The organism is Brevibacillus sp. NL20B1, assembly GCF_018195675.1.
Classification (GTDB): Bacteria; Bacillota; Bacilli; order Brevibacillales; family Brevibacillaceae; genus Brevibacillus; species Brevibacillus aydinogluensis.
In genome coordinates, this window is record NZ_JAGTPT010000025.1 from 1 (window position 1) to 57671 (window position 57671).

Consider the following 57671-nt stretch of genomic DNA (forward strand, 5'->3'; position numbering starts at 1 on the left):
TTTTCGTTACTCATCAGCGATGGCTCGGTAGCTCAGTTGGTAGAGCAGAGGACTGAAAATCCTCGTGTCGGCGGTTCGATTCCGTCCCGAGCCACCATATACAGGGGCATAGTTTAACGGTAGAACGAAGGTCTCCAAAACCTTTGGTGTGGGTTCGATTCCTACTGCCCCTGCCATTGCGTGGCGGTCGTGGCGAAGTGGCTAACGCATCGGATTGTGGCTCCGACATTCGTGGGTTCGATTCCCATCGATCGCCCCATTTTTAATCTCATATTGGGGCATAGCCAAGCGGTAAGGCAACGGACTTTGACTCCGTCATTCCTAGGTTCGAATCCTAGTGCCCCAGCCATTTATGCGGACGTAGCTCAATTGGTAGAGCGTCGCCTTGCCAAGGCGAAGGTCGCGGGTTCGAGACCCGTCGTCCGCTCCATTTGTCTCCTCGATAGGCTTTGGGCGGAACATGGTCAGCCCATGCCGAATATAAATAAAACAGAACATGGAGGCATAGCCAAGTGGTAAGGCACGGGTCTGCAAAACCCTTATTCCCCGGTTCGAATCCGGGTGCCTCCTCCATAAACGTGCCGGTATGGCGGAATTGGCAGACGCGCGCGACTCAAAATCGTGAGGGAAACCGTGGGGGTTCAAGTCCCTCTACCGGCACCATTACATAACGAAACAGCTCTTAAGATGCGAACCGTATCTTAAGAGCTTTTTTTGCGTGCAGCTGAAATGGAACCGTACAAAGCGCGATTTTTGTGATTCGCGTCACATTGCCGAATGTCCGACAGCGGTAAACTGTTAGACAGAAGCATCGCCATTTCATTAGACGAGGAGGCCGGAACATGGGTCAGACATTCAACGGTTCCGAAACGATCGGTGACATTGTAGCCGGTTTTCCCGGCGCCAGCAATTTGTTGAGGGAATATCAGATCGATTTTTGCTGCGGCGGCAACCGCACGTTATCCGCGGTGCTGGAGCAGCAACAGATTGACAAGAGCGCGTTTCTTGCACGTTTGAATCAAATGTTTCAGCAGGCACAGGAGAAACGGGGGCAGGATACAGACTGGCGGGAGGCGAGCCTATCCGATTTGATCGACCATATCGTGCAAACCCATCATGCCTATTTGCTCAAAGAACTGCCGCTGCTCAGTGAATTTACTACCAAAATCCTTCGGGTGCACGGTCAGATGCATCCGGAGTTGGCCCAACTTCACAAACTGTTCCATCAAATGAAGATGGAGCTGGAGCAGCACCTGATCACGGAAGAGGAAATGGTCTTTCCACTGATTCGCAAAGCTGAACAAACAGGCGCTGAAGCAGACATCTCAAAGGCCGTAAATACGATTGAGGAGTTGGAAGCCGACCACAGCGCTGTGGGCACACTGTTAAAAGAAATGAGGGCGGTCACGCAAGATTATCGGCTGCCTGAAGGGGCATGCCGGACGTATACCCTGACATTTCAGAAGCTCGAAGAACTGGAATCGGATTTGTTCGAACACATACACCTGGAAAACAATGTGTTATTTCCGCGTGTAAAACGGTAAGATTGCAGATATGGAGGAAAACGTTTGACAAGGCCCAGTGAACCTGGAGGGGGATCGGATGAAAAAGGGATATATACCCAACCAACATGGGGCCTGGGCGATGCTGCTTATTCCGTTTTTATTCGGCATGTTCGCGGCAAAGCCCGTTTGGCTGCATGTGCTGCTTTTTCTCGGCTGGTTTCTCGCCTACTTGTTCTCGTACGCTTTTCTGCAGTGGCTGCGGACGAAAAAGACCACGATCTACCGGAGACCGATGCAGGTATACGGCAGTTTGCTGATTCCAATCGGTTTCCTGCTGCTCGTATTGGACCCGGCACTGGCGCGGTTGGTTCCGTTTTTCATCCCGTTGTTTCTCGTCAATTGTTATTACGCCAGGCGCAATCAGGAAAGGGCCCTTCTCAACGACCTGGCCGCTGTCGTACAGTTCAGCCTGATGGTGTTTGTTGCGTATCAGGCGGGGGGAGGAACCGATTGGAGGCTTGCGGCTGAGCTGTTCGGATTCAGCATCCTGTATTTTACGGGAACGGTTTTTTACGTAAAGACGATGATTCGGGAAAAGCACAATGCGATGTATTACAGATTCTCTGTCATGTACCATCTTGCTCTACTCGTCGCAGGGGCGTTATGGTTCCCTCCCGGGTTGTTGGTGCCGCTGACCGTTTTGGCTGTTCGGGCCGTCTGGTCACCGCACACGAAACTATCCGTCAAACAGACGGGCATACTTGAGATTGCCTATTCCGTGCTGATTGCCGGTACAGTGTTGGTCGTGTATGTGGCATAAAATGAGCCTTTCCTATGCGCAGGGCTGTTGTGGGGGGCCGGAATCGTGCCGCATATCTGCACCAGTTGCCAACCAGACTAAATCCTGCATGGATACGGTTTTGAGCGTTTCAAATGTGCACATAAAAAACGAAAGGAGCATCTTGTATGGAACAAATGCCTCATCATTGTGGCCACATGATGTCGGAAGGCCGAGCCCAGGTAGCACTGTGCGAACCGCTTGCCCAACTGAAACGCGAGCACGGACCGCTTCGGGAACAAATGGATGCGTTTGCCCGGGAGGCGGCTGAAATCGGCGCGGATCAGGAAACAACGGACTGGACCGCTCAGCTTGCAGCGCTGAAACAAAAAGTGGAAGCCTTTGTGAGAGAACTCGACCCTCATTCGGAACGGGAAGAAGGTGCGCTCTTTCCCCTCATGGCAAAATATATTGGCAGACAGATGGGGCCAATCGCCGTGATGGAATATGAACACGAGTTGGCCAAACAAAACTTGAAGAAATTCCTGGAGGCCGTGGAACAGTTGGAGGGGACGGCGGATGCCGGACGGGCGAAAGAGATTGCTTCCTATGCGCTTCAGGCCCATGCCGTCTTAACCGATCATTTCATGAAAGAAGAAAACGTGCTGTTTCCCATGGCGGAAAACATGTTGAACGCGGAAGAAAAAGCAGAACTCAGCCGTGCGGTTTGCCGTGATTCCATTTGACAAAGCAGGGCAAGTGCCATTCGGGAGTGCATTCCACATGCAGCCATAAGGAAGCCGGTTCAGCACTGTTGGTATCACCCATCCGAATGTAAGCGGCGGTTCAGCCATTGCTGCAGAACAATGGCGTGGTTGTGGACGGGATCTTTTGCGGCATAAACAAGCGTGACGTTTTTTTCAGACGCGAGTTCCCATATCCGATCGACGAGTCTGCACCGGGTCGGATCTTCTGACAATTCCAGTTCGTATCTTCGCGTAAATTCCGCAAATCGCTCCGGTTGATGACAGAACCACTTGCGCAATTCGGGACTCGGAGCGATTTCTTTCATCCATTCATCGAGGGACGCCTGCTCTTTTGAAATGCCGCGCGGCCAGAGCCGGTCGACCAGAATGCGTACGCCGTCTTCCGGAGAGGGCGGTTCGTAAATGCGTTTTAACCTTATAGTTGATCGGTTCGCTGCGTTCATCCGGCAATCAACTCGCACACAGTCAGCATGGTCAACAGTCAGCCTTCTTTCGTGAATTGTGTTGTAAAATGGCAATGTCTTTAGACCCGGCAAATTTCCTTCGGGCAGTTTTCACACTGGCACGTATCACGCAGGTAATCCAAGTCCTGGATGACAATATGCCCATCTTCGTAAGAAATGACACCCGCTTTTTTCAAATCCCCGAGGATGCGGTTCACGCTTTCCCGTGTTGTGCCGATCATATCCGCCAACTCCGAGTTGGTCAACTTTTTGGAAATGAGGATGCGCCCGCCTTGTTCGATTCCATATGTATTCCCCAAACGAATAAGCAGCGAACACAGAATTCCCAGTTTGCCGAACAACATCAAATCGCGCAATTTGGATTGCGTCAACCGATTCATCAGTCCGATCCACTTCATGAACTCTACGGCCAGATCGCCATGCTGCAGCAGCAACGCTTCCAGGTCTTGTTGCTGGATGATTCCGACGTCGGCATCCTCAAGAATTTCCGCGCCAAAAAAATGAACAGATTCGCGAAAAGGGTCCACTTGGCCGAAGAGATCTCCTGCCTGATGCGTGTAAATGACCAAGTGTTTGCCGTCATCAGTCGCTTTGGTAATGCACACCCTTCCTTTATGGAGAAAGTACAGTTTGTCCGCCGGGTCCCCTTCCCAAAATAAATGCGATCCCGCAGGAAAATGGTTGTCGCACATGATTTCCTTCAGTTTGGCAAAATTCCCCTCTGAAAAGCAGGACGTATTCCGAATGCTCCCTGCGAGATCCGCTTTTATCATCGGTGGTTCCCTCCTGTTTCGATAATCCCGATTCACCATATATAAACGGAGCCGCATGTGGTGTGAACAGCATAACACGAAAGGACATAGCAAGACCACATGATGAGGAAATTTCGTCCAAAATACCCAACTCAGTATTCCCCCGTACGTGCTGGTTTGCTTTACGTTTTTCATCATAAAAAAAGGGAGGTGCCGCTATTGTGATCTTGGTCACATATCTGCAACCTTTTTTCAGCGTGTGACCAAGATCATTCGTGATGCGGAACTGCGGTGTTATTATGATGAGTGCAGGACAGGTCAGGACTGAAAGAGAAGAGGCGTCGAGCTTTATGGATAAATCAATTCATTTTGAGACGGTAGAGATTCGCCCGTTCATGATGGGAAGGGACGTGGTCTTCCTGGTTACCGGGGGGACGGCCCACATCGGGGCGTCAGCAACAGCATACGTCACCAATGATCAGGACGTACAAGTTGAGGTGTTGGCTCTGCCCGGCCATCGGGAAGGACCGCTCGCTGCCGAACTGGCAGAGACGGCATGCCGCACACTTGGCCGCACCGTCGCTGTATTGGCGGGGATCCATCTGGATCAACCGTCCCGCCAGGACATTGAAACAGTCGTTGCCGAAGCGAAAAGAAAAATGAGCCAGATGCTTGATCAATGGAACAACGGGCAGAAATGAGGCATGAAAATGACGGCGCATACGCCAACCGCCCGGTGTATGCCGCAAATCGGCGGATGAACGTAGCTGGGGAAAAAGCGGACTTCTTCGTACGGAGGAGTCCGCTTTTTGTCGATTTTTTGAAACCTGGTGTTTATCGGGCGTCCAACGCGGTGATATTGTGATTTTTTTCACATGAAAAGTGAACATGGAATGCTACATTGAGAAGCAACGGGATGAACAAAGCATAGCGCCGCACCTACAACAAGGGAGGTATATCATGGGCAAGAAAACGCCATTGTTTCAGAAACTGAGATACTTCTCCAAACGGGAACAATATTCCGAAGGCTGGAGTGAAATGTCCCCCGAGAACCGGGACTGGGAAGATATGTACCGCAGGCGGTGGCAGCACGACAAGGTCGTACGTTCGACCCATGGCGTGAATTGCACCGGTTCCTGCAGCTGGCAAATATTCGTCAAAGACGGCATTGTCACGTGGGAAACGCAACATACGGACTATCCCTCGACCGGTCCGGACATGCCGGATTTTGAACCGCGCGGATGTCCGAGGGGAGCCAGCTTCTCCTGGTATTTGTACAGCCCGCTGCGCGTCAAGTACCCCTACATACGAGGCGCGCTCCTCGACTTGTGGAAACAAGCGAAAAACAAAGAGAAAGACCCGGTGCGGGCATGGGCCAGCATTGTGGAAGATCCAAAGAAGGCGAAGCGCTATAAATCGGCCCGCGGAAAAGGCGGGTTTGTCCGCGTCTCCTGGGATGAGGTGACGGAAATCATCTCGGCGTCGATGATCCATACGATCAAAAAGTACGGACCGGATCGGATCATCGGGTTTTCGCCGATTCCGGCGATGTCCATGGTCAGCTATGCGGCTGGCTCCCGCTTCCTTTCGCTCATAGGTGCACCGCTGCTCAGCTTCTACGACTGGTACGCCGATTTGCCGCCGGCATCGCCGCAAATTTGGGGAGATCAGACGGATGTTCCGGAAAGCAGCGATTGGTTCAATTCCGGCTATATTCTCGTATGGGGGTCCAATCTGCCGATGACCCGGACGCCGGACGCCCATTTTCTTGCTGAGGCCCGCTATCGCGGCACGAAAGTCGTCTCCATCAGTCCCGATTATGCGGAGTTCGTCAAATTGGCCGATACGTGGATGTCGGTCAAGCCCGGGACGGACGGTGCGCTCGCCATGGCGATGGGGCACGTGATCCTGAAGGAATTTTATGTCGAGAATCAGACTGATTATTTTCTGCAGTATGCCAAACAATATACGGATTTCCCCAACCTGGTGCTGCTTACGGAAAACAACGGCGCGTATACGGCCGACCGTTTCCTGCTGGCGGAGGACCTGGGAGCTGCGGGAAACAACGTTCAATGGAAAACGATGGTGTACGACGACAACAGCGGGTCTTTCGCCGTTCCCAACGGCAGCCTCGGTTTCCGCTGGGGCGAAGAGGGCCGATGGAATTTACGCATGGAAGACGCGAACGGAACCGCGATCGACCCGCGCATTTCCCTGCTGGGTGTCCATGATGAAGTGCTGACGATTCAGCTCCCGTATTTTGACGACGACGGCCGGCACGTGATGGAGCGAGCCGTACCGGTCAAGCGAATTGAACAGGGCGGCAAAACGCTGTTCGTGACGTCCGTCTGCGACCTCGTGCTGGCCAAGTACGGGATCGACCGGAACCTGGGGGACTCGTGCCCGAAGAGCTACGATGACGACCAACCGTTCACGCCGGCCTGGCAGGAGAAAATTACGGGCGTGGACCGCCATACTGTCGTGCAAATCGCCCGCGAGTTTGCGCAAAACGCGGTGGAGACGAAGGGACGGTCGATGATTATTTTGGGCGCCGGGATTAACCATTGGTACAATTCCGACGTCATCTACCGGGCGATTATCAACCTCGTGCTGATGACCGGCTGTCAGGGCGTCAACGGCGGTGGCTGGGCGCACTATGTCGGCCAGGAGAAGCTGCGCCCCGCGGAAGGCTGGCAGACGATCGCCTTTGCCAGGGACTGGTCCTTGCCGCCGCGTCTGCAAAACGGGACGTCCTTTTTCTACTTCGCGACCGACCAATGGCGCTATGAAGATACTCAGATCGAGAGTCTGGTGTCACCGCTGGCGGGGAAAGCCAGATACGAGCACAGCGCCGACTATAACGTGCTGGCAGTAAGGCTTGGTTGGCTGCCATCCTATCCGCAGTTCAGCCGCAATTCGCTGGAACTGTACCGGGATGCAGAGCGAGCGGGTGCCCGCACCAGGGAAGAGATCGCCGCTTATGTCGCCGAACAGCTGAAAAATCGAACCTTGAAGTTTTCCATCGAGAATCCGGATGACCCGGCTAATTTTCCGCGTGTCCTGTTTGTATGGAGAGCCAACCTGATTTCCAGTTCCGGCAAAGGGCACGAATATTTTCTCAAACATTTGCTGGGCACCTCAAACGGGCTGCTGAACGAGGACAACATCGGGCTGCGTCCCCAGGAAATCGAGTGGAAGGAGAATGCGCCGGAAGGCAAACTGGATTTGCTCGTCAACCTTGATTTCCGGATGGCTGGCACGGCGCTGTATTCGGACATCGTGCTGCCTGCCGCGACCTGGTATGAGAAGAGCGATTTGAGCAGCACCGACATGCATCCGTTTATTCATCCGTTCAATCCGGCCGTGTCCCCCCAATGGGAATCGCGTTCGGACTGGGAGACGTTCAAGGAACTGGCGCGCGCTTTTTCGACGATGGCCGCCCGGCAGTTCGACGGGCCGCAAAACGATATCGTCACCACGCCGCTCCTGCACGATTCGCCGGATGAACTGGCGCAGCCGTACGGGCTCGTGCGTGATTGGAGCAAGGGACAATGCGAGCCGGTTCCGGGGAAAACGATGCCGCACGTTCACGTCGTCGAGCGGGATTATGCGTCCGTGTACGAAAAAATGATCTCCCTCGGCCCGCTGGTAGAAAACAAACCGTTTGGCATAAAAGGCATTGTCTGGTCCGCGTCGGACGAATACGACCGATTAAAGCGCGTGCTTGGCGTCCGGAGAGGTAACGGGGTTGCGGCGGGATGTCCCGATTTGAGTACGGACCGGAATGTGGCCGAGGCCATTCTCACGCTTTCTTCGACCGCAAACGGAAAAATGGCGGTCAAGGCATGGGAAGCGCTGGAGAAGAAAACGGCGCTGCACCTGAAAGATTTGGCGGAAGAACGGGAGGAAGAATGTTTCACGTTTGAGGAGATCACCGCAAGGCCGAAAACGGTCATCACCTCCCCCGCGTTCAGCGGTTCGGAAAAAGGCGGACGCCGCTATTCGCCGTTCACCACCAATGTGGAGCGGCTTATTCCGTGGCGAACGTTAACCGGGAGACAGCAGTTTTACATCGACCATGAAATGTTGCGCGAATTCGGCGAGACATTGGCGACATTCAAGCCGACCCTCAAACATGCGCCGTTTCATCCAAACAGCAAGCGGCCGGTCAAGGACGGCAAGGAAATTGTCCTGAACTACCTGACGCCGCATAACAAATGGTCTGTTCACAGCATGTACTACGACGCGCTGCCGATGCTGACGCTGTTCCGCGGGGGGCCGACGATCTGGTTGAACCACGAGGATGCGGCCGAAACGCAGATCGCCGACAACGACTGGATCGAATGCTTCAACCGCAACGGCGTCGTCGTGGCCCGCGCCGTCGTGACACATCGCATTCCACGCGGGATGGCGTTCATGTACCATGCTCAGGACCGCCATATCCACGTTCCGGGAACGCCGATTACAGAGACCCGCGGCGGTACGCACAACAGCCCGACCCGCGTCCATGTCAAGCCGACGCATATGATCGGCGGTTACGCCCAACTCAGTTACGGGTTCAACTATTACGGACCAACAGGCAACCAACGGGATTTGAACGTCATCATCCGGAAATTGCAGGAGGTGGATTGGCTTGAACATTAAAGCGCAGGTCGGCATGGTGATGAATCTGGACAAATGCATCGGCTGCCACACGTGCAGCGTCACGTGCAAAAACACGTGGACAAACCGCTCCGGGGCAGAATACATGTACTGGAACAACGTGGAGACGAAGCCGGGCATCGGATATCCCAAACAGTGGGAAGATCAGGAACGGTACAACGGCGGATGGGAATTGAAGAACGGCAAGCTGGAACTGAAATCGGGAACACGGGCAGCGCGACTGCTGAACATTTTTCACAACCCCGACCAGCCGACCCTGGACGACTATTTCGAGCCGTGGACCTATGATTACGAAAAATTGACCGCCAGTCCCGAACAAAAGCATCAACCGGTGGCCAGGGCGAAATCGAAAGTGACCGGGAAATATATGGATTTGACATGGGGACCAAACTGGGAGGATGACCTGGCCGGAGTGAATGAGACAGGACGAGAGGACCCCAATCTGCGGGGGATCGAGGAATCGATCCTCATGGAGTTCGAGCAGGTGTTCATGATGTACCTGCCGCGAATCTGCGAGCACTGCATCAATCCGGCCTGCGTCTCGTCCTGCCCGTCCGGGGCGATGTACAAGCGGGAGGAGGACGGCATCGTTCTCGTCGACCAGAATGCCTGCAGAGCGTGGCGGTTCTGCGTATCGAGCTGCCCGTACAAAAAGGTGTACTTCAACTGGCAGACGAACAAGGCGGAAAAATGCACGCTGTGCTTCCCGCGGATTGAGGCCGGGATGCCGACGATCTGCTCGGAAACTTGCGTCGGCCGCATCCGCTATCTCGGCTTGATGTTCTACGACGCGGACAAAGTGAAGGAAGCCGCGTCGGTGGCGGATGAAAAAAATCTCTACAAATCCCAGTTGGGCATTTTCCTCGATCCGCACGACCCGGATGTGATCAGGGAAGCGCGGAGGGCAGGCATCCCGGAAGATTGGATTTTGGCGGCGCAAAGATCGCCGATCTATAAAATGGTCATGGACTGGGGCATCGCACTGCCGCTGCACCCGGAATACCGGACGCTGCCGATGGTGTGGTACGTGCCGCCGCTCAGCCCGATCATGAACCGAATCGAAGGGATAGGAAGCGAACGCGATCCATACGATATTTTTCCGGCGATCGACGGGATGCGGATTCCGCTTGAATATTTGGCCAACCTGCTCACTGCAGGTGACGTCGAGGTGATTCGAAACGTTTTGCGCAAGATGGCGGTGATGCGCATGTATATGCGGAACCAGCAGACCCAGAGAGCGACTGATCCGGCACTGCTGAGCGAAATCGGGATGGATGAGCAGACCGTCGAGGATATGTATCGTCTGCTGGCAATCGCCAAGTACGATGACCGTTTTGTCATCCCGCCGGCGCATCGCGAACAGGTGGCCGATCTGTTCCATGAGCAGGGCGGATGCGGACTGAGTTTTGCTGGCGGTCCCGGCTCGTGCGGCGTATTTTGATTTGATTGGAGAGGAGACGGCTCGTATGGATATCGGAACATCACAGCGCGTGTGCGGCCTGCTGTCGCGGCTGCTGGAGTATCCGAGCAGCGAGTGGCGGCAGCATCTGCCTGCGGCCCGCGAGATGGCGGCAGAGATCGCGGCTGCCGACGCGGAGGCGGCCAGACACATCGAAGCATTCCTGAATGCAGCCGAATCGGCAGGCGAGATCGCATGGCAGGAGCAATATGTGCGCACCTTTGATTTCGGCAGAACGACGAATTTGTATCTGACGTATGAGCAGCACGGAGAGGAACGGGAGCGGGGCGCGGCGCTGCTGGCATGGAAGCGCCGCTACGCCGAAGCCGGCTTCATCCTGGAGGACGGCGAGCTGGCTGATTACTTGCCGCTTGTACTGGAGTTTGCGGCATCGGCATCCTGGTCGGCGGCGCAGGAGGTGCTGGCCTGGAGCCGGCCTGCGCTGCACTCGATCCGGCTTTCGCTGGCAGAAGCGGGGAGTCCGTATACAGGACTGTTTGAGCTGCTGCTGCAGATTGTCCCCGAGGCGCCTGCGGAGCTTGCAGCGGAACCGACGCTGACAGGGAGGGGAGACAATTGAGCAAGATGGAGCTGTTCGTATGGGGTGTCTTGCCCTATATCATTGCGGCGATCTTTATCACGGCGATCATCTGGCGTTATGTGACGGATCCGTTCGGCTGGACATCCAAGTCCAGCGAGGTGCTGGAGAAGCGGATTCTGCGATGGGGCAGCCTGTTTTTCCATTATGGCCTCATCGCCGTGTTCTGCGGCCACATCGCCGGATTGCTCGTTCCCGTCTCCGTGTACCGCTCTTTGGGGATCAGCGACGAGGCGTATCACCTGGTTGCGATCGTCGGCGGCTTGCCGGCGGGCATCATTACGTTCATCGGCGTGCTGATCCTGCTGTACCGCCGGTTCGCCGTCGCCCGCATCCGGCTGACGAGCAGCGCCGGCGACAAGATCGCGCTCGTGGTGCTGGCGATCGTCATTCTCAGCGGCCTCGCGGCAACGGCGGCAAATGCGGCAAGCCACTCCGGCTTTGATTACCGGACGACGATCAATCCATGGCTGCGCGGCTTGTTCGTCTTCCAACCGGACCCCGAACTGATGCGGACGGTGCCGCTTGGCTTCAAGATTCATATTTTGACCACGTTTGTGCTCTATCTCGTCATGCCGTTCACGCGCCTTGTACATGTGTTCAGCTTGCCGCTCGGGTATTTGCGGCGCAGCTACGTGCTGTATCGGCGCAGAGGTGAAGCGGGGGCCGAAGCCGCGCTTTATGACCGGTAGAACAGGAAGGAGGCCATGGAAAGATGGGGAGCAAGGGAGCTTATCAACTGCCGCTGCAGACGATCAGCCTCGTCGTTGGTTTCATGGTGTGGGTGATTTTGTCGTCACTGATGCCTTTCATTAAGGAAGAAATCGCATTGACCAGCGCCCAGCTGGCCTGGGTGACGGCTATACCGGTCTTGTTCGGGTCAGTCCTGCGCATTCCCGTCGGGTACTGGACGAACCGTTATGGGGCCCGCAAGCTGTTCATGATCAGCTTCGTGCTGCTGCTTGCCCCCGTGTACTGGATCAGCCGGGCTGATTCGTTTGCCGACCTCGTCATTGGCGGCATCCTGCTCGGGATCGGCGGCGCGGTGTTCTCGGTTGGTGTCACCTCGCTGCCCAAATACTTTCCCAAGGAACGGCACGGCTTCGTCAACGGCATCTACGGCATCGGCAATCTGGGAACGGCGATCTCGTCGTTTGGCGCACCGGTCGTCGCCAGCTATATTGGCTGGTCCAACACGGTGATGAGCTACGGTATTCTGCTGCTGGCAATGGCTGGCCTCAACTTCGTGCTTGGCGACCGGCAGGAGACGCCGGTCAAGACGCCGCTTGGCCAGCAGATCAAGGATGTCTCGCGCAATGAGAAGCTGTGGCTGCTCTGCCTGTTCTATTTCTTAACGTTCGGTTCGTTTGTCGCTTTTACCGTGTATTTGCCCAACTTTTTGGTGAGCCATTTTCAATTGACCAAAGTCGATGCGGGGATGAGGACAGCCGGATTTATCGTGCTGGCGACGGCGATGAGGCCGGTAGGGGGCTGGCTTGGTGACCGGTTCAATCCGTTCAAAATTCTCATGCTCGTCTTTGCCGGGATGACGGTGGCCGCCGTGCTGCTGTCGTTCTCGCCGTCGATGCATTTGTATACGGTCGGCTGCCTGACCGTGGCGTTGTGCGCGGGCATTGGCAACGGCACGATTTTCAAGCTGGTGCCGCTCTATTTCACCAAGCAGGCCGGGATCGCCAACGGGATGATCTCGGCGATGGGCGGGCTGGGAGGCTTTTTCCCGCCGCTGATCTTGACGACGCTGTACAGCATGACGGGGCATTATGCCATCGGGTTTATGGCGCTTTCGCAGGTGGCGCTGGCCAGTCTGATTCTGGTGATCTGGCTGTTTTATCAGGAAAAGCTGCACCTGGCGGCCAACATTCTGGAGAACACAGTGGAAGCGATTGTGGTGACCGATACTGACGGCATCATTCGTTCCGTCAATCCGGCGTTTACGGCTGTAACCGGCTACAGCGCGGAGGAAGCGATCGGGCGGAAGCCGAGCATCCTGAAATCGGGCAAGCAGGACAAAAGCTTCTACGAGGCGTTGTGGCGCTCCTTGCGGGAGAAAGGACACTGGCAGGGGCAAATTTGGAACAAGCGCAAAAACGGAGAGATCTATCTGGAGTGGCTGACCATCTCGGCCATCCGAAACGACGCCGGCGAAGTCAAATACTACGCGGGCATGTTCAGCGACATCGGCAAGGCAGGCGAACCGACCGGCAACACAGGATAGACCCGCGGTTCGGTGGATCACTGTGCAGGCCTTTCACCCCGTCTTCAGTCTGAAGCCCCGAAACCATCGCGTTTCGGGGCTTTTCTGGTCCTGGGCGGCCAGGAGCGTCTGGAGGCTACTTCAGCTCTTTTTGCCGCTTCAGCGCCTCCAGGTCCATAATTACGATGCGATTGCGCTCGAACTTCAACAGCGATTCCTTGCTGAACTGATTCAGCAGCCGATTGACGCTTTCCCGGGTGGTGCCGATCGAGCTGGCAATCTCCTGGTGAGTCATCGGCAGGTTGATCGTAATGCTGTTTCCGTTTACTTCTCCATGCTGTTCTGCGAGCTTCAGCAGGAATGACAGCACGCGATGTTTGACGTGCTGTCCGGACAGCGATTGCAGCTTTTCTTGCAGTTCCACGATTTTATCCCCCATGACGCGCATCATCTTGACGGCAATCGATGGAGTGTTCAGCATCAAGCGTTCGAACAAACGGACGGGAATCGCCACCAGATGCGTATCAATGATCGCTTCCGCCGTCGCCGGGTACGGATTCTGATTGAAAAAGCCGGTGTGCGGAAACATGTCCACAGGTTTTAACAATGAGACAATTTGCTCGTGCCCGTTTTCGTCCGTTTTAAAGGTTTTTACCAATCCTTCTTGGATAAAGTAGACGGCTTCCTTCTCGCTTCCTTCCGAAAAAATGACGGACTTTTTGGGAATAAAGCGGGATATCGCGATTTCTGCTACCCGTTCCATTTCTTGATCGCTCAGATCATGGAACATGGGGACCTGCCTGAGAAACGCGGACATCACTTGCTTTTGCATCGCATTCTTTCCTCCATCAGCGTTGTATTTCGGGCAGTAACACTCGCCTTATTCCGCACCCGCCTTATCCTATATTTTACCTGAAATGGGGATGTCCCGACCTAAAGGCACCCTGCAGAATTCTACAGAATCATGAACGTTTGCCGCCGGATATTTCGTCACCAGGCCGGATTCAAGCCGTTTGTTGCAAACTGTGAAAAAGTGTTGAACAGTTCGGGAGATGTGATGGGCCTCACGTTTCGGCGTTTTATTTTGCCTTAGGATAAAACTGTCGCCGGCGTATTTTGGGAAGAGGAGGGAGTGTATGTTGCCTCCAGGGAAAGAAAGGGATTATCACGAGAATCCGTTTATCGTCATCTGGGAAGTGACCCGCGCCTGCGCGTTGAAATGCCTGCACTGCAGGGCGGAAGCACAGTATAAGGCGGATCCGCGGCAGCTTACCTTCGAGGAAGGGATCAAGTTGATCGACGACATTGCCGAGATGGACAGTCCGCTCGTTGTGTTTACGGGCGGTGATCCGTTAATGCGTCCCGATCTGTTCGATCTCGCCCGATACGCCATCCAGGAAAAGAAGCTGTCCGTTTCGATGACGCCGAGCGCTACGCCAAAAGTGACGCGGGAGGCGATACGGAAAGCAAAGGAAGTGGGATTGTCGCGTTGGGCTTTCAGCCTGGACGGCTCGTGTGCGGACATTCACGATCACTTTCGCGGAACAAAGGGTTCCTACGAACGCACTATGAGGGGCATTCACTATTTAAAGGAACTGAACATTCCGATTCAGGTGAACACCACCGTGTCAACGTATAACCTGCACGATCTTGAGGCCATTGCAGAAAAAGTCAGGGACATGGACGCCGTGCTGTGGAGCGTCTTTTTCCTCGTGCCGACGGGGCGCGGGATGATACAAGACATGATCACGCCGGAACAACACGAAGAGGTGATGAAATGGCTCGTGCACGTTCAACAAAGGATGCCGTACGGGGTGAAAACGACGGAAGCACCCCATTACCGGAGGGTGTTATTGCAGGAAACCGGCCGTCTCGGCATGGTTGCGGCCGAGGCCGGGACAAAACGGAAAGATGTGCTCGGCCGCGCCCCGAAAGGCGTGAATGACGGCGACGGCTTTGTGTTTATCAGCCATATCGGAGAGGTGTATCCGAGCGGATTTCTTCCGGTGGTATGCGGTAATGTCAGGGAACGTCCGCTCGCCGATATTTACCGGCATTCACCGATCATGAAGCAATTGCGCGACAAGTCGCTGTTAAAAGGGAAATGCGGCGTTTGCGAGTTTAAACAAGTTTGCGGCGGTTCGAGGGCCCGGGCCTATGCAGTCACCGGGGATTATTTGGCCAGCGACCCGTATTGCGCCTACGTGCCAAAAGAGTGGGATGCCTGTGAGCAAGACACGTGTGATGGAGGTGAATGAACATGCAATATAAAAAACTGTGGATTGTACTTGCGCTCGTGTTTGCCGCGTCTTTTGCGGTCCTTCTGTATTACGGCGGGGAAATTTATCAGGAGATGCCGCCTGTTCCGGACCGTGTCGTGACGAATACCGGAAAAGTCGTATTCACCGGAGACGATATCCGCGAAGGGCAAAACATATGGCAGCGCATGGGCGGCCAGGAGGTCGGCAGCATATGGGGACACGGGTCTTATGTGGCTCCGGACTGGACGGCGGACTGGCTGCATCGAGAACTGACGTGGATTCTCGACAAATGGGCGAACGACAGGTACCAAACGGATTACAGCAAGCTCTCCGATGTGCAGCAGGCGGAATTGAAAACATTGTTGAAACAGGAAATACGGACAAATACCTATCATCGCGAAACAAATGAAATCGTTGTTTCCGAAACGAGAGCGGAGGCGATCCGGGAGGTAAGCGCTTATTACGACAAAGTATTCGGCGACGACCCGGAGATGGCCAAATACCGCAAGCAAATCGCCATACCCGCCAATACGGTCGCCAGCGCTGAAGACCGCGCGAAACTGTCGGCGTTCTTCTTCTGGACGTCCTGGTCTGCGTCCACCAACCGCGAAGGGATGGACATCACCTACACGAACAACTGGCCGGGCGAGCCGTTGATCGACAATGTGCCGACGCGCTCTTCGCTGATTTGGTCGATCGTGAGCGTGATTTTGCTGATCGCCGGCGTGGGCGCATTGGCCTGGTATTTTGCGGTATTGCGAGGAAAAGAAGGGCATTCAGAAGCGACGGCTCCCGAAAAAGACCCGCTCATCGCGATTCAGCCGACACCGTCCATGAAAGCGACGTACAAATATTTCGGGGTCGTGACCGCACTGATCGTCGTGCAGGTGGGATTGGGCATCATTACTGCGCATTACGCGGTGGAAGGCGACGGCTTGTACGGCATTCCCCTCGCCGATTGGCTGCCTTACTCCGTCACGCGGACATGGCACCAGCAGCTGGCAGTCTTCTGGATTGCGACGGCGTGGCTTGCGACCGGTCTGTACATCGGACCGGCGATGTCCGGATACGAACCGAAATACCAGCGTCTCGGCGTCAACTTTTTGTTCTTCTGTTTGTTGGTGATTGTCGTTGGCTCCATGGCCGGGGAATGGGCGGCCGTCAAAGGATATATCAGCAATCTGACCCACAATTTTTACTTCGGGCACCAGGGCTACGAATATGTCGATCTGGGAAGGGCATGGCAAATTTTCCTGACGGTCGGGTTGTTCCTGTGGTTTTATCTAATGGCGCGCTCGATTTGGCCGGCGCTGAAGAAAAAGAGTGAAAACCGCCATTTGCTGACCTTGTTTCTGCTTGCGTCGGTCGCCATTCCGGTGTTTTACATTCCCGGTTTGATGTGGGGACAACACACGCATCTGTCGATATCGACGTACTGGCGCTGGTGGATCGTCCACCTTTGGGTGGAAGGCTTTTTCGAGGTGTTCGCCGCGGTCGTCATTGCCTTCCTCTTCTTGCGGATGGGATTGGTTCGAGCGGCAACAACGACTGCATCTGTTCTCTTCTCGACGATCATCTTTCTCTTTGGGGGAATTATCGGCACGTTCCACCATCTGTATTTTTCCGGCACACCGATAGGGGTATTGGCGTTTGGCGCAGTGTTCAGCGCTCTGGAAGTCGTTCCACTGCTGCTGATCGGCTTTGAAGCGTATGAAAATGTGAAGCACGGGAGAGCGAAGCCGTGGGTGGAGCGGTACAAATGGCCAATTGCCTTTTTTGTCGCCGTTTCGTTCTGGAATCTGCTTGGCGCCGGCATCTTCGGCTTCCTGATCAATCCGCCGATCGCCCTGTACTACATGCAGGGGCTGAATACGACACCGCTGCACGGCCATTCGGCGTTTTTCGGGGTGTACGGGATGCTCGGCATCGGGCTGATGCTGTTTTGCCTGCGCGGGTTGACCGGACAAAGACCATGGAAGACCAAATTGCTCCGCTTTTCGTTCTGGTCGCTAAACATCGGACTGCTCCTCATGGGCGTAACGAGCCTGCTGCCGGTGGGCATCCTGCAAACGCTGGCCAGCATGGAACACGGTATGTGGTACGCGCGTTCGGCTGAATTTCTGCAGCAAAATGTCATTCAAAACCTGGTGTGGTTCCGAGCCGTGGGCGATACGATATTCGCCTTGGGGATCGTCGGTCTGGCCTGGTTTGTCATCGGTTTGAAGACGGGAAAATCGTTCGTGTCTGATACGACTCACGCCGCTCAAGACAACAAGTCCATGCATATATAGCGAAACCGACTGGACGCGGCGGAATGGATAGCCGCCGGTCCAGTTCTGCGGTATGACACGATATGGAGGAGAAGATGAAGATCGAGCAAAAACACCGGCAAGACCGGTTTCGCAGACATGCCGTTCAGGTAAAGGAAGCGCAGAAGATGATCGAGCCGTATCTTGCTCCTCTGGATACAGAATTCGTTTGCCTTGAACAGGCTTACGGCAGGTATTTGGCGGAAGACATCGTTGCGGCACACCCGCTGCCGCATTTCCGCCGGTCCGGCATGGACGGATTTTCCGTTCGCACGGACGACATCCGGGACGCCTCATCTGAAAAGCCCGTTTGTCTGAAGGTGATCGAAAACGTTCCATGCGGTTTTGTTCCGCAAAAACGCTTGGAGCCGGGAACGGCTGCCAGGACGATGACCGGAGCGATGGTGTCAGAGGGGGCAGATGCGGTAATCCGGTTGGAAATGACGCGAGAATTTGAGATCGACGGGGAATCGTATCTTTCTGTAACGAGACCCATACAGCCGGGCGCCAATGTGTCGGAAGTCGGTTCGGAGCTGCATGAAGGAGCGGTGGTAGTAACGCGCGGACGTACCATTCGTTCCGGCGAAATGGCAATCCTGGCGGAATACGGGTATCACCAGGTGCAGGTGTTCCGCTCCCCTGTTGTCGCCATCTTTTCTACCGGTGCGGAATTGCTGCGAGTGGATGAGCCTGTACAACCGGGAAAAATTCGCAACAGCAATGCGCACATGCTGGCGGGATTGGTCAGACAAGCGGGAGGCGTGCCTCGATGGCTCGGGCAAATCGGCGATGACGTGGAGGAAGCCCGCATAAAGATGACGGAAGCTGTAAACACCGCAGACCTCGTGATCAGCACGGGCGGCGTATCCGTGGGCGATTATGATGTGTTAGCCGACCTGTTTCTTCAGTGGGAAGGGAAAACGTTATTCAACAAAGTGGCGATGAGGCCGGGAAGCCCGACTACTGCAGGCGTTCTTGACGGCAAAATCTGCATCGCCCTGTCTGGAAATCCGGGAGCGTGCTTTGTCGGCTTTCATCTGTTTGTACGGCCGGTGCTGCTGGGAATGCAGGGGTGCGGCGAAACACAATTGCCTGAATTTGCGGCCATACTGTCGGAGACGTACGCGAAAACCGATGCGTACACGCGGTATGTGAGAGGCCGGACTGTCGTTTCCGATGACGGTCACGTGTATGTAGAACCGGTTGGACAGGACAAATCCAGCGTCATGAGCTCGATTAAAGATTCCGATTGCCTGATTTGCATTCCTCCCGGGAAAGGTGGTGCGACAAAAGGCAGCCTGGTTACCGCCTTGCGCCTGCCGAACTGCTGAAACAGATGGACGATCAAAAACGGCGGCCATCACATCCGTGATGACTCGCCGTTTTTGTGCACTCAGTGCTCGCTTGCAAAAGCTACCGCCGCTGCGTCGGCTTCGCGATGCTCGAAGCGGAAGAGAAGATGCGCGAGTATTTACGCGGCAAGACGTTGGCGTGGTTGCATCAGGAGCTTGCTCATGTTTTGCCTGAACCTGTTCGCCAAGCGACGCGGGACTATTTTTCTGCAGGCAAACAAGCTTCCCGCAAATGAGGAGAGTGCTCCGTTTCACAACGAAGCATCGTACAGTTTCCTCGTGTATTCACATTTGTACCGAACCCGTTGGGATTACCAAATGAATCGGGCTTGTGGTAAGATGAAAAAGTCACAGGCAAGGCATGATCGACTGATGTGTTCCTACGATTATTTTTGCGAGATCGGATTTTGCACGCTGGAATCGGCGTGCTTTCTGTTTTCCTTCACAGAGCAGGTCAGTATGCCAGTGGCGGATTGACAACGAAAGGGTGTTGGGGATGCGTTACGGATTGCATGAACGGCCGCCTGTGGGCACAACCGTTTTGGCCTCCATGCAATGGCTGATTGTTACGGTTTCCAGCAGTGTCGCCATTCCGTTGGTGATCGGGGACGTGTACGGATTGCAGCCGGACGAAATCAGTCACTTGATGCAGCAGACCATGTTTTTCATCGGCTTGGCCTCTTTCCTGCAGACGTGGCTGGGTCACCGCTATCCGATGATGGATGGACCTGCTGGATTGTGGTGGGGCATCTTTGTCATATTGGCACAGATTGGTGCCAGTGTGGGAATGGGGCCGCGGCTGATCGGCCAATCGTTCCAGGTGGGGTTGATTCTGGCCGGCGGCTTGTTTTTGCTGTTGGGGATGCTGGGCTGGATCGGCAAAATCCAGCGCTGGTTTACGCCGCTCGTGTCCGGTACCTACATGATGCTGTTGGCGATTTCCTTGTGCAGCAGCATTGTGACCGGCATGCTGGGGATCGGCTACCGGCACGCGCAGGAAGTGCATCCCGGCATGGCCCTGGTGTCTGTCTTGATCGTCGCGCTGGTGCTCGTCTTTCTGCGCAGCAGGCGCTTGGCCAGCTACGCCGTGCTGTTGGGGATGGCGATCGGATGGGGACTGTACGCTGTGGTGGGCTGGACGGAACCGATCCGGCCCAGTGACGAGTGGGTGGTGCTGCCCACCCTGTTTTTCTGGGGAGAGCCCAAGTGGGATTGGGGGGTCATCCTGACCAGTCTGCTCACAGGGTTCGTCCTGCTGACCAATTTGGTCACCAGTTTGTCCGTCGTGGGCAAGGCAACCCAGTCGGAACCGACCATCCAGCAGTACAATCGGGGCGGCGTGTTTACCGGGGTGTCTCACATCCTGTCAGGATTGGCCGGGGTTGTCGGCATGATTCCGCTGTCGTTGGCGGCGGCCGTGATCCAGACGACGGGGATGGCGGCCCGATTGCCGTTCATGGCCGCGATGGCGGGGATGATGGTGATTGGCATGCTGCCAGCTGTCTCCCAGTTCCTGGCCGCCTTGCCGACGCCGGTCGCCTACGCCGGCATGTTTATCGCCTATACGCAGTTGCTTGGATTTGGCATCAAAGACCTGGCGTCAATCCGATTGGATGACCGGGCCATCACGATCGGCGGCAGTTCGCTCTTGGTGGGGATCGGCGTCATGTTTGTGCCGGCTTCGGCGTGGCAGCACCTTCCCCCGCTGGTGAGCTTTCTGTTTGGCAACGGGCTTTTGCTCGGCGTCGTGGTATGTCTGCTGTTGGAACACGTGGTATTTCCCCGGCCGGCGGATTCGGAGCCGGCGACAGAATTGCAAAAAGACGGCCGCTCTGCGTGACGGACCGTCTTTTTGTTTGGCATGTTGTCCCAGGAGAGGTTACGCAGTGACGAGATAGGAGAGCTGAGCCTCGCCACCGTTGATTTCCGTAAACATGCGGGCCGTCGCACCGAGTATTTCGTCCCGCTGTTTTGGCGACACGTGCTCGTGGAAAAAAATCACCTGCATCAGATTGCGGCTGTTGTCCGTGACGGACGTGCGCACCGAGTCGACGATCGGACTGCCGAATGCGCCCTGCTCATCTGCGAGCAGCAGTTTTCCCTCCATCTGCATGTCACGGCCGTTCAGCCCCTGGTAAGCGTCGGAGGCTTGTCCCAGACGGCAGACCACCGGAAAGTGCAGGTGATCTTCGTCGTAAATGCCGTACGGCAGGGCGTGCAGTACGGAGAAGAAGTTGTTGACGTCGACCGCGCCGTTGATCCAGAAAAACGGATGACCCTGCAGCAAGCGGCGAATCAGGGCTTCCGAGGAAGGACGGTAACGGGAGGGATCGATCCCCAGTCGCTTGAAGCAGGCTCGCCATTCACGCACGCCTTCGATCTCGGTCAGTTTGGCGAGATCCCGTTCCAAACGCAGCGATTCCACGAACAGATTGATGCGCCCCTGCAGCTTTTTGGGAGAGGGGCTTACGGTCACGCCGGCGTAGTGAATGACGCCCAGCGAAAGACGCGGCAGGCGTTCAACCACTGTGGAGTCCAAGCGTACCTTCATCGGTGTCACTCCTTGTCTCTCAACTGTTTTTTGGTAGTATAACAAAAACGGCGATGGAAGTATATCAAAGCGGTTTTTTGCGTCAATAGCGGATGCTTTTTGTTTTTTACAGCCGTACTGCGGGGCATATTCTTGCGGGCCCGGCAGCAAAAAATTTTGTGGAAGCGGCTGTCCTTCGGTACAATAAATAGTGAACAGGAGGGATTCCCCGACAATGCGTGAAGTAACCATTTATACCGACGGTGCCTGCTCCGGCAATCCGGGACCGGGCGGCTGGGGTGCCGTGCTGATATACGGCGAGCACAAAAAGGAAATGTCCGGTGCGGAAGCCAATACGACCAACAACCGGATGGAGCTCAAGGCGGCGATCGAGGCACTGTCCGCGCTGAAGGAGCCGTGCAAGGTCACCTTGTACAGCGACAGCGCCTACCTGGTTAACTGCTTTCAGCAGGGATGGTACAAGGGCTGGCAGCGCAACGGTTGGAAGAACAGCAAGAACCAGCCGGTGGAAAACCAGGACCTGTGGAAGGAACTGCTTCGTTTGATGGAAATACACCAGGTTCAGTACGTGAAAGTAAAAGGTCACGCGGACAACGTGTGGAACAACCGCTGTGACGAACTGGCGACGGGGGCGATCAAACAACTGTGAGTGACCGGCAGTACTGGGAACAGACGAAGCAGGCGATTATTGCCTATGCCCGCGAGATAGGAATAGACAAGATCGGGTTTGCCAGTGCCGATCCGTTTTTGACCCTGAAAGAGCGTTTGCTGGAGCATCGGGAAAAAGGCTACGAATCCGGGTTTGAGGAGCCAGATCTGGACAAGCGGACCGATCCCGGCCTCAGTCTGGATGGGGCGCGGTCGCTGATTGCCATCGCGCTGGCCTATCCCTCCAAGATGGATAACCCGCCCAAATCGGAACCGGGCGCGTATCGCGGCATCCTCTGCCGAGCGGCGTGGGGAACGGACTACCATCACGTCCTGCGCGAGAAATTGGACAAGCTGGCCCGGTATATCTGTGAACTGGAGCCCGGCGCCCGGGTGGAATCGATGGTGGATACGGGTGCCTTGTCCGACCGTGCCGTAGCGGAGCGGGCCGGCTTGGGATGGGTAGGCAAAAACTGCGCGCTGATTACCCCGGAGTTTGGCTCATGGGTCTACCTGGGTGAACTGATCACCAACCTGCCGCTGCCGCCGGACGAGCCGGTGGAGGAAGGGTGCGGCGATTGCAATTTGTGTGTGGAAGCCTGCCCGACAGGAGCGCTGGTCCAGGGAGGGCAGCTCAACGCCCAGAAGTGCGTAGCTTTTTTAACACAGGTAAAAGATTTCATTCCCGACCAGTACAGGGCGAAGATCGGCAACCGGCTGTACGGCTGCGACACTTGTCAGATGGTTTGCCCCAAAAACCGCGGCAAGCACTTCGCCCATCACGCGGAATTCCGGCCCGATCCGGAAGTGGCCAAGCCGCTCTTGCGTCCGCTGCTTCACATGAGCAACAAGGAATTCAAGCAGACGTTCGGCGCTTCCTCTGCGGCATGGCGCGGAAAAAAGCCGATTCAGCGAAACGCCATTCTGGCGCTGGCCCATTTTCGCGACCGCTCCGCTGTTCCCGACTTGATCCGGCTGCTCGAAGAGGATCCCCGCCCCGTCATTCGGGGAACGGCCGCCTGGGCGTTGGGCAAGATCGGCGGCGAAGAGGCGGAAGCGGCGCTTGCGGCGGCCCGGGAGCGGGAGTCATCGCCGGAGGTGCTGGCCGAAGTGGAGAAAGGATTTGCCCTATTGCGCCAGCACGGTGCATCCGGAGCAGCCAAATCGCACGACGTGAGGAGCGGCAAGGGGGCACACGCGTAGAACCATTCACATAAAAAACGGGTAGGGAGGAACGATGGATGGCACAAGTATTGGGATACACCACCATGGACTCGCCGATTGGACCGCTTTTGATTGCTTCTACGAAAAACGGACTGTGCTTCATTGAATTTGGCGACGGGGAGCAGGCGCTGTCCAGCTTGCAGCGCTGGTGCCGCAAGACCTTCATGGGCGTCCCCATCAGCCGGGACGACCAGGGAAACCAGTCTGTCCGCGAGCAGTTGGAGGAGTATTTTGCCGGTACGCGGAAGACGTTTGACATCCCGCTGGATATGTACGGCACGCCGTTTCAAAAAGCGGTCTGGACCGAACTGACCCGCATTCCCTATGGCGAGACGCGTTCCTACAAGGAGATCGCGCTGTCCATCGGTGCAGCAAAAGCAGTCCGGGCCATCGGCGGGGCGAACAACCGCAATCCCATCCCCATCGTCGTTCCCTGCCATCGCGTCATCGGTTCCAACGGAGCGCTCGTCGGATACGGAGGCGGGCTCTCCATCAAGGCACACCTGCTGGCGTTGGAAGGCGCACATGCAGCGTCTCTCCATGCCGATTCACCAAAAGCTGTCCGGTAAACCGGGCAGCTCAGCGTGTAGACAAAGTTCGCGGCGCATGGGAGATCGGGCCCGCTCGCTCGCTTGACGCCCAGCACAGAAGCGGATGAAGTTCGCTCCAAAACGAGACGCGGGCAGGGGACAAACATCTGGGTGTTTCGATGAAGTGAGACTTGTGTCCCCTGTTGATTCCCGCGTCTTCGTTTTTCCGCTGAGTCGGTCGTCAAAGGAGCTCGCTTGGCCCATCCCGCCATGCGATGCACATTGTCTTCCGCTTCGGTTGATGAATAGGCAGGCCTTTCGGCCTGGAAATCATTTTTTGTGGACGCTAACTCAATGAACCGTTTGTCTTCAGTCTGAGCTGTCCGGTAATCCGGGCAGCTTTTTTCATGCTCCCAGTCCTTCTGAACGGGCCCGAACTGTCATAAGCATCAGGGAGAGGCCGGCGCCGGAGCATGAACCCTGACGTGAGCGAACAGGCGCGGGCCAACGGGGAAAGGAGGAGGCGGATGGAAGATTGGCTGAACTTCCTGCAGAACTACTGTAATGCGGTACAACAATGCTGGGTGGACGGCCGATGGGAGCGCCTGCAGCCGTTGGGGGCTGTTCCCGATGCGGGGGCGCGGCAGCGGGAGCTGTGGATGCGGGAACAGGAACAGTATCTGGACAGGGGAGCGGAAATCACTGCTGTCCAGGGCGACGTGGTGCCGCTGTATTGGCTGGAGTCCAACGGGCGCGTACAAGTGGAATTTGCCTGGCACGTCCGGCAGCTGTACCGGCTGCACGGCACCGATCTTGTGAAAGAGACGCGCCGGCAGCAGCGGATGGCCGTCATCAGGCAGGGAACGGGATGGAAGCTGGATTGGATCGAGCCGAGCCCGGACGGGGAGATGAACACGGCCGTATTGAACGATTCGGATGCATGGCTGGAGATGAACGAGACTGAGGAAGGGATGCCGCTGCCATCACTCGTTCACGGGTCAAAGGGGTACCGAGCGGATCAGGCGGTCGCCTATGCCGAGCAGTACTGGAACTCAGCCAATCCAGCATTCCCCCATTTTACCGACGACTGCACCAATTTCATCTCGCAATGTCTCTATGCGGGCGGCATCCCGATGCTGTTTTCCCGGGAAAAAGGGCGCGGCTGGTGGATGCGGCCGGGAAAATCGGCCAGTTGGAGCTACAGTTGGGCGGTGGCGCACAGCTTGTACCTGCTGCTGAAATCGGGCGGCCCGCCGATGCGTGCCGTGCAGAAGCGGTCGCCGGAGCAGCTGGTGCCAGGAGATGTGATCTGTTACGACTTTGACGGAGACGGACGGTTCCAGCACACCACGATCGTCGTGGCCAAGGACGCCAACCACATGCCATTGGTCAACGCCCATACGACCAACAGCCGGATGCGCTACTGGAACTATCGGGATTCGACGGCCTACACTCCAAATATCCGCTACGCGTTTTTTCACATTCAGGGCATGTGAGTCAACAGAGGCGGCCTCTATGGGAGGAACCGCCTCTTGCTGTCTGGATGCAGCCAACGTGAGCGTCGGGGTGAGAGCGGGGAGGGGGGCCTGCACCTTGGAAGGTGGTCATCTCCATGGGGGATTCGGTATAATATAGGATGTTTGAAAGTTCGGTTGACAAGGAGTTTGTTGACATGCCACTGCACATTGTCCTGCACGAGCCGCTCATTCCCGCCAACACGGGCAATATCGCCCGTTCCTGTGCGGCGACGGGGGCTCATCTGCATCTGATACATCCGCTGGGATTTTCCACGGACGACCGCTACCTGAAACGGGCCGGCCTTGATTACTGGCACGCGGTAAAGGTTCATCACTACGACAGCTTTGAGCACTTTGTCGAGGCACAGGGAGAGAATGCCGGCACCTTTTACTTCGTGGAAACGTGGGGAGAAAAGCTGTACACGGAGGTTTCCTTCCGCGACGGCGATTACATCATCCTCGGCAAAGAGACCACCGGTCTGCCGACCGAGCTGACTGATCGGTACCGGGAACAGACGATCCGCATTCCGATGAGCGGCGCCACCCGCTCCATCAATTTGTCCAACTGCGCCGCCATCGTCCTGTTTGAAGGGCTCAGGCAGTTGGGCTTCCCCGGGCTCTCGTAACGGACAAGCCGAACACGACCATCTTGCTCGATGCGGTGACGAAAAGGAGGCGGACCGGACAGCGGGAAGCACATCATCGCGCCGCCCAACCGTGCGACAAGAAAAAGGAGAACGATACGATGACGGTGACCACCATTTTGTTTGACCTGGACGGCACGCTGTTGGAGATGCAGACGGAGCCGTTTGTCAAAGGCTATCTGAAGGAGCTGGGCCGCTACGTCGGTGACCGCTATGACGCCGAAAAAATGCTCGCGCTGATCTGGGACGCGACCAAGGCGATGATTGCCAATCAGGAGCCGGACAAGACCAACGAGCAGGTGTTTGTCGAGTATTTCAGCAGACACGGCCAGTGGGACAAGGACGAACTGTGGCCGGTGTTTGACGCGTTTTACCGGGATGTTTTTCCCAAGCTTTCCCACATGACCTACCCGTCGCCGTGGGCGAAACGGATCGTGGCGGAAGCCAAGCGGCATGGATTCCGCGTCGCCGTCGCCACCAATCCGGTCTTTCCCCGCGCCGCCATTCATCACCGGCTGGCCTGGATCGAGCTGGCGCCGCATGACTTTGAGCTGGTCACGGTGTACGAGGAATCCCACTTCACCAAGCCCAATCCCGCCTACTTCGCCGAGATTTGCCAACAGCTCGGCGTGCAGCCGACAGAATGCGTAATGGTCGGCAACCACATGCAGGAAGACATGGTTGCCGGTACGCTGGGGATGAAGACGTTTCTGGTCACCAACTGGCTGGAAGACCGCGGCGAACCGCAGTATCCGGTCGATCAGCGGGGCACCTTGGAAGAACTCTACGCCGCCATTTCCCAACGGACAGGTGTGTTTGCCCGCTGAGACGGGGAATCACACGAATACAGCCGACCGTCACTGTGATGCAGCGACGGTCTTTTTTTTGCCAAAAAACAAGCCGACACCCGCGAGTGCGAAGCAAAAAAAAGCAGGTTGCCCAATTCAGGCAGCCTGCTTTTTTTCCTGGGAGCGATGGCAAAAGGAAAGCCGACGATTCGGCCCGGTCCTACAGATTCCAGGTTTTGTCCTCGTTGTATCCCGCCGTGAGAATGAAGAACAGGAAAGCGGCAAAGACCAACCCTACGATAAACGTACCCATGTTGGACTGCTCCTTTCGTATTTCCAAACTACTCCCATTATAGCGTAGCTTGCCCTGTTTGCAAGAGAGTTACGCTTTGCCGTTTCTGTCATTTTCATGAATGTTTCGCCGGCTGACAGTGAACCGGGCAGGGCCAGTTTTGTCACGGGAGGGCTGAAACATGTGTTGTCATTGTGCATACACATATGAAAAGGATTGTGCATCCTGCTCCGATGGAACGGGACCATGCGCATGCGTGGCCCCAGTCGGACATATACATGAAAGTACACTGTTGTTCGCGAAGAGAGAGGGGCTTATGAAGGAGGAGAGACGAGCATGGACATTTTAAAGCGCATCGCCGAGCACAGGGCCCGTGAAGAAAAACTGATGTGGAGAGGCACATTTGCCGAATATTTGGAGATGGTACGGAAAAATCCGAAGATCGTCCAAACCGCACATGCGCGGGTCTACAACATGATTAAAGCAGCAGGAGTCGAAGAAAACGAAGACGGCACCCGCTCGTACAAGTTTTTTAGTCGGGAGATCTTCGGACTGGATCGGGCGATCGAGCGGCTGGTGGAAGAGTATTTTCACTCTGCTGCCCGCCGCCTGGATGTACGCAAACGGATTCTGCTCCTGATGGGACCCGTCAGCGGGGGGAAATCCACCATCGTGACGCTGCTGAAACGCGGATTGGAGGAGTACACCCGCACCGATGAGGGCGCTGTGTACGCGCTGGACGGCTGCCCGATGCACGAGGAACCGCTCCACCTGATCCCTCGCGAACTGCGGCCGGAGATTGAGGAAGAACTGGGAATCAAAATTGAAGGGGAACTGACCCCGTACAACCGCATGCGGCTGGAGACGGAATACGGCGGGCGCATTGAGGATTTTCCCGTTCGCCGTATCCTCTTTTCCGAAGCCGATCGCGTCGGCATCGGCACGTTCAGTCCGTCCGACCCGAAATCTCAGGACATCGCGGACCTGACCGGGAGTATCGACTTTTCCACGATCACCAAATACGGCTCCGAGTCGGACCCGCGGGCATACCGCTTTGACGGGGAGCTGAACAAGGCGAACCGCGGCTTGATGGAATTCCAGGAAATGCTGAAATGCGACGAAAAGTTTCTCTGGCACCTGCTCTCGCTTACCCAGGAGGGCAATTTCAAGGCCGGCCGCTTCGCTCTGATTTCCGCAGACGAACTGATTATCGCCCACACCAACGAGGCGGAGTACAAGGCGTTTATCGCCAACAAGAAAAACGAGGCGCTGCAGTCGCGGATCATCGTCATGCCGATTCCGTACAACCTGCGCGTCAGCGACGAGGAAAAGATCTACGCCAAGCTGATCAAGCAGTCTGATCTCGGCCACGTCCATATCGCGCCGCACGCGCTCCGGGCCGCCGCCATCTTTTCCATCCTCACGCGGCTGAAGGAGTCGAAAAAACAGGGCGCTGATCTGCTGAAAAAGATGCGCCTGTACGACGGAGAGTCGGTGGAAGGATTCAAAGGCTCCGATCTGGAGGAATTGCGGAACGAATATCCGGACGAAGGGATGTCCGGGATCGACCCGCGCTATGTGATCAACCGGATCTCCAGCGCATTGATTCGCCGGGACACGGAATGCATCAACGCGCTTGACATCCTGCGTGCGCTGAAGGACGGGTTTGACCAACACCCCTCCATCACCAAGGAACAACGTGAGAAATATCTCAACTTCATTTCCATGGCTCGCAAGGAGTACGATGAACTGGCCAAAAAGGAAGTGCAGAAAGCGTTTGTCTACAGCTACGAAGAATCGGCGAAAACGCTCATGGACAACTACCTGGACAATGTGGAAGCGTATTGCAATATGAATAAAATAAGGGACCCCGTTACCGGCGAAGAGATGGACCCGGATGAGCGCCTGATGCGCTCCATTGAGGAGCAGATCGGCATCTCAGAAAACGCCAAGCGGGCGTTCCGCGAAGAAATCCTGATTCGCATTTCGGCTTACGCACGCAAAGGGAAGCGTTTTGACTACAGCACGCACGATCGCTTGCGGGAAGCGATTGAGAAGAAGCTGTTCGCCGATTTGAAAGATGTGGTAAAAATTACCACCTCCAACAAAACACCGGACGAACACCAGTTGAAAAAAATCAACGAGGTGACCAGACGGCTGATCGATGAACACCGCTACTGCCCTGTGTGCGCCAATGAGCTTCTCCGGTATGTCGGCAGTCTGCTGAACAGATAACGTGCTCGCGGGGCACCCGGAGCTGGCTTGCCAGGGAAGCCCATTCGCCGAAGATGCGCCAGCAGGAGGGGGGAGTCTGTATGGAAGATTCGTCACCGTTCGTCGTCTCCCGGGAAGACTGGTCGCTGCACCGCAAAGGATACCAGGATCAGAACCGGCATCAGGAAAAAGTGAAGGAAGCGATCAAAAAAAACCTGCCCGATCTGGTCAGTGAGGAAAACATCATCATGTCCAACGGGCGGGAAGTGATCAAAATCCCGATCCGTTCCCTGGATGAGTACCGGCTCCGCTTTAACTTTCACAAGGGAAAGCACGGCGGTCAGGGCAAAGGAGACAGCAAAGTGGGCGACGTCATCGCCAAAGACGGGGACGCTGCCCAGGGCCCTGGCAAGGGACAGGGAGCGGGCGATCTGCCGGGTGTCGATTATTTTGAAGCGGAGATTACTGTCGAAGAGCTGGAAGAGATGCTGTTTGCCGAGTTGGAGCTGCCCAACCTCCAGCAAAAGGACGAGGACAGGATCATCGTGGAGGAGACGCGTTTCAACGACGTCCGCAAAAAAGGGTTGATGGGCAACATCGACAAAAGACGGACGCTGCTCGCCGCCATCCGCCGCAATGCCCTGGCCGGTTACAACGACCTGGAGTTGGGCATCAGCGACGATGACCTGCGCTTCAAGACGTGGGAGGAGATCGTCAAGCCGCATTCCAACGCCGTCATCATCGCCATGATGGACACTTCCGGCTCGATGGGCGTGTTTGAAAAGTACATCGCCCGCAGCTTTTTCTTCTGGATGGTGCGTTTTCTTCGCACCAAGTACGAAAAGGTGGAAATGGTCTTTATCGCTCATCATACCGAAGCCAAGGAAGTGCCGGAGGAGGTCTTTTTTTCAAAAGGAGAGAGCGGCGGCACGATCTGCTCCTCCGCCTACAAGAAGGCATTGGAGATCATCGACAGCCGCTATCCTTCGTCCCAGTACAACATCTATCCCTTCCACTTCTCAGACGGCGACAATCTGACGTCCGACAACGAGCGATGCGTCAAGCTGGTCAAGGAATTGATGGAACGCTGCAACATGTTTGGATATGGAGAAGTGAATCAGTACAACCGGCACTCTACCCTGATGTCCGCCTTCCGGCACATCAAAGATCCGAAGTTCATGCACTGTGTGATCCGGGAAAAGGGGGAAGTGTACAAAGCGCTCAAGACGTTTTTCGGGAAAAAGGAAGTCAGTACGGGATGAGTGCAGAGGAAACCGGACGGGTACCGTCCGGTTTTTTGCGTCTGTTCCTCCGATGCGGCTACAGCACGGCCAGCACTCCGTTCCACAGATCGATGCGGGCACGAAGCGACTGCACGGCCGTTCGTTCCGCCTCCGCCTGTTTTTCCGGGGAGTCTTCACACAAGGCGGTCAGCAGCTTTTCCGCCAGCGGGCCGTGTTCGTCCCCGTCCAGTTCGATGTGCCGCTGCAGGTAGTAGTTCAGGCGTTTGGTCGACTGGCCGTTTCGATTCAGTTCGTCGACCAGCACCTGAAACATGTCCGGGATGATGTCTTCCCGTCCGAAGAAGAAGGCAGCGCATACTTCGTGGGTTCCGCCGTTTTTCGCCAGGTCCAGGGTATGGCGGACAAAGCGAAAGACGGATTCCGGAACTTCCGCGGCCTTGAGCGCTGCAAGCGGGTCTTGTCCGGCCTGCAGTTCGGCCAGAAAGCGATTGATGGGACCGGTATCCGCGCCGCATTCGTTCATCGCTTCCACGTATAATTCGAAATGGCTGGCATAGCCGCCTTGACCGTCTTCATCGGTCTCCTCGCCCAGCACAATCTCGTTGATAAAACGGGCGTACTGGCTGTGTCGGGACGGCATCCAGGGAACCTCCGTGCAGGTCAGGTCCCGCTGCAGCCGTTTCAACAGGCTCATAAAGTCCCATACAGCAAACACGTGGTGCTGCATGAAGATACGGACGCGCTCGGGCGTGTTGATCTCCCGGTACACGGGGTGTTTCAACAGTTCTTCGCGTATCGTGCGGATGTTGTTCATCAGCTTTGGTTCCTTTCCTTGAGCGATGGCCCCTCGAAGGGTCGTTTTTGCTATGGTACAGATTTTATTATGGCACAGACAGTTGAACGGCGTCCGTGACAGCTGTGTGTCATGTTCGGGAGGGCTGGGAAAAACCTGTCTGTCTGCCCGGCACCAGGCGCTTTGGACAGGGGGACCGCATACACAACGGGCCGCTCTTCCTCGGCAGCTCATGCGTTTGCGACCAATGCGACGAGGGACAAGTCTACAAAAAAACGGCCTAATAGCGAGATTTATGGAAGAGTATGGAGAAAACGAATTGTAATGTGGGAAATATCCTCATTTTTAGTGAAAGTCGGGAAAAATCGCTGAAATCCACGGTTGCCAGGAAGTTATCATAATTTTACCATATGAATTGTTAGCACTCACACCAATCGAGTGCTAACAGTAGTGGTGCGACAAGCGTGAAGAACACAGGCTTCAGCCGGTTCGACGCCGCACGTTACCGTTGTCTTTCCAGAACCCATACGGCACATCGCTGTTAGTTCCTGAGTGCTGTGTAACAAAAAAAGAAGATTGTTCATAAATGGAAATTTTTTATTTCTCATTTTTCCAAATGAAGGTAAAAGATTTCGTTTATGTGCAAGCTTCTTTTTTATTTTCTCAAAAAAGGGAGGATGATGACTCGTGAAGGCATTGCTGTTGGCGGGTGGTTTGGGCACCCGGCTGAGACCGCTGACGGAAAATCTGGCAAAACCAATGGCTTTGGTGGGAAACCGCCCGTGGCTGGAGCATCTCATCGTTCACCTCAAACAGCAGGGAATCGTCGATTTTGTGATTGCCGTCAAGCATTATCCGGAAATGATTCAACGGTACTTTGGCGACGGACAGGCGTGGGGCGTCAACATCGAATACGCCGTGGAAAAAAAACTGTTGGGCACGGCAGGGGCGATCAAAAACGCGGAAACACTGCTGAGCGACCGTTTTTTGGCGGTCAATGCGGACATCGTTCACCAGGTCTCGCTGCTCCCGCTGCTGGACTTCCACGTGAAGCACAAGGGAGGCGTCACGATCGGGCTGACCGAGGTGGATGACCCGTCGCAGTTCGGCGTGGTGGAACAGCGTGACACCGGGGAAATTATCCGCTTCGTGGAAAAGCCGGACAAGGAGTCGGCGCCGTCCAACCGGATTAACGCCGGTATCTACGTGATGGAAAAAGAGGTGCTGAAGTGGATACCGCAGGGACGGGAAGTTTCGATCGAACGGGAGACGTTCCCGCTGCTGATCGAACGGAACGTGGGGGTCTACGGCACGTTGATCGACGGCTACTGGATGGATCTGGGGACGAAAAACCGTTACCGGCAGGTGCACTGGGACCTCTTGGACCGCAAGCTGTCCCTGCCGCTGCGAGAAAAAGAACACGGCACGGGCATCCTGATCGGGGAGGAGAGCGAGGTCGCCCAAGGCGTGCTGATCGTGCCGCCGGTGCTGATCGGCCGGCGGGTAAAAATCGGCGAGCGGAGCGTGATTGGACCGTATGCGGTGATCGGCGACGGCTGCGAACTGGGCAAGGGCGTACGCTGCTCGGAAACGATCATGTGGAACGGCTGCAAGGTGCGTGACGCGGCCCAGTTGAAAAACTGCATCATTGGATACGGATTGGAGCTGGAAGCCAGCCACATATTGCATGAAGCGGTGATGAACCGGACAGCGGGAGGAGGACAAGGATGATCCAGGTGGCTTACATGAGCACGTACATTCCGAAAAGGTGCGGACTGGCGACGTATACCCATCACCTGCGGCATTACGTGAAACAGGCGAGCCTGTGGAACGCAGCGGACCCGGTGATCGTGATGACCGACGGGGATGAACAGGAGTACGGGAACGATCAGGCGCTGTGGCCGCTTGCCAAACACGACAGGGAGGCGTATCGGGCGATGGCGCAGAGAGTGAACGCGAGCGGCGTGTCGGTCGTCTCCCTGCAGCATGAGTTTGGCATTTTTGGCGGGGAAGCAGGGGCGTATGTGCTGGACTTTGTACGCGAGCTGAAAAAACCGCTGGTCACGACCTTCCACACCGTGTTTGCCTCGCCTAAGGAACCGTACCGGTCGATTCAGCGGGAGATTGCCGAACGGAGCGATCGGATCGTCGTAATGAATCGCCGGGCCGTCGGCTATCTGCGGCAGTCGTTCGGGATTCCGGAAGCGAAAATCGCGTTTATCCCGCACGGCACCCCCGTCCCCGACCCGCAGCAGCGGGAGGCTGTTCGGCAGCGGTTGAACTGGGCGGATAAAAAAGTCGTGATGACGTTTGGCCTGCTCAGCCGCGGAAAAGGGTTGGAACTGATTTTGGAGGCGCTGCCGCAAGCGGTCAAGGATGTCCCCAACCTGCTCTACGCGGTGGTCGGCCAAACCCATCCGGAAGTGAAGAAACGGGAAGGAGAAGCGTACCGGGAGGAGCTGATGGAGCTGATCCGGCGAAACCGCCTGGAACGCCATGTGGTGATGATCGACCGGTACGTGGACGAAGCGGAACTGGTCCAATTTCTGACGGCGTGCGATTTGTACGTCACCCCTTACCCGGGAATGGAGCAGATCACCAGCGGCACGCTGGCCTATGCCGTCGGGCTGGGACGTCCGGTGTTGAGCACGCCGTACAGCTATGCCCAGGATTTGCTGGAGGGCTGCGACGAGCTGCTGATTCCGTATGGCGAGCCCGACCGGTGGGCGGAAAAAATCGCGTCGCTCTTGCGTGACGACAGCCTGAGGCGGGACTGGGAGGCAAAGATCGGCCGCGTCGGCTCCGCCATGCACTGGCCGCAGATCGGCAAGCGCTGCGCTTCCCTGTTTGCCACCCTCTCCAAACAGTCCGGCAGCACGTTTGAACAGACGGAGGGGACACCCGTTGCGGCCCTTTCCCGTTAGCTTTCGACACCTGGAGAGAATGACCGATGACACCGGACTGTTGGAGCACTGTCTCGGAAACATCCCGCGCCGCCGGGAGGGCTATACGACCGATGACAACGCCAGAGCGCTGTGGGCGTGTGCCGTTTGGCGGCAGCATGCGAACCGGACAGGCGACCGCGATCTGCTGGCGACCCTTGACCGCCTGATCGACCGCTATCTCGGGTTTCTTCTGTGGGTTCAGCAGGAGGATGGCAGCTTTCACAACAACATCGGCTACGACCGCAGGCCGGAACCGGAGAAGCCGTCCGACGACTGTCTCGGCCGTGCGCTGTGGGCGTGCGCGGTCGCATCGGCGTCGCTTCCCGACAGCGGCCGGCGGTTTGTCGCCTCCCAACTGCTTGCCAAAGGGCTGCCGCGGGCGACGGCGATGAAGTTTCCGCGCGGGTGGGCCTTCGCACTGGCAGCATGCAGCTTTTTGCTCAGGAACGGCAGCGGTTATGCAAATTCCGCCGTCTGCATGGAGCTGATCGAGCTGTTTGAAGAACGGCTGGTCCGGCTGTACCGGGAGGCGTCCGGAGAAGGTTGGCATTGGTTCGAACCGGTGATGACCTACGGAAACGGCGTGCTGCCGTGGGCGCTGTTTTCCGCCTGCCGCGTGACGAAGCGGGAGGAGACGCTGTCCATTGCCAAAGAGAGTCTCGATTTTCTGATCGCCAGGATGACCGGACAAAACGGCGTGATTCGCCCCATCGGCAACCGGGGCTGGTGCACGCCGCAGTCCCGTAGCGACTGGGATCAGCAGCCGTTGGAAGTAATGAAACTGGCGCTCGCTTCGGCGGAAGCCCATGCGGTACTGGCTGATCCTATGTACTGGCAAACAGTGGAAAAATGCCGGGCGTGGTTTTACGGCGGCAACGATGGAGCCGTGCCGATGGCAGATGCGGCGGAAGGCAGCTGCTGCGACGGACTGACACCAAACGGAGCCAATCTGAATCGGGGAGCGGAATCGACCCTGTCCTACTTGCTGACGGAAGCGATTTATCACAATGCGGTGACTGGAGGTTGATGCATATGGACGTTACGGCTGCACACGGCATTCACATCCCGTCCCACGTTTTCCGGGAGTACGACATCAGGGGCAGAGCCGGGAAAGAGATTCATCCGGCGTTTGCCTGGCTCCTGGGGAGAGCGTTTGGCCGAAAGCTGAAGGCGGCCGGGCTGGACAAGGCGGTCGTGGGGAGGGATAACCGGAAATCCTCGCCGGAGCTGCAAACCGCTCTGATGGCCGGGCTACTTCGCTCGGACATCCGCGTCGTCGATATCGGTGAGGTGACGACACCGATGTTTTACTACAGCCTGGAGCATCTGGACATTCCTTCCGGGCTGATCGTGACGGCAAGCCACAACCCCGGTGACGAGAACGGCTTTAAAATTGCCATGGACAAGACCACCATCTACGGCGAGGCGATTCAGGACCTGTACAACACCATGCGCGCGCTGCTCGCCGAGGAAGGCGTGCCGCACCAACCTTTCTCCCTACAGGAAGGAGTGGAGCGGGTGGACATCGAACAGCCCTATCTGGCGATGCTCAGGGAAAAAATTGTCCTTGGACCGCGCAAAGTGAAGGTGGTGGCGGACTGCGGCAACGGCACCCCCTCGCCGTTCGTGCCGAAAGCGCTGGTCCAGTGGGGCTGCGAAGTGGTTCCGCTCTACTGTGAATCCGATCCCAATTTCCCTCATCATCACCCCGATCCGGTCGACCCGAAAAACCTGCAGGACTTGATTCGCAAGGTGCGCGAGGAAAAAGCCGACCTCGGGGTGGCCTTCGACGGCGATGGCGACCGCCTGGGTGTCGTCGACGAGCAGGGCAATATCCTGTGGGGCGATCAGCTGATGATTTTGTTCTGGCGGGAGATCCTGCCGAAACATCCCGGATGCCAGGCGCTGGTGGAAGTAAAATGCTCGCGGGCACTGGTGGAAGAAATCGAGAAGCTGGGCGGAGTGCCCGTGTTTCACCGCACCGGCCATTCCCATATCAAAGCCTCGATGAAACGGCTGAACGTGCCGTTTACCGGTGAAATGTCCGGCCACATCTTCTTCAAGGACGAGTATTTCGGCTTTGACGACGCGCTCTACGCGGCGGGGCGGCTGCTTCGCATCTTGACCAACAGCGACAAGCCGCTGTCAGCGTTGTTTGCCGACATTCCCCGCTACCACGCCACGCCGGAGACGAGAGTCCCCTGCGAGGAAAGCAAAAAGCGGACCATCCTGGACAAGGTCAAACAGTATTTCCGGCCCGAGCGCGAGATTATTGACGTGGACGGCGCGAGGGTGATCTTCCCGAACGGCTGGGGACTGATCCGCGCCTCCAACACGCAGCCGATTTTGGTCCTGCGGGCGGAGGCGGAATCGGCGGAAGGGCTGGCCGAGATCAAACGGGAGATCGAGAAGTCTCTTGTGTTTGCCGATTCCGCGCTGACGGTGGACTGGTAACCTCGAAACAGCGGACTCGTGTACCCGTACCATCTTGTCGTGATTCGCTGGTAGTGCCTGTTTGCATACTGAGATCAACCGGGGTGAGTGAGGAAAATGAACGCGTATCCGTTACTGTTTTCACCGATGTATCATCAACGGATTTGGGGCGGCAATCGCCTGCGTACATTATTCGGCTATCCCATTCCCAGTGAGCAGACGGGTGAGGCGTGGGTCATATCCGATCACCCGAAAGGCAGAACCACGATCAGAAACGGCGTCTATCGCGGAAAGACGATCAGCGAACTGCTGGCGGAACAGCCCGATTGGTTTGCGCCGAAGCGTCCGGACCGCTTTCCGCTGTTGGTGAAACTGTTGGACGCCAACGACTCGTTATCCGTACAGGTACATCCCGACGACCGCTTTGCCCATGTCCATGAGAACGGCGAACTGGGAAAGGCGGAATGCTGGTACGTCGTGCACGCCGAACCTGGAGCAGAAATCGTGTACGGCCATACCGCCAGGACGCGGGAGGAACTGGCGGAGATGGTGAAGGCCAGCCGCTGGGACGACCTGTTGGTGCGAGTCCCGGTGCGGACCGGCGACTTCTTCTACATTCCGCACGGCACGCTCCACGCGCTGGGCAAAGGCATTGTCGTCCTGGAAATTCAGCAAAACTCAGACGCCACATACCGCGCCTACGACTACGACCGCGTCGACCAGTCCGGACGGAAGCGCGAACTGCACATCGACAAGGTGCTGCAGGTAACCAATGTGCCGAACAAGCCGGCACAGATCCGGGCAAAGACAGCAGGCAGCCGCTTCCTGCAGGTGAACCACTACCTGGACAGCCCGTTTTTCACGGTAGAAAAATGGACGCTGCACGGCTCGCGCGAAGAAGAGTCCGGGGACCGGTTCTCCCTCGTGTCCGTTCTCGCCGGATCAGCCCTGCTGGAATGGAGCGGCGGTGAGCTTACGGTGAAAAAAGGGGATCACCTGCTGTTACCGAGAACATTGGGCAGGTACAGACTGGCGGGCGACATGGAAGCGATAGTCTCCTTCCCGCCGGGACAGGCGGCCACGCTGCGAAAAGCGGGCTGAACGCGTCAGATGGCGCGAGCGATGCAAAGACCCTGGCAAAGGGTCTTTTTCATTTTTTTCTGGCAGCCCACGATATTCCCTGCGCATCTGGGTTCACTACCTCATGGGCACAACCATAAGCTGGGGTATACATCATCTTTACACATGTGGAGGAGATTCTCATGCATGGTTATCCGATAGCTTTTCCCCGCTACTGGCCCAGGCTCGTACAGCAGCCGGGATTTAGCGAACCGCGCGATCGGGCGCTGGCCGCCGATATCTTGCGGGCCACCCAACGTGAAGAGCGGGCCATCAATTATTTCAGCAGGCTGATAGAGCTGGCCCCCAACGACAGCATCCGGACGGTTTTGAACATCATCCGCGACGAGCGGATCAAGCATTCCCAGCGATTCGCGACAATCTACCGGCAGTTGACCGGACGGGCGCCGCAAGTGAGGCGGGAAGAAGTGCCGGCACCGGAATCATTTGCCCGGGGATTGGAATTTGCCATCCGGGACGAGCTGGCCGCCGCCGATCTGTACCGGGACATTGCCGATCGGGCGGTGACGCTCGCGATCAGAAGGGGGTTCACCCGAGCAGCAGAAGACGAGCTGCGGCAATCCAATGTGCTGATGAACATGCTGGCACAGTTGGGAGCGTCGTAGATGGCTGGCGGAGGCCAGCTGAAAACGGGCGGCCTGTCTTTGCGGGCCGCCCGTGATCGTGTTCAGAAATTGTTGAGATCGAATGCCTATGATAATAGAATGTGCGGCTTGTGTCGGATTCGGGTTGAAAAAGCGAGGTGTGAAACTCTGAAAGCCGTATTGGTTGACGATGAACCTCTGGCTTTGTACCACCTGGAAACACTGCTGCGGGAATGCGGAGGTCTGGAAATCGTCGGGCGATATCAAAATCCCCGCCGCGCTTTGGATGAGCTTTCGCAGGTAAAGCCCGACGTCATCTTTCTAGATGTGGAGATGCCCGAGTTGAACGGCATCGAAACGGCGGAACAGGTGCTCAGACTCTCGCCTGAAACGGATCTTGTCTTTGTAACGGCCTATGATGAGTACGCGGTCAAGGCGTTTGAGCTCAACGCACTGGACTACGTGCTAAAACCGGTTCAGCGCGACCGCCTGATCAAAACGGTGCAGCGGCTGATTGACAGGCGGTATGAGACGCACGTCGTTTCGCTCGCAGGACAAGCCATCATGATCCGCTGCTTTCAGTCCCTGCAGATCGAGATTCCGCCGCGCGGACCGGAACCCATCCGCTGGCGGACGGCAAAAGCGCAGGAACTGTTTGCGTACCTGGTTCATCGGCGGGGCCAGCCCGTTCGCAAAGATGCGCTGCTGGAATTGTTCTGGCCGGATGCGGACCACAAAAAAGGTTTTGCCCGGCTGTACACAACCATCTACCAGATCAGAAAAACATTGAAAGAGCTCAACATCGGCATTCACATCAGCAACTGCGACGACGGCTATCTGCTGGACATGAAACACGTCAGGGTGGATGTGGATGAATGGGAGCGCGGCATAAGGATGTGGTCCCCCGTTACGCGGGAAAGACTGTCCGAACACTTGCGCTTGCTTGAATTGTACCGTGGAGATTACCTGGACGACTACGACTACATATGGGCGGAAAGCGAGCGGCAGCGGCTGCGGACGCACTGGTTTTACCACGCGAATCATGTAGCCGGCTATCTGGAGTCTGTTGGCGAATACGCCCGAGCGCTGGCCGTCTATCACCGCATCCAGCGCTTTCACCCGCATGTGGAAGAGACGTACGTAAAGCTGATGAAGCTGTATGACAGACTAGGCGACCGCAATGCCGTGGTGAGAGAGTACATGAACCTGAACAGGATGTTGAGCGAAGAGTACGGCGTCGCCCCCCACAAGGCCGTTCGGGAGTGGTATCTGCGTTGGAAGAAAACGCAAAGCAGGTAGTCTCTTCTCGGCCCCGGATTGGCTCGAAAGTCATGTGCGTCATGTCATACTTTGCGAGCGGCGAAATATGGTAAGAAGGAGGGAATATACTAGTGCGGCACCAGGACAGAAGAAATGGGGAGTACCAGTGAAAACGACCATGATTGTCGATGACACGGCGTTGACCAGGGGAATCCTTCGCGACATGCTCGAATCGCTCGGGCTGAAGGTGGTGGTGGAGACGGAGTCGGGAGAGGAGGCGGTCAAACAATTTATGCTGTTCCGTCCCGACCTGGTCGCCGTGGATGTATCTACACCCGCCATGGACGAATTGGCGGTGGTGAAAAAGATCAGGAAAATCGACGGAAAGGCCAAGATCATCGTCTGTTCAGCCGTTGTGCAGCGGGATGCCATCATGCGGACGATCGACGCGGGCGCGTCCGACTTTCTGGCCAAACCGCTGCAGAAAGACCGGGTGGCATGGGCCATTCAACACCTCAAAGAAATCGGATAACAGATAGGAGAAAAGTACCGAGCAGAGCCGGCAAGCCGCGAACGGTTTCGGGAACCACGCACAAGTGATCGCCCGGCAGCGAGCGGATGAAAAGCCTCCGCGCGAAAAAACTCGATAATCATACGTGGCAAGATGGTTGATCGCCATAGTATAATAGTCCTATTCATTGGCTATGTATGGAAATTTTCCTCGTCCCGACCGCCCTGTATTCACCTCATACCTGCTTAACGCTCGTTGAAATATCAAAGCAGACCAACAGCCGGCAGACTAGGCGCATCTGCAGCGGCAGCAGTCGGAGACGAGGCGTCTGCGGCCTGCGTGAGCAGACACGACAGCACAAGCAGGAATGCAACGAATGAATCAAATGATCTAGGTTTTCGTACTTGTTCAAGGTCTTATGTCCCAAAGTGAATGGGAATTCCGAATAAAACGAACGTAATTGTCAATTGTTGTCGATTGTCTATTGGAGGTGTCTGTGCGTGAACGTTCTCGTAACGGGAGGATATGGCTTCATCGGGTCCTCGGTGGTCGAACGTTTTCACAAAGAGGGTCATCGGGTGTACATTATCGACAACCTGTCTACGGGCAGGCGGGAACGCGTGACCGTCCCCCACAAAGCGTACATCTACAGCGTGGATGACCGGGCCTGCGAAGAAGTATTTCGCAGCGTGGGATTCGACGTCGTGGTTCACCTGGCGGCCCATACGAGCGTCATGGACTCACTGGAACGCCCCTGCCACGATGCGGAGGCGAACATCCTCGGGCTGCTCAACATGCTGAATTGCGCGCGGCTGCACGGCGTCAAAAAGTTTATTTTCGCTTCGTCCGCGGCCGTCTACGGCGATACCGCCCAGCTTCCGATCCGTGAAGAGACAGCCTGCCATCCGCTGTCGCCGTACGGGATGAACAAGCGGCTGGGAGAGATGTACTGCGAGAAATGGCAGGAGTTGTACAAGCTCGATACCTTGTGCCTGCGCTTCTCCAACGTATACGGCCCCCGTCAGAGCAGCTCGGGGGAAGGGAGCGTCATTTCCGCCTTTCTGAACCAGGCACGGGAAGGCAAACCGCTGTATGTCTTTGGCGACGGAACGCAGACGCGCGATTTCATCTACGTCGACGATGTGGCCGATGCCATTTACCGCGGCGCCACGAGCAATGTGACGGGCATCTACAACGTGTCGACGGGCGTGGAAACCAGTGTGAACGAGCTGATCGAGCTGGTCCGAACGCTGGTTCCGGTAAATGATGTCCAGTACCTCGACAGCAGGCCGGGCGAGATCACCCGCTCCTTGCTGGACAACAGCCGGCTGAAGCACGACCTGGACTGGGTGCCGCTCTATTCGCTGCAGGAGGGGATTGCCAAAACCTACGAATGGATGCTGCGGCAGGAGGCGGTTGCGGCCCGTGAAGAGGCAGCACCCGCAAGAGAGACGTCCAGATGGTGGCGGATCGTCCGGCCGTATGTGGAAAACGGGCTGGCCTTTGCCGCAGTCGTCCTGCTGTCCCGCGACCAGAGCGGTCTTTTATACGAATATGGCATTGATTTTCGGCTGTTGTACATTCTGCTGATCGGGCTGCTCTACGGCTCGCGCCAGTCGTTTCTCTCCGCTGCGGCGGTGATCAGCCTGTATGTGGCCGACAACCTGGCCAACGGGCGCGCCTGGGGCTCGCTGTTGTTTGACCCGGAAACGCTGTTTGTCGCCGCAGTCTACCTGTTTTTCGGCCTGTCGGTCGGGTTTGTGCGGGACAAATACAAAAAAGAGCTGGCGTTTGCCAAAAACGAGCTGGCGGTGGAAGCGCAGCGGTATAAGCTGCTGATGGACGTGTACAAGGACACGCGCAGCGTCAAGGAGTCCCTGCAGCGGCAGGTGCTGACCAACAGGGACAGCCTGGGCCGCATCCATGCGCTCGTGACCGAACTGGAGAGCCTGGAGCCGGAGCAGGTTGTCAGCGCAGCGGTGAATGTGATGGAAGACCTGATGGAGTCCAGGAAAATCTCGATCTATGCCGTATCGGCGACCGGCTACTTGCGGCTGCTGTTGCAGTCCAACGACGACGAACTGCGCGCCCCCCGTTCGCTGCACCTGAGAGACGTGCCGGAACTCTCCGAGGTCGTCACGTCGCAGCGCTTGTGGGTGAACAAAAATCTGGTGCCGGAGCTGCCGATGCTGGCAGCGCCGGTGGTTCACCAGGGAGAGACGGTCGCGCTGGTCTGCGTGCACGAGCAGGGGTTTGAACAGTTTACCCTGTACCACGAAAACCTGTTTCGGATTGCCGTAGACATGATTTCCCGCTCGCTCTCCCGTGCCTTTATCTACGTGGCCGCCACGCGCAGCGAACGCTTCGTGGAGGAGACCCCGATTTTGCAGGAGGGAGCCTTTTTGGAAGTGTTGCGCAGCAAACAGGCGGCCAAGAAACGGTACCAGGCCGCGTACACCTTGCTGCACGTGGAAACCTCCGAAAACGGCTTCAAGGAAACGGCTGCGCGTCTTGCCCACCTGCTGCGCGACACGGATTATATCGGGCTGTTGCGGGGACAGCTGGTGCTGCTCCTGTCCAACTCTGGGCCGGAAGAGGCCGGGGCGGCAATGGAGCGGCTGCAAAAATACGGCGTGGCAACGCGCCTGGTGAGCGAGGATACGGTCTATGCTTAACGGAGCAATTGCGGCTTATTACGTGCTGACGGCGGTGTATCTGGTGATCCTGTTTCGCCGCCGGGAACCGATGCGCGGCGGCAGGGCAGCGCTGGCCTGCCTGCTCCCGTTTGCCGGGTTGCCGCTGGTGTTGGTCGCCAGCAGGGCGGGGGCCAAGAGTGCGTCCGCCAATCCGGACCGATTCGCCGACGTGGTGGGACTGAAGGCGGATTCGGGAGGCGTCCTGGTCAAAGTGGATCTGGAGAAGGAGACGTCGATTGTGCCGATTGAAGAGGCACTGGTGCTCAATGATCACACCACCCGCCGCCGGATCGTGATGGACGCTCTCAAGGAGGAAACGCTGGACCTCGTCAGCTACCTCGCCAAGGCCGCCCGAAACGATGACAGTGAAACCGCCCACTACGCCGTCACCGCCATTGTGGAAATGAAACGGGGGATGATGGCCGAACTGCAGCGGTGGTCGGTCGAACGGGAGCGTTCCCCTGATGATCCGACCGTGTTGGCCGGGTATGCCAACGCGTTGAAGCGGTATATCGGCAGCGGGCTGATGGATGCCGAGATGGAGCGCACCTACCGCCTGCAGCAGGCGGATGTACTGGAGCGTTTGATCCGACGTGAGGACTGCGGGGAAGAGGCGTTTGCCGACAAGGTGGAATGCGAACTTCTCCTGCGCCGCTACGACAGGGCAGAAGCAGCCTGCGAGCGGTTTCTCCAGGCTTATCCGCAATCGGAGATGGCTTATTACACGGCGCTGAAACTGTATTACTCGCTGCGGGCCGTCATGAAGTTTCACGAGACGCTGAACAGGCTGAAAGAATCGTCCATCACCGTGTCGTATCCGACTTTGCAGATTATCCGGTACTGGAGCAGGGATTTCGTATGATAATCAGGACAAAATCGCTCAGACGCATGATTGTGCTGCTCGTCTTCGTACTCCTGCTGACGCTGTTGATGCAGATGTCCCGTTCAACGCTGGTGATGCGCTGGAATGGGTTCAACGACGGACTTAGTGCCAAGGCCGCGGCCCGCAACGCGCTGACGCCTGCGGAGCTGGCCCGCATCGATCAGGAACGGCTGGTCATCCTGGCAGACCCGAATGACGCGATGAGCCAAAAGGTGGCGTATCAGGCGGAACAACTCCTGATCGGGATGAAAAAGCAGTTTGAGCGGTTGCCTGTGGGAAGCGCCGTGCCTGTTCCAGCGCCCGATGGCGTGATTGTGACCGTGTCCGATTTGACGCGGCTTGCCGGATCGGAATGGCTGAACGGCTACGTGGCGCGGGGCGGCCGCGTATTGCTGGCGATCGAGCCGGACAACAACGAGGCGTTTTCCGCCATGTACCGCCGGCTGGATATCGTTGAGATCGGCACGTACGTGGATACCAGCGAGATTCACCTCCACACCAACGTGCTGCTCGGGTTTGCCGACAGCGTGTTTCGCGATCCCGGCCTGCAGAATCACGTGCTGCGCGTCAAGCTGGGACAGCGCAGCCGCGTTCACGTCTCGGCGGGGGAACATGTGCCGCTGTTGTGGGAGGCGCCGTATGAAAAGGGAGCCTACATTGTGTTCAACAGCGTGCTGCTGCAGGAGAAGATCAACCGCGGACTGTTTGCGGGCGCCATCGGCGTGCTGCTGCCCGACCTGATCTATCCGGTGCTCAACGCCAAACTGATGTTTCTCGACGACTTTCCCGCCCCGTTCCCCCAGGGAACCCATCCCATCATCGACCGGGACTACCGGATGGATTTGCCGCAATTTTTCAAGAAAGTGTGGTGGCCGGACATGATCCGGCTGGCGCGCAGGCACGATCTGAAGTACACAGGGGCGCTCATCGTCACTTACAGCGACCGGGTTACCCCGCCGTTTGACTGGGAGAACGAAGCGGACGTCTCCAGCCTGGTGATGTACGGGCGCGAACTGCTGAAGGAAGGGGGAGAAATCGGCATCCACGGCTACAACCATCAGTCGCTGACCACCATTCCGCGGTTGTCGCGGGCGTTTGGCTACAACGTGTGGTCGAGCCAGCAGGAGATGAAGGACTCGCTTCGCTCCTTGCGGCAGTACGTCGAGTCTGTCTTTCCCCACTACCCGCTGCGTACCTACGTGCCGCCGTCCAACGCACTGGATGGTGCGGGGCGGCAGGTGCTGAAACAGGCGTTGCCCGACCTTGACAACATCTCGTCCCTCTACATCGAAGACCACCAGGATATCTCCTATGTGCAGGAATACAAACTGGCTCCCGACGGCTTGGTGGAGCTGCCGCGCGTGACGTCCGGGCACTTGATCGATGAGTACGACCGCTGGGCGATGGCCAACGCAGTCACCGCTCATGGCATCTTTTCCCACTTTGTTCACCCGGACGACGTGATTGATGAGGAACGGGGCGGCAAAGAAAGCTGGCGCGATCTGTACACGCGCCTGGATGAGTTCCTGGAACTGGTGCAGGACAAATACGGTTGGCTGCGGCCCATGACCTCGGCAGAGGCGAGCGCTGAGGCAAGGCGTACGCTAGTGAGCCAGCCTGTGTTTGAACGGCGTCCAGATGGCCTAACCGGCTACATCAACGGCTTTTCCGGCCCGCAGTACTTTCTGCTGCGGACCGACCGAAACATCGTGCGCACGAAGCAGTGCGAAGTGCGGCGCATCGATCAGGGCGCATTTCTGGTGCGCGCCGATCAAGAAATCTTTTCAATTGATTGGACGGATAAACCATGAAAATTTGTATTGTTGCGGAAGGTTCCTATCCGTATGTGACCGGCGGGGTGTCCAGTTGGATTCATGACCTGATCAACTCCATGCCCCAGCACGAGTTTGTCATATTTGCCATCGGAGCGGAGGAGCGAAACAGGGGGAGATTCTCCTACCGGCCGCCCGACAATGTATGCGAGGTTCGTGAAGTGTTTCTCGACACCTTTTTGCAGGAAGAAGGCCGCTGGGGCCGCCGGATTGAACTGAGCGGCAAAGAACGGGACGCCTTGCAGGGGCTGATTGTCGGCGAGCGGGATACCGACTGGGAGACACTGTTTCAGCTGCTGTGCGGCGGGCGCTGGGATGCGTCCACGGAATTTTTGATGAGCCAGGATTACTTTGATCTGTTGAGCGATGTGGCACGACAGCGGTACGAGCAGCTTCCGTTTCGGGAGTTGTTCTGGACGGTCCGTTCCATGCTGCTGCCGCTGATGCAGCTGCTTCGCCACCCGCTTCCCGAGGCGGACCTGTACCACGCCGTCTCGACCGGGTACGCCGGTGTCATCGCCAGTCTGGGCAAGCACCGCTACGGCCGTCCGATGCTTTTGACCGAGCACGGCATCTATTCCCGCGAGCGGGAGGAGGAGATCATCAAGGCGGACTGGGTCAAAGGGTATTTCAAAGACTTGTGGATTCGCTATTTTTACGGTCTGGCCCGCTGCGCCTACCAGTATGCCGACCAGGTGGTGACGCTGTTCAACCGAAACCGGGAGATCGAGATCGAGCTGGGCTGCCCTGAGTCAAAAATCGCGATTATCCCCAACGGCATCAAGGCGGACGAATACGTCGACCTGCCGCGAAAAACGGCGGACGACCCGGCCGTTCACATCGGTGCCATCGTGCGAGTGGTGCCGATCAAGGACATCCGGACGATGATCCAGAGCTTCGCTGTGGTCAAGCGGGAAGTGCCGCAAGCCAGGTTTAGCATCATGGGGCCGTACGACGAGGACCCGGACTACTACCGCGAATGCGTGGAACTGGCGGAAATGCTGGGCGTGCGGGATCTCACATTCACGGGCAGCGTCGACGTCAAGACTCGCATCGGCAAGCTGGACGTGGTCGTGCTTACCAGCATCAGCGAAGGGCAGCCGCTGGCCGTTCTGGAAGCGATGGCGGCGGCCAAACCGGTCGTGGCGACCGACGTCGGAAGCTGTCGGGAACTGCTCTACGGCAGCGAGGCGGGCGGGGTGGAAGGCCGCGCCGGGCTGGTCGTGCCGGTGCTGGACGACAAAGAGATTGCCCGCGCCATCATCACCTTGTGCAATAGCGAATCGCTGCGCCGGGAAATGGGAGAAAACGGACGGCGCCGCGTCCTGTCGGCGTATACCCACGAGCAGTTCATTTCCCGTTACGAATCGCTGTACGCCTCGCTCGGAAAGGAGGAGAAGACATGGCAGGTATCGGCTTCCAGCTAAAGCGGCTGTTTGACCGTGAAGGCCTGTTTGGCCGCGTGCAGGCCATCTCGTACGCTTCGCTGGTGACGGTGGGGCCGATTCTGAGCTGTATGGCGGCGGTCGCGGCCGTCCATTGGCTGCTCGTCACAGAAATGGCGCCGTATCGGGCCCGGCTGCTGTTTCAGGCGGGAACAGCGTACGTCTTTGCCTTTTCGTTTATCGTCGCGGCTCCGTTCTCCATGCTGTTTACCCGGCTTGCGTCCGACCAGCTCTACGATAAACGCTACGACGAACTGCTGCCGACGTTTTATAGAAGCCTGCAGCTGGCGCTGGGCAGCGCTGCGGTGCCCGCTGCGGCTTTTCTCCTGCTGGCGCCGCTGGAGCTGGCGGAGAAGCTGGTGTTGGTTGTGATGTACATGGAGCTGATTGTCATCTGGATGGGCGTGGTGTACGTGTCGGCGATGAAAGCGTACCGCCGGATTGCCGGGGCATTTTTCGCAGGCATGCTGCTGGCGATGATTGCGGTCTGGCTGTACGTTCGTCTGGAAGGGGAGCATCTGGCAGCGTGGGGGCTGTTTGCCGGATTGGCCGGCGGATTTTTTGTCACGGCATCGGTACTGCTGTGGGAGATTGAGCGTTTCTTTCGCACACCCAAGCCGCTGTATCCGAATGGATTGGTCTCGTATCTGCGCCAGTATCCCTCCCTGTTGGCGATCGGCCTGTTCACCGCCTTCTCGATGTATGCGCATCAGTTTGCCCAGTGGGTGTTTCACGGCGAGTGGCTGGAGGGGACGTTTCTGCTTGCTCCGGAATACGATGTGGCCGTCTACTACGCCGTCCTCTCCGTGCTGCCGACGCTGGTCTGGTTCGTGGTGTCGGTGGAGACGGCATTTTACCCGAAGTATCGCCAGTATTACGACGCGATTCTTGGACAGGGAAGCATTATCGAGATCGACCGCGCCCGCCGCGAGATGGAACAGGTGCTGATCGGCGAGATGGCCAAGCTGATGGGGATTCAACTCGTCTTTTCGCTGGTGGCTGTAGCCTGCGGCATCCTGTATCTGCCCTACATCGGTTTTACCGCCCAACAGGTGGATACCTTCAACATTTTGGTTATGTCCTTTTACACGTACATCATGACCAGTGTTTCGCTGTTGCTGTTGCTCTACTTTGATGATCGAAAGGGAGCGCTGGCGCTCTCGGCGATCTTTTTGGCGGCCAACATAGCAGCTGCCTGGGCCCTGCGCGACATCGAATACCAGGGGCTGTCCCTGTTTGCCGCCTCGTTTCCCGTCCTCATCGCCACTCTGAGCAGGCTGATATACCGGCTGCGCCGGCTGCACTACGCGACGTTCAGCGCACAGCCGCTGGCATCGCGGGAGCAAGACCGGATGCGCGGCAGGGCAGGGTGACAATGGAGGAGGAAAAAATGGAATGAAACAGATATGGAGAAGCGGGTGGCTGGCTGTCTTGCTGGCGATAAGCGTCGCAGCTGGCGGTTGTGCGCCGGACGCAGATGTCAGCCAGCCGCAGGTGGAGGGGCCGGTCGTGCCGCCTGCCGTGGAGTACGCGCCCAAATTGCAGGAAAATCGGCTGGTCTACGATAAGGATCAGCCGGGAAGCGTCGTACACCTGTACATTACCGTGACGGATGACAACCTCAGCGCCGAGCGGCCGATGACCTGGGCGGAGTTGAACCGCATCGCCAACGAGAACGACAACACGGTCGAGCGAAAACTGAACGTCATCGTGCAGGAAGGGACGGATCAGGGACCACAAAAGGGGATGTTTGGTTACGGAACGAACGAGCCCAACGCTTCCATCACCCTTCGGGGCAAGTCGTCGATCAAGGCGATGCAGAAGTCGTACAAGATCAGGCTCTTTGACAATGCCGGCTACTGGCGGGATCAGCGGACCATCAACCTGAACAAGCACGTGTACGATTTTTCCCGGCTGCGCAACAAACTGAGCTTTGACTACTTCAAGCAGCTGCCGGACATCACCAGCCTGCGCACCCAGTTCGTTCACCTGCATGTCAGGGATCTCACCAGCGGGCGGGCGCAGGCGCCGTTTGAGGATTACGGCCTGTACACCCAGATTGAACAGCCCAACAAGTCGTTTCTCCGGACGCACGGGCTGGACCCCTACGGCCATCTGTACAAGGCTACCAACTTTGAGTTTTTCCGCTATCCCGACAAGTTGAAAATGGCGGACGATCCCACGTACGACAAACAGGCTTTCGAGTCCGTCCTGGAAATCAACGGTTCCCATGACCATGCCAAACTGCTGCGCATGCTGGATGATGTGAATGACATGACCAAGGATTTCGACGAAGTCTTTGACCGCCATTTCGACCGCGACAACTTCCTGACCTGGATGGCGGCCAACATCCTGATGGACAATGTTGACACGATGACACAAAACTTTTTCCTCTATTCTCCGCTGAACGCGGAAAAATGGTATTTCCTCCCATGGGATTACGACGCGGCGTTTGATTTTTACGGCAGCCCGGCCGGTAATCCCAATGAGCGCGCATTGTGGGAGCGGGGGATTCATAACTATTGGGGCAGCGTGCTGGCCAACCGGTTTTTTAAAAATCCGCAAAACGTCGAGCAGCTTGTGGCCAAAGTGCGCCAACTTCGCACCATCATCAATCCGGAAAACTCGCGGCGCATGATCGAGACGTACAAACCGGTCGTGTCCGCTTTCGTCAGACGCGAACCGGACATCCGCTACCTGCCGGGGCGGGTGGAGTTGTACGAGCAGGAGCTGGAGCGGATCATCCAAATGCCCGTGAAGAATGAGCAGGCATTCATCGCCAGCTTGCAGGCACCGATGCCGTATTATCTGGCAGATGTGGAGCAGGCGAACGGAACGCTGACGTTTCGCTGGGGGATGTCGTACGACCTGCAGGGCGATGAGCTGACCTACCGCTTCCAGTTGGCGAAAGAGCCGTCGTTTGCCCGCCCGTTGGTGGATCGCGACGGGTTGAAGGGAACCTCGCTCGTGCTGAACGGCATCGGCAAGGGCCGTTACTTTTGGCGAGTCACGGTGAAGGACGCGAAGGGGCACGTGATGACGGCCTTTGACAAGTTCTTTGACGAGAACGGCAACGTCTATAACGGCGTCCGCGACTTTTACGTGAAATGACGGGAGGGGAGCCTGTGCGTGCATGGAAACGGAAACACGCTGCGTCATGAACTGAAGTACTATATTCATCCGCACGATTACGTCGGGTTGCGCAACCGGCTGCGGGCGCTCCTTCCCTTGGACCGCCATTCCGTAAACGACGAAGGCTACCACATCCGCAGCCTGTATTTTGACGACATCCGGGAGAGCGCGCTGTACGACAAGATCAGCGGTTACTTCCAGCGGAAAAAGTACCGCATCCGCATCTACAACGTCAGCGACCGGATCATCCGGCTGGAGCGAAAAAGCAAGTGGAACGAGTACGTGCTCAAGGAATCGGCCCCGTTGACCCGCAGTCAGGTGTACCGGCTGCTGGAGGGTGACATCGACTGGTTGGCGGACAAGGGGCAGCGCCTGTTGGCTGATTTTTACCAGGATCTCAAGGCAGGTGCGATGAGGCCGTCCGTCATCGTCGACTACATCCGGGAGGCGTATGTGGATGTTTCCACCAACACCCGGGTTACCTTTGACAAACAGCTGGCAGCCGGGCTTCATTCGTTTGACCTGTTTGACCCCAACCTGGCTACCTGGGAAGCGATCCAGGGGCCGCGGATGATCATGGAGATCAAATTCCGGCGCTTTTTGCCGGGGACGATTCGCTCGCTGGCGCAGGTGTCGGCTCACCAGCGTTCGGCGATCTCCAAGTACGTCCTGTGCAAGGAGAGGCAAAAAGTATACGACCGCTAACGGCGGATACGCGGTGGGATGCACTGTATGGATGGGAAAGGAAGTGCGTTATGGACGAGCTGATTACGTTTCGGGATATCATCAAAAAAAGCGTGCTCAACCTCGGGGCGTTTACCAATGTATCGTGGGTGGACATGTGTCTGAGTCTTTTGGTCGCGTTTGCGGTCGGCATGTTTATCTACTACGTGTACCGCGTCTGCTACCGGGGAGTGGTATACAGCCACAATTACAACGTCACGTTCGTGCTGATGACGATTATCACCGCGCTGATTATCATGACCATCAGCACCAACATCGTGCTCTCGCTCGGCATGGTTGGAGCACTCAGCATCGTCCGGTTTCGGACGGCGGTCAAGGATCCGATGGACATCGTCTACATGTTTTGGGCTATCTCGGCGGGCATTGCCGCGGGGGCGAAGATATACTCCGTTGCCATCGTCGGTTCGCTGGTGGTGGGTCTTACGATCTGGTGGCTGACGCGGCGCAAGGAAGCCTCCTCCCCCTATCTGTTGATCCTGCATTACGAAGCGATTGCCGAAGACGAGGTCAAGCGGCGGATTCGGAAAATGAACGCCGTGCTGAAGTCAAAGACGGTGCGCAAGGAGCTGACCGAGCTGACGGTGGAACTGCGGATTCGCGACGACAACACCGCGTTTGTCAACGATTTCTCTGCATTGGAAGGGGTCAAAGACGTGGTGCTGGTCAGCTACAACGGCGAGTACGCCCAGTGATGATGTCCCCCTTGTTTGGGAAACCGGCCTGCGGGGAGGAAGGTAGGGCGTATTGACAAACGCGGTCAACTGTTTTTATAATCTCTCATGCTTACCTCCTTCCTTGCACCAGCGAAGGAGCCGACAGATGCATAGCATACCACGGCATTGAAGAGGAAGAGTAAGAGAGGGCGCTGACGTTCAGAGAGCCTGCCTGCAAGCTGAGAGGGGGGCCGTCATCTCTCTTTGAAGCCGCCTTGGAGCTCCTGCTTTTGAAATTGCGAGTAGAAAGCAGCGGATCAGCCCCCGTTATCGGGTGAAAGTCTGTGCAGGACTTTCCGAGTCTGCTTTTCGTGAGGAGAGCAGAAAAGCTGAGTGGTACCGCGATTCCGTCGCCTCAGCAATCGAATCTTTGGGACGAATGTTCCGGATTCGGTTGCGGGGCGATTTTTTGTTGGAGTACGCGGGTTGGCCACGCGCAATTTTACAGGAATGGAGTGGAAGTAATGGATCGTCAAAAGCAGCGTGAACTCTTGCGGCTGCTGGAACAGGACAGCCGCCTGAACCCGGAACAGATCGCCAGCTTGTTGGCCGAACCGGTGGATAGCGTAAAAGAGACAATCGCCCGGCTGGAAGCGGAAAAAGTGATCGTCAAGTATCCCGCGCTGATCAACTGGGAGCTGGTGGAGGACCATCCGTACGTGACGGCCATGATCGATGTCAAGGTGACGCCGAAGCGGGAAGTGGGTTTTGACGAGGTGGCGGAGCGAATCTGCCGTTTCCCGGAAGTGAAGGCCGTCTACCTGATGTCCGGCGCCAGCTACGACCTGTCCGTCGTGCTGGAAGGAAAAACGATGCGGGAAGTGGCGTCGTTTGTGTCGCAAAAGCTGGCCACGCTGGATTCCGTCGTCTCGACCGCGACCCACTTTATCCTCAAGCGGTACAAACACGACGGCATTCAGTTTGAAGACAGAGACGAAGACCACAGGATGGTGGTAACCCCATGAGTCAGCAAATCAGTGTACGTCAGCGCTTGTCCGCCACGGTCGCCTCGCTCAAGCCGTCGGGCATCCGCCGTTTCTTTGACCTGGCCGCTTCGATGGAAGGGGTCATCTCGCTCGGGGTAGGGGAACCGGATTTCGTCACCCCGTGGCGCGTGCGGGAAGCCTGCATCGCCTCGCTGGAACGGGGCTACACGGCGTATACCTCCAATGCCGGTCTCATCGAGCTGCGCAGGGAGATTCACAAGTACCTGGAGGAGCGCTTCGCCGTCTCGTACCATCCGGAAAAAGAGATCATGATTACAGTCGGTGCCAGTGAAGCGATTGACATCGCGCTGCGGGCCATCGTCGATCCCGGCGACGAGGTATTGGTCGTCGAGCCCTGCTATGTCTCCTACGAACCGGTCATCCGTCTGGCCGGCGGGGTGCCGGTGTTTTTGCACACGCGCGCGGAGCAGTCGTTTAAATTAACGCCTGAGGAGCTGGAGGCGCACATCACGCCGCGCACCAAGGCGATCATCTTCTGCTACCCGAACAACCCGACCGGCAGCACGATGTCGGCGGAGGAGTGGAAGCGGCTGATCCCGATCCTCGTCAAGCACGATCTGCTGGTCATCTCCGACGAGATTTACGCGGAGCTGAGTTACGGTCAGCGGCATGAGAGCATCGCCGCCCTGCCCGGGATGAAGGAGAGGACGATCCTGATCTCAGGTTTTTCCAAAGCGTTCGCGATGACGGGCTGGCGCCTCGGCTACGTCTGCGCGCCGGAAGATCTGCTCGGCGGCATGCTGAAGATTCACCAGTACACCATGCTGTGCGCGCCGATCATGGCGCAGATGGCCGCTCTGGAGGCGCTGCGGCATGGTCAGGCGGACATGGAGAGGATGGTGGAAAGCTACCGGCAGCGGCGCAATTTCGTCGTGCAGGGATTCAAGGAGATCGGCCTGTCCTGCCACGAGCCGGAAGGGGCGTTTTACGCGTTTCCTTCGATCGCGTCCACCGGGCTGGATGCCGGCGAGTTTGCCGAGCGGCTGCTGATGGAGGAAAAGGTGGCCGTGGTGCCGGGTGATGTGTTTGGCGACAGCGGCAGAGGCCACATCCGCTGCTCCTACGCCACTTCCCTGGATCAGCTTGGGAAGGCGCTGGAACGGATGGGGCGGTTCGTGCAGCGACTGTCGTAAAAAAGGAAAGGCCGGGGGTTCCCCGGCCTTTGCTATACCGATTAGTTGGATATTGTAGATTCGTCCGTGGAGAGATCCACTTCCCGCAGCGGCACCACTTTCGTCTTTTTCACGGCTTTGTAGCCGAGCCAGACGATCAAAAACAGCGGCAGGCCGATGTACGAGACGAGAATGCCGTTCCAATCGATCGTCTCCCCGGTGAAGGCGGTGTAGTTTTGGCCGAGGATGACGAAACAGCAGACGACGAATGCGAAAATCGGGCCAAACGGGAACCACTTCGCCCGGTACGGCAGTTCGTTCAAATCGCGGCCTTGGGCTGCAAACGCTTTGCGGAAGCGGTAGTGGCTGATTGCGATGCCCAGCCAGGCAATAAACCCGGACATCCCCGAGGCGTTGAGCAGCCAGATGTAGACAGTCCCGTCGCCAAACAGGGAGGCGAGAAACGCAAACATCCCGATGCTGGCAGTCAGCAGCAGCGCATTAACCGGAACGCCCCGCTTGTTTACCTTGCTGAACAGCTTGGGCGCCTTTCCTTCCTTGGCCAGCGTCCACAGCATGCGGGTGGAGGCGTACATGCCGGAGTTGCCCGCCGACAGGACGGAGGTCAGGATGACGGCGTTCATGACGGATGCGGCAAAGGCGAGTCCGGCTTTTTGGAACACCAGCGTAAACGGGCTGATCGCGATGTTCTCGATGTCGCCGTTGACCAGGTTGGGGTTGTCGTACGGGATCAACAGCCCAATCACGAAGATCGCCAGGATGTAGAACAGCAGGATGCGCCAAAACACCTGCTTGATCGCTTTCGGCACGTTTTTGGCAGGGTTTTCGCTTTCACCCGCAGCGATCCCGACCAGCTCCGTCCCCTGGAAGGAGAAGCCGGCGATCATGAAGACGCCGAGCATCGCCATGAAGCCGCCGTTGAACGGTGCATCGCCGACGGTAAAGTTGCGGAAGCCGACTGCTTCACCGCCCATGATGCCCAAGATCATCAGCAGGCCGATGACGATGAAGATGATTACGGTCGCTACCTTGATGAGGGAAAACCAGTATTCCGATTCGCCGTATCCTTTTACAGACAAATAATTCAGACCAAACATAAGCGCGAGGAACAGGGCGCTCCACAAGATGGACGGCGTGTCGGGGAACCAGTATTTCATGATCAAGGCCCCGGCTGACAGCTCGACGGCGATGGTGATGGCCCAGTTGTACCAGTAGTTCCACCCCAGCGCAAAGCCGAGGGACGGATCGACGAACTTCGTCGCGTAGGTGGAAAATGAACCGGAGACGGGGAGAAACGCCGCCATCTCGCCCAAACTGGTCATCAGGAAGTAGACCATCAGGCTGATGGCCGCGTAGGCGACGAGTGCGCCGCCCGGACCGGCGGAGTGGATGGAGCCGCCGCTCGCCAAAAACAGCCCCGTGCCGATGGAGCCGCCAATGGCGATCATGGTCAGATGTCGGGCCTTGAGGCCCCGCTGCAGTTGATTGGATTCCATGAGTGCTTGCACGACCTTTCTACAAAGATAGTCAGAAGGAAGGTCGGACATAAAAAATACCGCCCCAACGAACAGGGCGGTACTGTTACATCCCCACCAAGCCTTCGTTGAAGATAGCACATCACGTTTGCCCGGCTCGCAAACGTGACAGTTCTGCCCCTTTCGAGTACAGCCCCAGCCCGTGTGCCCAGAGAATGCACAGCGGACTTCGGCGGCTTTTCCCTCCTCTGGAGTCATCGATCTTCTCTGGATCTCGTGCCAGAATCATATAAAAGCCGCGACCTCTATCCCCATCGCATGTGATGAGGATAATCTGTGAAGTTTTGTTACGGTTCAAGTATATAGAAAATCGCGGCAAAATCAAGCACTAAAAACTGTAAGAGGTCGTTTTGCATACAAAGCGATTAGCTGAAATGATTTTTTATTGAAGAACATGCATAAGAACAGCCATGAGATATTCATTTTTTACAAGCTTTCTGATGAAATAAAACGGCTGCCCCAACATCACAACAAAAGCAAGGTAAGCGGGGGAAGGACTCCTTCACTCAAAACTATTTTCCGCATACCTATTTATTTACGTTTGGGACCCAGTAATTTCCTTCATTCTAGACTGACTTGTCCGAAAAATTCGATCATTTTCGTTGACAGATAGAAAAGAAACTGGTTATACTGGAAGAAACACTGATCGGATAGCATATTTTCCCATACGGTTAGGCGGAGAAACGGAGAAACCCTTACCCGTAAACACACTCCCAAAGGGGGATGTGTTTATCTACGTGAGGGTTTTTCTTTTTCCTCGGAAACTGTTTGACTATTCGATCAACAATCACAGAAAGAGGGGTCTGACACATGTTGAAAAAATGGTTGAACGTAGCAGCCACAGCCGTTTTGCTCTCCACTGTCGCCTTGGCAGGGTGCTCCTCCGGCCAGGAGGCTTCGTCCGGCAGCACACCGGCGGGAGACGGATCGGGAGGAACAAAAGAACTGGGCCCGATCGCGCTGTATTCCCCTGAGACGCCGGATATGACCAAAGAAATTGGTCTCAATTTTGAAAAGGCTTTCAAAGGGTCTTCCATCAACGTGCAGTACGCGGGGACCAACGTGCTGGTCAACCGCATGATTGCGGAAAAAGACAACCCGCAGGCGGACGTCTGGTACGGCGGCGGAGGATTCCTGCCGTTTGAAGCGGCCAAGGACAAGGACATCATCACATCGTACACGCCGGAAGCAATCAAGGATTGGCCGGAAGTGCGGGACGGCATCAAGCTCCGCGACAAGGACTGGAAGTGGATCGGCGCGGAAGTGTTCGTGCTCGGCTTTGCCTACAACAGCGACCTGGTGAAGCCGGAAGAGGCGCCGAAAAACTGGGACGACCTGCTTGACCCCAAATGGAAGGGCAAAATCCAGATGCCCAACCCCGCCGCGTCCGGCACCGCCACCCTCACTGTGCTGAGTCAACTGATGGCCCGCGGCGAAGAGCAGGGCTGGGACTACTTCAAAAAATTGGTGGAACAGATGAGCGCCATGCCCGACTCCGGCTCCGCACCTTCCAAAGCAGTAGCCAAAGGGGAGGCGCACATTGCGATCGCCTTTGACTTCATGGTGTACGAAATGAAGGCCAAGGGGGAGAAAATCGATTTCATCGTGCCGGACAAGACGCCGGTCATCGTCAACCCGGTGTCGCTCGTAAAAGACGGCCCGAATCCTGATGGCGGCAAGGCGCTGATCGACTACCTGCTGTCCAAGGAAGGGCAGCAAACGCTGGCCAACTGGTACCACATCCCGATCTCCAAAGACGTGGAGTCGAAAACGCCGCTTACCCTGGAGAAAGTCATCCCGCACGCGCAGGAGCTGGACATCGACTGGGTCGTGAGCAACTACGACCGGGTGCGCAACGAGTGGCGGCAAAAATTCCAGTAAGGAGGCTCTTGCATGGGGTCGGTTCGAATCGAGCACTTGCACAAGCAATTCAACGGAATCACCGCTTTGGAAGACGTCAATCTGGAGATTCGCGAAGGCGAATTCTTCGCTCTGCTAGGGCCATCCGGCTGCGGCAAAACGACGACCATGCGCTGTGTGGCCGGTTTTGAAAGCCCCACCTCAGGAAAGATTTTCATCGGGGAGCGGGATGTAAGCCACGTGCCCGCCAA

At 56.8% G+C, this 57671-nt stretch carries 48 protein-coding genes, 7 tRNA genes, 1 pseudogene, 1 riboswitch and 1 other annotated feature (1 of these 58 running past the window's edge); of the genes and pseudogenes, 50 read left to right on the forward strand and 6 right to left on the reverse strand.

The window, feature by feature from the left end:
• Positions 1–21 precede the first annotated feature (21 nt).
• The 10 genes from KDN35_RS15565 (at position 22) to KDN35_RS15610 (ending at position 3029) form a co-directional block, all read left to right on the forward strand.
• Positions 22–97, forward strand: a tRNA-Phe gene (locus KDN35_RS15565).
• A gap of 5 nt (positions 98–102) precedes the next feature.
• Positions 103–176, forward strand: a tRNA-Trp gene (locus KDN35_RS15570).
• Positions 177–183: 7 nt separating this feature from the next.
• Positions 184–259 (forward strand) — tRNA-His (locus KDN35_RS15575).
• A gap of 15 nt (positions 260–274) precedes the next feature.
• Positions 275–349, forward strand: a tRNA-Gln gene (locus KDN35_RS15580).
• A 5-nt stretch (positions 350–354) separates the two neighbouring features.
• Positions 355–430, forward strand: a tRNA-Gly gene (locus KDN35_RS15585).
• 68 nt (positions 431–498) lie between these two features.
• A tRNA-Cys gene (locus KDN35_RS15590) sits at positions 499–573 on the forward strand.
• A gap of 7 nt (positions 574–580) precedes the next feature.
• A tRNA-Leu gene (locus KDN35_RS15595) sits at positions 581–663 on the forward strand.
• A gap of 179 nt (positions 664–842) precedes the next feature.
• Positions 843–1544, forward strand: coding sequence for an iron-sulfur cluster repair di-iron protein (gene ric, locus KDN35_RS15600; RefSeq protein ID WP_212133182.1), 702 nt, complete (start codon positions 843–845; stop codon positions 1542–1544).
• A gap of 58 nt (positions 1545–1602) precedes the next feature.
• Positions 1603–2325 (forward strand): YwiC-like family protein, encoded by a 723-nt coding sequence (locus KDN35_RS15605; protein WP_212133183.1) that lies wholly within the window; start codon positions 1603–1605, stop codon positions 2323–2325.
• Between the two features lie 179 nt (positions 2326–2504).
• Positions 2505–3029 (forward strand): hemerythrin domain-containing protein, encoded by a 525-nt coding sequence (locus KDN35_RS15610; RefSeq protein ID WP_249179138.1) that lies wholly within the window; start codon positions 2505–2507, stop codon positions 3027–3029.
• A 74-nt stretch (positions 3030–3103) separates the two neighbouring features.
• Here the strand turns inward: KDN35_RS15610 and KDN35_RS15615 are convergent, their stop codons facing one another.
• The gene (locus KDN35_RS15615; protein ID WP_171566558.1) at positions 3104–3493 is read right to left on the reverse strand and encodes a DUF488 domain-containing protein; all 390 of its coding nucleotides are present in this window, start codon (positions 3491–3493) and stop codon (positions 3104–3106) included.
• Positions 3494–3573: 80 nt separating this feature from the next.
• Positions 3574–4461, reverse strand: coding sequence for a Crp/Fnr family transcriptional regulator (locus KDN35_RS15620; RefSeq protein WP_481752778.1), 888 nt, complete (start codon positions 4459–4461; stop codon positions 3574–3576).
• 155 nt (positions 4462–4616) lie between these two features.
• On the opposite strand from KDN35_RS15620, the gene lpdD reads away from it, so the two are divergent.
• From lpdD to KDN35_RS15655, 7 genes are all read left to right on the forward strand, one after another.
• Positions 4617–4967 carry a prenylated flavin chaperone LpdD gene (lpdD, locus tag KDN35_RS15625; protein WP_171566560.1) on the forward strand — a complete coding sequence of 117 codons (351 nt, stop codon included), beginning with the start codon at positions 4617–4619 and terminating at the stop codon, positions 4965–4967.
• Complete coding sequence (locus KDN35_RS15630) at positions 4946–5131, forward strand: hypothetical protein (protein WP_212133184.1); 186 nt, start codon at positions 4946–4948, stop codon at positions 5129–5131. Before lpdD ends, KDN35_RS15630 begins: the two co-directional genes overlap by 22 nt.
• A gap of 92 nt (positions 5132–5223) precedes the next feature.
• Positions 5224–8910: a nitrate reductase subunit alpha gene (locus tag KDN35_RS15635; protein ID WP_212133207.1), complete on the forward strand. Its 3687-nt coding sequence runs from the start codon at positions 5224–5226 to the stop codon at positions 8908–8910.
• Entirely contained in the window at positions 8900–10369 is a 1470-nt protein-coding gene (gene narH / locus KDN35_RS15640) for a nitrate reductase subunit beta (protein ID WP_171566561.1), read from the forward strand. The genes KDN35_RS15635 and narH overlap by 11 nt, the downstream gene beginning before the upstream one ends.
• Before the next feature lie 25 nt (positions 10370–10394).
• Complete coding sequence (gene narJ / locus KDN35_RS15645) at positions 10395–10967, forward strand: nitrate reductase molybdenum cofactor assembly chaperone (RefSeq protein ID WP_212133185.1); 573 nt, start codon at positions 10395–10397, stop codon at positions 10965–10967.
• 5 nt (positions 10968–10972) lie between these two features.
• Entirely contained in the window at positions 10973–11677 is a 705-nt protein-coding gene (gene narI / locus KDN35_RS15650; protein ID WP_212133208.1) for a respiratory nitrate reductase subunit gamma, read from the forward strand.
• A gap of 23 nt (positions 11678–11700) precedes the next feature.
• On the forward strand, positions 11701–13221 hold the full coding sequence (locus tag KDN35_RS15655; RefSeq protein ID WP_171566563.1) for a nitrate/nitrite transporter: 1521 nt from the start codon (positions 11701–11703) through the stop codon (positions 13219–13221).
• A 115-nt stretch (positions 13222–13336) separates the two neighbouring features.
• Here the strand turns inward: KDN35_RS15655 and KDN35_RS15660 are convergent, their stop codons facing one another.
• On the reverse strand, positions 13337–14032 hold the full coding sequence (locus KDN35_RS15660; RefSeq protein ID WP_212133186.1) for a Crp/Fnr family transcriptional regulator: 696 nt from the start codon (positions 14030–14032) through the stop codon (positions 13337–13339).
• A gap of 304 nt (positions 14033–14336) precedes the next feature.
• Here KDN35_RS15660 and KDN35_RS15665 point away from each other — a divergent pair, with 304 nt between their 5' ends.
• The 5 genes and pseudogenes from KDN35_RS15665 (at position 14337) to KDN35_RS15685 (ending at position 20962) form a co-directional block, all read left to right on the forward strand.
• The gene (locus tag KDN35_RS15665; RefSeq protein ID WP_171566565.1) at positions 14337–15458 is read left to right on the forward strand and encodes a TIGR04053 family radical SAM/SPASM domain-containing protein; all 1122 of its coding nucleotides are present in this window, start codon (positions 14337–14339) and stop codon (positions 15456–15458) included.
• Positions 15459–15460: 2 nt separating this feature from the next.
• Complete coding sequence (locus KDN35_RS15670; RefSeq protein WP_212133187.1) at positions 15461–17752, forward strand: nitric-oxide reductase large subunit; 2292 nt, start codon at positions 15461–15463, stop codon at positions 17750–17752.
• A gap of 74 nt (positions 17753–17826) precedes the next feature.
• Complete coding sequence (locus KDN35_RS15675; protein ID WP_249179140.1) at positions 17827–19101, forward strand: molybdopterin molybdotransferase MoeA; 1275 nt, start codon at positions 17827–17829, stop codon at positions 19099–19101.
• Positions 19102–19196: 95 nt separating this feature from the next.
• A pseudogene (locus tag KDN35_RS15680) lies at positions 19197–19358 on the forward strand (Rrf2 family transcriptional regulator); the annotation flags it as partial.
• 260 nt (positions 19359–19618) lie between these two features.
• A complete protein-coding gene (locus KDN35_RS15685) occupies positions 19619–20962 on the forward strand; it encodes a purine/pyrimidine permease (RefSeq protein ID WP_171566568.1) in 1344 nt (447 codons plus the stop codon).
• 39 nt (positions 20963–21001) lie between these two features.
• On the opposite strand, the gene KDN35_RS15690 is transcribed toward KDN35_RS15685, so the two are convergent.
• Positions 21002–21673 carry a B3/B4 domain-containing protein gene (locus KDN35_RS15690; protein ID WP_171566569.1) on the reverse strand — a complete coding sequence of 224 codons (672 nt, stop codon included), beginning with the start codon at positions 21671–21673 and terminating at the stop codon, positions 21002–21004.
• Positions 21674–21887: 214 nt separating this feature from the next.
• On the opposite strand from KDN35_RS15690, the gene rnhA reads away from it, so the two are divergent.
• From rnhA to yhbH, 8 genes are all read left to right on the forward strand, one after another.
• A complete protein-coding gene (gene rnhA / locus KDN35_RS15695) occupies positions 21888–22322 on the forward strand; it encodes a ribonuclease HI (protein WP_171566570.1) in 435 nt (144 codons plus the stop codon).
• Positions 22319–23524, forward strand: coding sequence for a tRNA epoxyqueuosine(34) reductase QueG (gene queG, locus KDN35_RS15700; protein ID WP_212133189.1), 1206 nt, complete (start codon positions 22319–22321; stop codon positions 23522–23524). Before rnhA ends, queG begins: the two co-directional genes overlap by 4 nt.
• 38 nt (positions 23525–23562) lie before the next feature.
• Positions 23563–24114: a methylated-DNA--[protein]-cysteine S-methyltransferase gene (locus KDN35_RS15705; protein ID WP_171566572.1), complete on the forward strand. Its 552-nt coding sequence runs from the start codon at positions 23563–23565 to the stop codon at positions 24112–24114.
• A gap of 434 nt (positions 24115–24548) precedes the next feature.
• Positions 24549–25571, forward strand: a complete 1023-nt coding sequence (locus KDN35_RS15710; RefSeq protein WP_249179141.1) for an amidase domain-containing protein — start codon at positions 24549–24551, stop codon at positions 25569–25571.
• A gap of 176 nt (positions 25572–25747) precedes the next feature.
• Positions 25748–26218: a tRNA (uridine(34)/cytosine(34)/5-carboxymethylaminomethyluridine(34)-2'-O)-methyltransferase TrmL gene (gene trmL / locus KDN35_RS15715; protein WP_171566573.1), complete on the forward strand. Its 471-nt coding sequence runs from the start codon at positions 25748–25750 to the stop codon at positions 26216–26218.
• 119 nt (positions 26219–26337) lie between these two features.
• Complete coding sequence (locus KDN35_RS15720; protein WP_212133210.1) at positions 26338–27063, forward strand: HAD family hydrolase; 726 nt, start codon at positions 26338–26340, stop codon at positions 27061–27063.
• Positions 27064–27652: 589 nt separating this feature from the next.
• The gene (locus KDN35_RS15725; protein ID WP_212133190.1) at positions 27653–29551 is read left to right on the forward strand and encodes a PrkA family serine protein kinase; all 1899 of its coding nucleotides are present in this window, start codon (positions 27653–27655) and stop codon (positions 29549–29551) included.
• Positions 29552–29631: 80 nt separating this feature from the next.
• Positions 29632–30792, forward strand: a complete 1161-nt coding sequence (yhbH, locus tag KDN35_RS15730; protein WP_212133191.1) for a sporulation protein YhbH — start codon at positions 29632–29634, stop codon at positions 30790–30792.
• Between the two features lie 58 nt (positions 30793–30850).
• On the opposite strand, the gene KDN35_RS15735 is transcribed toward yhbH, so the two are convergent.
• Positions 30851–31588, reverse strand: a complete 738-nt coding sequence (locus tag KDN35_RS15735) for a DUF3050 domain-containing protein (protein WP_212133192.1) — start codon at positions 31586–31588, stop codon at positions 30851–30853.
• Positions 31589–32254: 666 nt separating this feature from the next.
• Here KDN35_RS15735 and KDN35_RS15740 point away from each other — a divergent pair.
• The 18 genes from KDN35_RS15740 to KDN35_RS15825 all read left to right on the forward strand — a co-directional run bounded on the left by KDN35_RS15740 (position 32255) and on the right by KDN35_RS15825 (position 54025).
• A complete protein-coding gene (locus KDN35_RS15740) occupies positions 32255–33298 on the forward strand; it encodes a nucleotidyltransferase family protein (protein WP_171566578.1) in 1044 nt (347 codons plus the stop codon).
• On the forward strand, positions 33295–34491 hold the full coding sequence (locus tag KDN35_RS15745) for a glycosyltransferase family 4 protein (RefSeq protein ID WP_212133193.1): 1197 nt from the start codon (positions 33295–33297) through the stop codon (positions 34489–34491). Before KDN35_RS15740 ends, KDN35_RS15745 begins: the two co-directional genes overlap by 4 nt.
• A 19-nt stretch (positions 34492–34510) precedes the next feature.
• Entirely contained in the window at positions 34511–35539 is a 1029-nt protein-coding gene (locus KDN35_RS15750; protein WP_230077819.1) for a glycoside hydrolase family protein, read from the forward strand.
• A 5-nt stretch (positions 35540–35544) separates the two neighbouring features.
• Positions 35545–36966 (forward strand): phosphomannomutase/phosphoglucomutase, encoded by a 1422-nt coding sequence (locus tag KDN35_RS15755; protein WP_212133195.1) that lies wholly within the window; start codon positions 35545–35547, stop codon positions 36964–36966.
• A gap of 126 nt (positions 36967–37092) precedes the next feature.
• Positions 37093–38046, forward strand: a complete 954-nt coding sequence (gene manA, locus KDN35_RS15760) for a mannose-6-phosphate isomerase, class I (RefSeq protein WP_249179142.1) — start codon at positions 37093–37095, stop codon at positions 38044–38046.
• 161 nt (positions 38047–38207) lie between these two features.
• Positions 38208–38690, forward strand: a complete 483-nt coding sequence (locus KDN35_RS15765) for a ferritin-like domain-containing protein (protein ID WP_212133196.1) — start codon at positions 38208–38210, stop codon at positions 38688–38690.
• A gap of 159 nt (positions 38691–38849) precedes the next feature.
• Positions 38850–39968 carry a response regulator gene (locus tag KDN35_RS15770; RefSeq protein ID WP_249179143.1) on the forward strand — a complete coding sequence of 373 codons (1119 nt, stop codon included), beginning with the start codon at positions 38850–38852 and terminating at the stop codon, positions 39966–39968.
• A gap of 127 nt (positions 39969–40095) precedes the next feature.
• Complete coding sequence (locus KDN35_RS15775; RefSeq protein WP_212133198.1) at positions 40096–40461, forward strand: response regulator; 366 nt, start codon at positions 40096–40098, stop codon at positions 40459–40461.
• 479 nt (positions 40462–40940) lie between these two features.
• Complete coding sequence (locus KDN35_RS15780; protein WP_212133199.1) at positions 40941–43115, forward strand: NAD-dependent epimerase/dehydratase family protein; 2175 nt, start codon at positions 40941–40943, stop codon at positions 43113–43115.
• Positions 43108–43998: a hypothetical protein gene (locus KDN35_RS15785; RefSeq protein ID WP_171566586.1), complete on the forward strand. Its 891-nt coding sequence runs from the start codon at positions 43108–43110 to the stop codon at positions 43996–43998. Before KDN35_RS15780 ends, KDN35_RS15785 begins: the two co-directional genes overlap by 8 nt.
• Complete coding sequence (locus tag KDN35_RS15790; RefSeq protein WP_171566587.1) at positions 43995–45830, forward strand: DUF2194 domain-containing protein; 1836 nt, start codon at positions 43995–43997, stop codon at positions 45828–45830. The genes KDN35_RS15785 and KDN35_RS15790 overlap by 4 nt, the downstream gene beginning before the upstream one ends.
• A complete protein-coding gene (gene pelF, locus KDN35_RS15795) occupies positions 45827–47278 on the forward strand; it encodes a GT4 family glycosyltransferase PelF (RefSeq protein WP_171566588.1) in 1452 nt (483 codons plus the stop codon). Before KDN35_RS15790 ends, pelF begins: the two co-directional genes overlap by 4 nt.
• Positions 47254–48669 (forward strand): exopolysaccharide Pel transporter PelG, encoded by a 1416-nt coding sequence (pelG, locus tag KDN35_RS15800; RefSeq protein WP_171566589.1) that lies wholly within the window; start codon positions 47254–47256, stop codon positions 48667–48669. Before pelF ends, pelG begins: the two co-directional genes overlap by 25 nt.
• A 22-nt stretch (positions 48670–48691) precedes the next feature.
• A complete protein-coding gene (locus tag KDN35_RS15805; protein ID WP_171566590.1) occupies positions 48692–50407 on the forward strand; it encodes a CotH kinase family protein in 1716 nt (571 codons plus the stop codon).
• Positions 50408–50425: 18 nt separating this feature from the next.
• A complete protein-coding gene (locus KDN35_RS15810; protein ID WP_171566591.1) occupies positions 50426–51133 on the forward strand; it encodes a polyphosphate polymerase domain-containing protein in 708 nt (235 codons plus the stop codon).
• Positions 51134–51183: 50 nt separating this feature from the next.
• Positions 51184–51864, forward strand: a complete 681-nt coding sequence (locus KDN35_RS15815; protein ID WP_171566592.1) for a DUF4956 domain-containing protein — start codon at positions 51184–51186, stop codon at positions 51862–51864.
• Between the two features lie 138 nt (positions 51865–52002).
• Positions 52003–52246: a binding site (T-box leader), on the forward strand.
• 103 nt (positions 52247–52349) lie between these two features.
• Positions 52350–52850: an Lrp/AsnC family transcriptional regulator gene (locus KDN35_RS15820; RefSeq protein WP_212133200.1), complete on the forward strand. Its 501-nt coding sequence runs from the start codon at positions 52350–52352 to the stop codon at positions 52848–52850.
• Positions 52847–54025, forward strand: a complete 1179-nt coding sequence (locus tag KDN35_RS15825; RefSeq protein WP_171566594.1) for an aminotransferase — start codon at positions 52847–52849, stop codon at positions 54023–54025. The genes KDN35_RS15820 and KDN35_RS15825 overlap by 4 nt, the downstream gene beginning before the upstream one ends.
• Before the next feature lie 41 nt (positions 54026–54066).
• Here KDN35_RS15825 and KDN35_RS15830 read toward each other — a convergent pair whose 3' ends face one another.
• A complete protein-coding gene (locus tag KDN35_RS15830) occupies positions 54067–55521 on the reverse strand; it encodes an amino acid permease (protein ID WP_171566595.1) in 1455 nt (484 codons plus the stop codon).
• 106 nt (positions 55522–55627) lie between these two features.
• Positions 55628–55816: riboswitch (Lysine riboswitch) on the reverse strand.
• 554 nt (positions 55817–56370) lie between these two features.
• On the opposite strand from KDN35_RS15830, the gene KDN35_RS15835 reads away from it, so the two are divergent.
• Together KDN35_RS15835 and KDN35_RS15840 are read left to right on the forward strand one after the other, a co-directional pair.
• Entirely contained in the window at positions 56371–57441 is a 1071-nt protein-coding gene (locus KDN35_RS15835) for an extracellular solute-binding protein (protein WP_212133201.1), read from the forward strand.
• Between the two features lie 12 nt (positions 57442–57453).
• Positions 57454–57671 carry the 5' portion of an ABC transporter ATP-binding protein gene (locus KDN35_RS15840; RefSeq protein ID WP_212133202.1) on the forward strand. The gene runs 913 nt beyond the window's last position, so 218 of the gene's 1131 nt are visible here — the first part of the coding sequence; its start codon is at positions 57454–57456; its stop codon lies off the right edge, out of view.

What these genes read in the sequence shown, in the direction of transcription:
- KDN35_RS15790 (WP_171566587.1), top strand. Translation starts at nt 43,995, where the DNA reads ATGATAATCAGGACAAAATCGCTCAGACGCATGATTGTGCTGCTCGTC.
- KDN35_RS15835 (WP_212133201.1), top strand. Translation starts at nt 56,371, where the DNA reads ATGTTGAAAAAATGGTTGAACGTAGCAGCCACAGCCGTTTTGCTCTCC.
- KDN35_RS15820 (WP_212133200.1), top strand. Translation starts at nt 52,350, where the DNA reads ATGGATCGTCAAAAGCAGCGTGAACTCTTGCGGCTGCTGGAACAGGAC.
- ric (WP_212133182.1), top strand. Translation starts at nt 843, where the DNA reads ATGGGTCAGACATTCAACGGTTCCGAAACGATCGGTGACATTGTAGCC.
- KDN35_RS15690 (WP_171566569.1), bottom strand. Translation starts at nt 21,673, where the DNA reads ATGAAGGTACGCTTGGACTCCACAGTGGTTGAACGCCTGCCGCGTCTT.
- KDN35_RS15615 (WP_171566558.1), bottom strand. Translation starts at nt 3,493, where the DNA reads ATGAACGCAGCGAACCGATCAACTATAAGGTTAAAACGCATTTACGAA.
- KDN35_RS15675 (WP_249179140.1), top strand. Translation starts at nt 17,827, where the DNA reads ATGAAGATCGAGCAAAAACACCGGCAAGACCGGTTTCGCAGACATGCC.
- KDN35_RS15825 (WP_171566594.1), top strand. Translation starts at nt 52,847, where the DNA reads ATGAGTCAGCAAATCAGTGTACGTCAGCGCTTGTCCGCCACGGTCGCC.
- KDN35_RS15685 (WP_171566568.1), top strand. Translation starts at nt 19,619, where the DNA reads ATGCGTTACGGATTGCATGAACGGCCGCCTGTGGGCACAACCGTTTTG.
- KDN35_RS15750 (WP_230077819.1), top strand. Translation starts at nt 34,511, where the DNA reads ATGACCGATGACACCGGACTGTTGGAGCACTGTCTCGGAAACATCCCG.
- KDN35_RS15745 (WP_212133193.1), top strand. Translation starts at nt 33,295, where the DNA reads ATGATCCAGGTGGCTTACATGAGCACGTACATTCCGAAAAGGTGCGGA.
- KDN35_RS15720 (WP_212133210.1), top strand. Translation starts at nt 26,338, where the DNA reads ATGACGGTGACCACCATTTTGTTTGACCTGGACGGCACGCTGTTGGAG.
- KDN35_RS15830 (WP_171566595.1), bottom strand. Translation starts at nt 55,521, where the DNA reads ATGGAATCCAATCAACTGCAGCGGGGCCTCAAGGCCCGACATCTGACC.
- KDN35_RS15725 (WP_212133190.1), top strand. Translation starts at nt 27,653, where the DNA reads ATGGACATTTTAAAGCGCATCGCCGAGCACAGGGCCCGTGAAGAAAAA.
- pelF (WP_171566588.1), top strand. Translation starts at nt 45,827, where the DNA reads ATGAAAATTTGTATTGTTGCGGAAGGTTCCTATCCGTATGTGACCGGC.
- KDN35_RS15665 (WP_171566565.1), top strand. Translation starts at nt 14,337, where the DNA reads ATGTTGCCTCCAGGGAAAGAAAGGGATTATCACGAGAATCCGTTTATC.
- KDN35_RS15705 (WP_171566572.1), top strand. Translation starts at nt 23,563, where the DNA reads ATGGCACAAGTATTGGGATACACCACCATGGACTCGCCGATTGGACCG.
- KDN35_RS15670 (WP_212133187.1), top strand. Translation starts at nt 15,461, where the DNA reads ATGCAATATAAAAAACTGTGGATTGTACTTGCGCTCGTGTTTGCCGCG.
- KDN35_RS15660 (WP_212133186.1), bottom strand. Translation starts at nt 14,032, where the DNA reads ATGCAAAAGCAAGTGATGTCCGCGTTTCTCAGGCAGGTCCCCATGTTC.
- KDN35_RS15735 (WP_212133192.1), bottom strand. Translation starts at nt 31,588, where the DNA reads ATGAACAACATCCGCACGATACGCGAAGAACTGTTGAAACACCCCGTG.
- KDN35_RS15805 (WP_171566590.1), top strand. Translation starts at nt 48,692, where the DNA reads ATGAAACAGATATGGAGAAGCGGGTGGCTGGCTGTCTTGCTGGCGATA.
- yhbH (WP_212133191.1), top strand. Translation starts at nt 29,632, where the DNA reads ATGGAAGATTCGTCACCGTTCGTCGTCTCCCGGGAAGACTGGTCGCTG.
- trmL (WP_171566573.1), top strand. Translation starts at nt 25,748, where the DNA reads ATGCCACTGCACATTGTCCTGCACGAGCCGCTCATTCCCGCCAACACG.
- KDN35_RS15710 (WP_249179141.1), top strand. Translation starts at nt 24,549, where the DNA reads ATGAACCCTGACGTGAGCGAACAGGCGCGGGCCAACGGGGAAAGGAGG.
- manA (WP_249179142.1), top strand. Translation starts at nt 37,093, where the DNA reads ATGTATCATCAACGGATTTGGGGCGGCAATCGCCTGCGTACATTATTC.
- KDN35_RS15815 (WP_171566592.1), top strand. Translation starts at nt 51,184, where the DNA reads ATGGACGAGCTGATTACGTTTCGGGATATCATCAAAAAAAGCGTGCTC.
- KDN35_RS15655 (WP_171566563.1), top strand. Translation starts at nt 11,701, where the DNA reads ATGGGGAGCAAGGGAGCTTATCAACTGCCGCTGCAGACGATCAGCCTC.
- narI (WP_212133208.1), top strand. Translation starts at nt 10,973, where the DNA reads ATGGAGCTGTTCGTATGGGGTGTCTTGCCCTATATCATTGCGGCGATC.
- KDN35_RS15785 (WP_171566586.1), top strand. Translation starts at nt 43,108, where the DNA reads ATGCTTAACGGAGCAATTGCGGCTTATTACGTGCTGACGGCGGTGTAT.
- KDN35_RS15755 (WP_212133195.1), top strand. Translation starts at nt 35,545, where the DNA reads ATGGACGTTACGGCTGCACACGGCATTCACATCCCGTCCCACGTTTTC.
- KDN35_RS15620 (WP_481752778.1), bottom strand. Translation starts at nt 4,461, where the DNA reads ATGAAAAACGTAAAGCAAACCAGCACGTACGGGGGAATACTGAGTTGG.
- KDN35_RS15765 (WP_212133196.1), top strand. Translation starts at nt 38,208, where the DNA reads ATGCATGGTTATCCGATAGCTTTTCCCCGCTACTGGCCCAGGCTCGTA.
- rnhA (WP_171566570.1), top strand. Translation starts at nt 21,888, where the DNA reads ATGCGTGAAGTAACCATTTATACCGACGGTGCCTGCTCCGGCAATCCG.
- KDN35_RS15610 (WP_249179138.1), top strand. Translation starts at nt 2,505, where the DNA reads ATGTCGGAAGGCCGAGCCCAGGTAGCACTGTGCGAACCGCTTGCCCAA.
- lpdD (WP_171566560.1), top strand. Translation starts at nt 4,617, where the DNA reads ATGGATAAATCAATTCATTTTGAGACGGTAGAGATTCGCCCGTTCATG.
- KDN35_RS15605 (WP_212133183.1), top strand. Translation starts at nt 1,603, where the DNA reads ATGAAAAAGGGATATATACCCAACCAACATGGGGCCTGGGCGATGCTG.
- narJ (WP_212133185.1), top strand. Translation starts at nt 10,395, where the DNA reads ATGGATATCGGAACATCACAGCGCGTGTGCGGCCTGCTGTCGCGGCTG.
- KDN35_RS15630 (WP_212133184.1), top strand. Translation starts at nt 4,946, where the DNA reads ATGGAACAACGGGCAGAAATGAGGCATGAAAATGACGGCGCATACGCC.
- pelG (WP_171566589.1), top strand. Translation starts at nt 47,254, where the DNA reads ATGGCAGGTATCGGCTTCCAGCTAAAGCGGCTGTTTGACCGTGAAGGC.